At 37.7% G+C, this 49,030-nt stretch carries 36 protein-coding genes; 12 read left to right on the top strand and 24 right to left on the bottom strand.

The window, feature by feature from the left end; genetic code table 11:
* From BWI92_RS00845 to greA, 5 genes are all read right to left on the bottom strand, one after another.
* Positions 1–945 (bottom strand): hypothetical protein (locus BWI92_RS00845; RefSeq protein ID WP_176464327.1); only part of this gene is annotated, 945 nt, incomplete at its 3' end.
* 216 nt (positions 946–1,161) lie between these two features.
* The gene (locus BWI92_RS00840; RefSeq protein ID WP_095160230.1) at positions 1,162–1,755 is read right to left on the bottom strand and encodes a DUF6992 family protein; all 594 of its coding nucleotides are present in this window, start codon (positions 1,753–1,755) and stop codon (positions 1,162–1,164) included.
* A 67-nt stretch (positions 1,756–1,822) separates the two neighbouring features.
* On the bottom strand, positions 1,823–2,293 hold the full coding sequence (locus BWI92_RS00835; protein ID WP_095160229.1) for a redoxin domain-containing protein: 471 nt from the start codon (positions 2,291–2,293) through the stop codon (positions 1,823–1,825).
* Between the two features lie 115 nt (positions 2,294–2,408).
* Positions 2,409–4,472: a BatA domain-containing protein gene (locus tag BWI92_RS00830; protein WP_095160228.1), complete on the bottom strand. Its 2,064-nt coding sequence runs from the start codon at positions 4,470–4,472 to the stop codon at positions 2,409–2,411.
* A gap of 235 nt (positions 4,473–4,707) precedes the next feature.
* Complete coding sequence (gene greA, locus BWI92_RS00825) at positions 4,708–5,181, bottom strand: transcription elongation factor GreA (RefSeq protein ID WP_095160227.1); 474 nt, start codon at positions 5,179–5,181, stop codon at positions 4,708–4,710.
* Between the two features lie 428 nt (positions 5,182–5,609).
* Here greA and fmt point away from each other — a divergent pair, with 428 nt between their 5' ends.
* Positions 5,610–6,533: a methionyl-tRNA formyltransferase gene (gene fmt / locus BWI92_RS00820; RefSeq protein ID WP_229241888.1), complete on the top strand. Its 924-nt coding sequence runs from the start codon at positions 5,610–5,612 to the stop codon at positions 6,531–6,533.
* A gap of 215 nt (positions 6,534–6,748) precedes the next feature.
* On the opposite strand, the gene BWI92_RS00815 is transcribed toward fmt, so the two are convergent.
* From BWI92_RS00815 to BWI92_RS00800, 4 genes are all read right to left on the bottom strand, one after another.
* Positions 6,749–7,828 (bottom strand): M15 family metallopeptidase, encoded by a 1,080-nt coding sequence (locus BWI92_RS00815; protein WP_095160225.1) that lies wholly within the window; start codon positions 7,826–7,828, stop codon positions 6,749–6,751.
* A gap of 277 nt (positions 7,829–8,105) precedes the next feature.
* Positions 8,106–8,981 carry a DMT family transporter gene (locus BWI92_RS00810; protein ID WP_095160224.1) on the bottom strand — a complete coding sequence of 292 codons (876 nt, stop codon included), beginning with the start codon at positions 8,979–8,981 and terminating at the stop codon, positions 8,106–8,108.
* Between the two features lie 50 nt (positions 8,982–9,031).
* Positions 9,032–9,607: a peptide deformylase gene (gene def / locus BWI92_RS00805; protein WP_095160223.1), complete on the bottom strand. Its 576-nt coding sequence runs from the start codon at positions 9,605–9,607 to the stop codon at positions 9,032–9,034.
* A 126-nt stretch (positions 9,608–9,733) separates the two neighbouring features.
* The gene (locus tag BWI92_RS00800) at positions 9,734–11,212 is read right to left on the bottom strand and encodes a cryptochrome/deoxyribodipyrimidine photo-lyase family protein (protein WP_095160222.1); all 1,479 of its coding nucleotides are present in this window, start codon (positions 11,210–11,212) and stop codon (positions 9,734–9,736) included.
* 211 nt (positions 11,213–11,423) lie between these two features.
* On the opposite strand from BWI92_RS00800, the gene BWI92_RS00795 reads away from it, so the two are divergent.
* From BWI92_RS00795 to BWI92_RS00775, 5 genes are all read left to right on the top strand, one after another.
* Positions 11,424–12,101, top strand: a complete 678-nt coding sequence (locus BWI92_RS00795; protein WP_095160221.1) for a TatD family hydrolase — start codon at positions 11,424–11,426, stop codon at positions 12,099–12,101.
* A gap of 113 nt (positions 12,102–12,214) precedes the next feature.
* A complete protein-coding gene (locus BWI92_RS00790) occupies positions 12,215–12,829 on the top strand; it encodes an inorganic pyrophosphatase (protein ID WP_095160220.1) in 615 nt (204 codons plus the stop codon).
* 535 nt (positions 12,830–13,364) lie between these two features.
* Positions 13,365–15,140, top strand: coding sequence for a signal peptide peptidase SppA (gene sppA, locus BWI92_RS00785; RefSeq protein ID WP_095160219.1), 1,776 nt, complete (start codon positions 13,365–13,367; stop codon positions 15,138–15,140).
* A gap of 121 nt (positions 15,141–15,261) precedes the next feature.
* Complete coding sequence (gene bioB / locus BWI92_RS00780) at positions 15,262–16,302, top strand: biotin synthase BioB (protein ID WP_095160218.1); 1,041 nt, start codon at positions 15,262–15,264, stop codon at positions 16,300–16,302.
* Positions 16,303–16,557: 255 nt separating this feature from the next.
* On the top strand, positions 16,558–17,523 hold the full coding sequence (locus BWI92_RS00775; protein WP_095160217.1) for a hypothetical protein: 966 nt from the start codon (positions 16,558–16,560) through the stop codon (positions 17,521–17,523).
* Positions 17,524–17,784: 261 nt separating this feature from the next.
* On the opposite strand, the gene BWI92_RS00770 is transcribed toward BWI92_RS00775, so the two are convergent.
* Together BWI92_RS00770 and BWI92_RS00765 are read right to left on the bottom strand one after the other, a co-directional pair.
* Positions 17,785–19,110: a DEAD/DEAH box helicase gene (locus tag BWI92_RS00770; protein WP_095160216.1), complete on the bottom strand. Its 1,326-nt coding sequence runs from the start codon at positions 19,108–19,110 to the stop codon at positions 17,785–17,787.
* 241 nt (positions 19,111–19,351) lie between these two features.
* Positions 19,352–19,789, bottom strand: a complete 438-nt coding sequence (locus BWI92_RS00765) for a GNAT family N-acetyltransferase (RefSeq protein WP_095160215.1) — start codon at positions 19,787–19,789, stop codon at positions 19,352–19,354.
* Between the two features lie 331 nt (positions 19,790–20,120).
* Between BWI92_RS00765 and BWI92_RS00760 the strand changes: the two genes are divergently transcribed.
* A complete protein-coding gene (locus BWI92_RS00760) occupies positions 20,121–25,682 on the top strand; it encodes an alpha-2-macroglobulin family protein (RefSeq protein ID WP_095160214.1) in 5,562 nt (1,853 codons plus the stop codon).
* A gap of 225 nt (positions 25,683–25,907) precedes the next feature.
* On the opposite strand, the gene BWI92_RS27150 is transcribed toward BWI92_RS00760, so the two are convergent.
* From BWI92_RS27150 to BWI92_RS00735, 5 genes are all read right to left on the bottom strand, one after another.
* Positions 25,908–27,362 carry a DNA/RNA non-specific endonuclease gene (locus BWI92_RS27150; RefSeq protein WP_095160213.1) on the bottom strand — a complete coding sequence of 485 codons (1,455 nt, stop codon included), beginning with the start codon at positions 27,360–27,362 and terminating at the stop codon, positions 25,908–25,910.
* A gap of 103 nt (positions 27,363–27,465) precedes the next feature.
* On the bottom strand, positions 27,466–29,043 hold the full coding sequence (rny, locus tag BWI92_RS00750) for a ribonuclease Y (RefSeq protein WP_095160212.1): 1,578 nt from the start codon (positions 29,041–29,043) through the stop codon (positions 27,466–27,468).
* Between the two features lie 328 nt (positions 29,044–29,371).
* Positions 29,372–29,662, bottom strand: a complete 291-nt coding sequence (locus BWI92_RS00745) for a cell division protein ZapA (protein ID WP_095160211.1) — start codon at positions 29,660–29,662, stop codon at positions 29,372–29,374.
* Between the two features lie 88 nt (positions 29,663–29,750).
* The gene (locus BWI92_RS00740; RefSeq protein WP_095160210.1) at positions 29,751–30,080 is read right to left on the bottom strand and encodes a hypothetical protein; all 330 of its coding nucleotides are present in this window, start codon (positions 30,078–30,080) and stop codon (positions 29,751–29,753) included.
* A gap of 202 nt (positions 30,081–30,282) precedes the next feature.
* A complete protein-coding gene (locus BWI92_RS00735; RefSeq protein WP_095160209.1) occupies positions 30,283–31,797 on the bottom strand; it encodes an oligosaccharide flippase family protein in 1,515 nt (504 codons plus the stop codon).
* Positions 31,798–31,978: 181 nt separating this feature from the next.
* On the opposite strand from BWI92_RS00735, the gene BWI92_RS00730 reads away from it, so the two are divergent.
* Positions 31,979–32,437, top strand: a complete 459-nt coding sequence (locus BWI92_RS00730) for a hypothetical protein (protein ID WP_095160208.1) — start codon at positions 31,979–31,981, stop codon at positions 32,435–32,437.
* Between the two features lie 80 nt (positions 32,438–32,517).
* Here the strand turns inward: BWI92_RS00730 and BWI92_RS00725 are convergent, their stop codons facing one another.
* From BWI92_RS00725 to BWI92_RS00705, 5 genes are all read right to left on the bottom strand, one after another.
* Positions 32,518–33,342, bottom strand: coding sequence for a DUF4249 family protein (locus BWI92_RS00725; RefSeq protein WP_095160207.1), 825 nt, complete (start codon positions 33,340–33,342; stop codon positions 32,518–32,520).
* 22 nt (positions 33,343–33,364) lie between these two features.
* On the bottom strand, positions 33,365–36,094 hold the full coding sequence (locus BWI92_RS00720) for a TonB-dependent receptor (protein ID WP_095160206.1): 2,730 nt from the start codon (positions 36,092–36,094) through the stop codon (positions 33,365–33,367).
* A 318-nt stretch (positions 36,095–36,412) separates the two neighbouring features.
* Positions 36,413–37,153, bottom strand: coding sequence for a LytTR family DNA-binding domain-containing protein (locus tag BWI92_RS00715; RefSeq protein WP_095160205.1), 741 nt, complete (start codon positions 37,151–37,153; stop codon positions 36,413–36,415).
* A 323-nt stretch (positions 37,154–37,476) separates the two neighbouring features.
* A complete protein-coding gene (locus BWI92_RS00710; protein ID WP_095160204.1) occupies positions 37,477–38,517 on the bottom strand; it encodes a sensor histidine kinase in 1,041 nt (346 codons plus the stop codon).
* Between the two features lie 169 nt (positions 38,518–38,686).
* Entirely contained in the window at positions 38,687–38,884 is a 198-nt protein-coding gene (locus BWI92_RS00705) for a winged helix-turn-helix transcriptional regulator (RefSeq protein WP_141234660.1), read from the bottom strand.
* Between the two features lie 184 nt (positions 38,885–39,068).
* Between BWI92_RS00705 and BWI92_RS00700 the strand changes: the two genes are divergently transcribed.
* The 4 genes from BWI92_RS00700 to BWI92_RS00680 all read left to right on the top strand — a co-directional run bounded on the left by BWI92_RS00700 (position 39,069) and on the right by BWI92_RS00680 (position 43,244).
* Positions 39,069–41,174: a prolyl oligopeptidase family protein gene (locus BWI92_RS00700; protein ID WP_095160202.1), complete on the top strand. Its 2,106-nt coding sequence runs from the start codon at positions 39,069–39,071 to the stop codon at positions 41,172–41,174.
* A gap of 210 nt (positions 41,175–41,384) precedes the next feature.
* Positions 41,385–41,891 (top strand): histidine phosphatase family protein, encoded by a 507-nt coding sequence (locus tag BWI92_RS00695; RefSeq protein ID WP_095160201.1) that lies wholly within the window; start codon positions 41,385–41,387, stop codon positions 41,889–41,891.
* 539 nt (positions 41,892–42,430) lie between these two features.
* Complete coding sequence (locus BWI92_RS00685; RefSeq protein ID WP_095160199.1) at positions 42,431–42,841, top strand: hypothetical protein; 411 nt, start codon at positions 42,431–42,433, stop codon at positions 42,839–42,841.
* Between the two features lie 58 nt (positions 42,842–42,899).
* A complete protein-coding gene (locus BWI92_RS00680) occupies positions 42,900–43,244 on the top strand; it encodes a hypothetical protein (protein ID WP_095160198.1) in 345 nt (114 codons plus the stop codon).
* An 83-nt stretch (positions 43,245–43,327) separates the two neighbouring features.
* Here the strand turns inward: BWI92_RS00680 and BWI92_RS00675 are convergent, their stop codons facing one another.
* The 3 genes from BWI92_RS00675 to BWI92_RS00665 form a co-directional block, all read right to left on the bottom strand.
* Positions 43,328–45,247, bottom strand: coding sequence for an auracyanin family protein (locus tag BWI92_RS00675; protein ID WP_095160197.1), 1,920 nt, complete (start codon positions 45,245–45,247; stop codon positions 43,328–43,330).
* A 54-nt stretch (positions 45,248–45,301) separates the two neighbouring features.
* Entirely contained in the window at positions 45,302–47,137 is a 1,836-nt protein-coding gene (locus BWI92_RS00670; RefSeq protein ID WP_095160196.1) for a family 16 glycoside hydrolase, read from the bottom strand.
* A 282-nt stretch (positions 47,138–47,419) separates the two neighbouring features.
* Positions 47,420–48,532 (bottom strand): hypothetical protein, encoded by a 1,113-nt coding sequence (locus BWI92_RS00665; protein ID WP_095160195.1) that lies wholly within the window; start codon positions 48,530–48,532, stop codon positions 47,420–47,422.
* Positions 48,533–49,030: the final 498 nt, after the last annotated feature.

Genomic DNA, 49,030 nt, shown 5'->3' with positions numbered 1-49,030 from the left:
TAACGACAAGTTAATGTCTTCAAAACTAGGGTGTTGTACTTGAGTCCAAGCAATAGAAATGCTCTTGAGAATCTTTCTCTGAGAATCGAGCACAATCTTTTTACTTCTAGCTTTAAAAGAGCGAGCTAGAAGATGGGTTTGCTTTTTACCTTTAGTTGAGTGTATAAGTAAATGATTCTTCTTCCATCGGACTAGGAAATCTTGTTCGAAGTTCGTAAACCACTCGATGGTCCACTCATTAGCGTAACCACGGTCAAGCACATGTAGGATGCCTTTTCCTACTTGTGCTTGTAGTTTTTCTAGCATCCGAAACATAATGTTTCGACCATATTCCTTGTATTTACCTCTGGTAGTCCACCAACTCATCTGACATACACTTACAGACTCACCCAAAGCTGAGAGCAACGTACTTGTCCAATGATAACCAGGAACACAAATACGTTTATTAGGAGGAGAATAGTATCCTTTTTTTATCCGTGTTAGTCGTTTTGCCTTTGAGCTTTCTACACTACAAAGCCCTTCCAAAAACCAAGATTCAGCCTTTTCTAGCCGACTATCATCCCAAAGCATTAGCGGACGTTTTCCCTGTTTTACTAACGATTCTAGCCTTTTTCGAGTTTGACTAAAGAGAAAATTATCAATGATAGTAGATGTCCATTTTTTGGAACGTAACAGATTACTAATGCGTTTTGTCCCAGCGGGAGCATGTGAAAAACCGCAAATATAGCCACCTAACTCACTAAGCAATAAGCCCATAGAGTTGTGTCGATGCAATAAAATGGCAACTATTAAATCGTAAAAAGTACGAACTAAACGCTTATCCAGAACAGAATCTAACGATAACTGGACGTCAGCAAGATAAAGGTCAAGTTTATGAAGAAGTAAATGAGAGAGTCTTGACTTACTCGATTTTATGTCATTATTTTGTAGAAATGCTTTATGCATAGAAACCTCCTGTTTGTTTGTGTTTGTCGTAATTCACAAAGTAAACAAGGAGGTTTCGTTTTTAAAAGTCTTCACGAAAAATTCGGGATGACTCATGTTTTTTGATGCTACAATGCTAGATATCACTCAGCTTAAGAGGCAGTCATTGCGACTCTACAGCCAGAATACAATTTTTAAATAATCACTCATTCACTCAATCTCAAATCACTCAATTATTTAAAATACCCATGTGAGTGAAATCCTTTGTCCATCAAATGCTATTTGGTTGAGGAGCTTGCTGTGCTTTACACCATGTTTATGGTGAAGTAAGTACATGGCACCATCAAATAAGAATAAGAATCCACCCTGTAAGATCAGTGATTGTCCATATCCTTTGAGCATTTCTGGAGAGTTACAGCTGGTTGAGCTTCTATTCAGTAAATATGCTCCAGTACCAATATACACTAAATCAAGCCCTGTATTGATGAGAAAAAGCTTTTCAATTTTCTTTTGTGAATCCCTATTTGCCTCCCAATTGTTAGGTAGCCGTTGTAGTAGTTTGTTGGCCTGCAAAGTACTGAGCGCTGCTAAGCCTCCATTTACAATATTCCAATAAATATTCATTTGATGGAAATACTTAGTGTTTCCTTGGGTTTGCCCAGTAGCTATGCCACTGGCAATCATATTGGCCGCCGCCCAACCTCCCAATACTTTCATGCCATCTTGGTTGATTCGAATTTGCTCTTTATAAAACAAATTAGGGTCTGTTGTTTGTGAAAAACAACCAGACCCTAAAAGTACACCAATGAATATGGTAAAATATTTTAGCATAAGTAAAAGATATGAATGTGAATGAATAGTAGTTGTAAAATATCAACTACTATTCATTACTCTTAAACTAAGCTAGTGATGCTAATGTTTCTTTTACATTGGCAAAATTTGGAATATCGCCAGCGTTTTCCAACACTTCAGCATATTGAATAATACCTTCAGCATCAATTACGAATGCCGAACGTTTAGAAACGCCTTTAGTCCCAAAAGCAAATGTATCGTAAATACTTTCATAAGCTGTTGAAACTTCTTTATTGAAATCAGAAAGCAAATGGAATGGAAGATTTTGCTCTTCTTTGTATTTTCCTAAAGTAAATAAAGAATCTACCGATACCGCCAAAATTTCAGCTTTAAGGCTTGAGTAGGTAAGAATATTATCGCGCATTTCACACAATTCTGCTGTACATACGCTTGTAAATGCAAATGGGAAAAACAACAATACTACGTTTTTACCTTGATAATCTGCCAATGAAATTTCAGCTTTCTCTGTATTATAAAGCGTGAATGCTGGAGCTTTATCGCCTTTTTGTAATGCCATTTTGATAATTGTTTTGAATGTGAAATCAAGATAACCCTGATCTTATAAAATAACTAAGTGACTGCAAAAATGTTTTTGATTAACTGCTCGTTGCTAGTTAAAGCTCTTGCTGAAATTATTTAAAAAATCTCACTAACAAGATTTCTATCGCCAAAAATAGCAGCGCACCAATCAAGAAATAGCGCCACAACGCTTTTCCAAAGTTTTGTTCTTTAAATGTTTTGACAAAATCGGTATCATCAATTTGGTCAAAAACCTGAACGTTTTTCTGATTTCCAAAAATAGATTTTAATTCTTCACTCGAATAAAATTCCATTTGTGACTCGCTGTGGTCATGATTAAAGGCCAAAATACGATCTACTTTTCCATTATTCATCAATTCATAGTAGCCTGATTCTATTTCTTGACCTTCATTGAGTTGATTTGCTTTGGGAAGCTCAATGGTCAGTTGCTTACCGTTAAGTTGCTGAATCGGAATCAGTTCGAGCTTGCCTTTTTTAAGCTTAAAGCTTGTGTTTGCGTTAGCATTATCTACTTCGAGCGTAAAAGTATTGTCTTTGAAGGAATACGCCGATGGTTCTTGACGAACACTAAGCGCACCGATTTTGTACATAATTGGGACAAATAAGGCATTTCGAGCAAAGTCTCCCCATTCTTTAGCGAGTGGCGAGGCTACCAAGTATATTTCACCCTGACCAACACTTGTACTGCTCAAATAAGGCATGCCATTGCGAAACTGTAAAAGCTTTTCGCCAGCTACTTGCCATGTCAAATTAGCTGATTGTGAAGGCATTTGAAGCAACGCACGAAGATTTGAGCTGTCGAAAATATCACCAAAGAACCCACCAGATTTGCTAGGCTCAGCTAGAATACTTAAGTCAGATGGTGTAGACGATTTGAGTTGAATGTTGCGAATACCGTACTTTCCTAAAAATGAATTATAATTGGCTATATCAGGAGCCGTAGGAGGGATCACCATGACCGAACCGCCAGCTTTGATAAAATCTTGTAAACTAACGCTCAAACTACCATCGATTACCTGTACTCCTTCGAGTACCACCAAATCTGCAGTTCTGATTTGACCTACATCTACATTGCTTGCCGAAACACTACGTAAGACAAACACGCTATCGTTTTCAAAAACGTGTTGGACAAATTTTTCTGGAGCACTTTGCCCAAATAAATGAAGGACACGAATTTTAGGAGCAGCGTGCAATACAAAGTAATAATCATTATCAAAAGTAACAGGTGTATCATCAAAAGAAATTCTTCCTTTTTTGAAGCCCTTATCTTTTACTGTAAAATTAAAATTAGCGGTAGTAGTACCATGAGCATCTATATTGGCTACAGCGGAGGCAATTTGTACTTCGTCGACAAATAATTTTACGGGAAGATTTTGCACTGCTCTTTCGCCAGTATTAGAAAGTTTTACCGTCAAAGTGTTCACTTGCATTTCTCTGATAAAAGGCGTATTTAACCAAACTGAGTCTACAAAAACGTTTTGGATGGCTTTGGCTTGCACAGGAACTAAGAAAACTGTGCTCGAAGTATCTACCTTTAAGCGATTAAGAGCGCCTGCGGTACTTTTTTGAAAATCAGAAAAAAGGATAAATTGATTTCCACCTTGAGATTGATGTTTGGCTGCAAGACTGATTTGGCGCTTGAGCACGTTTTCGACGGTACGAGGCGTATGGGTGTAATCAATGGTTGTGGTTCGCTCCTTGATTTGTTGGGTATTGTTTAAGCTATGTTCTTGTGCCGAAAAATCGTTGGTGACCAATTGCAGTCTCGAACCCTGCGGAAACGCCGTTAGTAGTTCTTCTACTTTATTGATTGCTTTGTCGAGATAACTCTTTTTGTTCAACTCGTTTTGCATCGATAGAGAGTTATCGATATACATGCTGGTCAAGCCAGCACTTTTGGCAATATTCCCCGACTTTGGAGTAAGAATAGGCTGAGCAAAAGCCAACACCAAGCAAATAATCGCTAGGATTCTGGCGGCCATAATAAGCAAATGCTTGAGTCTTCGAAAGGATGAAGTGGTTGTGTTAACAGCTTTTAAAAAAGCGACATTGGTAAAGTAAACCTTTTTGGTCCTGCGGAAATTAAACAAGTGAATAATAACAGGAATGGCTGCCGCTAGCAAAGCCCACAAAAAACTAGGATATAAAAATTGCATGTACGAAATATAGGTCTTATTTCAGGGTTTTAGTTTGACAACGATAGATACTCAGAAAAATTTGCTGAGCAAGCATTTCGTTACATTCTTGAAGGGTAATGTTTTGAATATTATCATAAAACTACAAAAAAGCCCTCATTGATTTATCTCAATGAGGGCTTTTGCAAAATTTATTCCAAAATATTTATGGACTTTTCGCTAGAATAAAAGCTTAGAGGAAGTAAAGCAGAGAATATTAGCGAGAAATTTCCAAAATATCGAATTCTAGTTTTCCAGCAGGAGCGGTAATTTCGGCTACGTCACCTACTTTTTTACCGAATAAACCCTGACCAAATGGCGAAGAAATTGAGATTTTAAATGCTTTTAAATCAGCTTCTTCTTCCGACACGATCGTGTAGGTTACCTCCATACCATTACGGCGGTTTTTGATTTTAACTTTGGAAAGAATCGAAACCTTAGAGGTATCAATAGAAGATTCATCTAATACACGTGCATTAGCTACGATTTCTTCCATTTTAGAAATCTTTAATTCCAATAATCCTTGTGCATCTTTGGCCGCATCATACTCCGCATTTTCACTAAGATCGCCTTTGTCACGAGCTTCAGCAATTTGTTTAGCCATATCTGCACGTCCTTGGATTTTAAGGAAATGAAGTTCTGCTCTTAGCTCATCAAGTTTTTCCTGCGTATAATACTGTACCTTTGCCATACTGTTCTGCTATGTTTAAAATGTTTTAGACTGATTTGGTGGTGAATACAAAAAAAATTACTGACAATTTCTTGCCAGCAAAAAGACGGAATTCCCAATTAAAGTTTCAACTCAGACAAATAAAAAAGAACGGCTTCTGACCGTTCTACAAGATTTTAAGACCTTTGTAGAAAATCGAAGTTATATTTGTGCCGTTATTGCTTGTGTTCTTTTCATTTTGTGTGAATTGAGATTACAAAGATAGCTTATTTTTATGCTTTTTCAAAAAGAAATCCCTTTTGTGTTTTTAAAAGAATAAATATAACTGCCTGTTTTTAATCCTGCTTTTCAATAACGAAACACAGCACCAAATTGTTTTGTAAAATGTAAAAAGGGGCTTTTAAAAAACGTTTTTAGACTTTTAAGAGAAAATAGACAATCAAATAATTATGAGAATTATATTCATGGGTACGCCCGAATTTGCGGTAGAGAGTTTAAGAATTTTGGTAGAAAATGGTTGCGAGGTTGTGGCTGTCGTAACAGCTCCCGATAAACCAATCGGGCGTGGGCAAAAGTTGGGTATGTCGGCTGTGAAAGAGTATGTATTGAACAATGCACCACACATTCCTATTCTACAACCTGAAAAGTTGAAAGCTCCTGCATTTTTGGAAGAACTCAAAAGTTACCAAGCAGATTTACAAATTGTAGTTGCCTTTCGAATGTTACCAGAAGTAGTTTGGCAAATGCCTCCTTTGGGCACATTTAATCTACATGGTTCATTATTGCCTCAATATCGTGGTGCAGCACCAATCAACTGGGCTATCATTAACGGAGAAAAAGAAACGGGGGTGACTACCTTCTTTTTGAAACATGAAATAGATACAGGCTCTGTGATTTTTCAAGAAAAAGAACCTATTCATGAGGAGGATAATGTTGGAACCGTCTATGAAAGATTGATGCATCTAGGTGCGAAACTGGTTCTCAAAACGGTACGTGCCATCGAATCGGGAAGTTATCCGCAAGACCCGCAAAACGAAAATCAGGTACTGCATCATGCACCAAAGATTTTTAAGGAAACTTGTCAAATTGATTGGGAAAAGCCTGCTAAAGTAGTGTACGATTTTGTGCGTGGTTTGTCGCCTTATCCTGCAGCATGGACTTTCCTTGGTGACAAGTCTTGTAAGGTGTACAAAACAAGTATTGTGACCGATTTTGAATCCAATGAGGATATTCCTGTAGGGCAGTGGGTAAGTGATCATAAAAGCTATCTATACTTTAAATGCGCGGAAGGGTGGTTAGCGATTGAGGAACTTCAATTAGAAATGAAGAAGCGTATGGGTATTCAAGATTTCTTGAGAGGGTATAAGTTGTAAGTATGCTGTTATATAAATAGTTAACAAAAGTTTTCTCTTAAAAAGATTGTTTACGGTGATAAAGCGTCTTACATTTGCAAGAGATAAAGTTATGCAAGCATAACTTTGAGGATTTTTCCTCTGCTTAATTCACTAATTTTAGCAATAAATACCTAATTACACTAGGCTCAACTTTGTCAAAGTGTAGTCTTTGACAAAGTTGCAAAGCCATTCTGTTATCTCCATTTTCCTAGTTCTAGGGTAATAATGCCTTTTGCTGACACAAGTGAAAGCGTTTGATAACCCAAATCTCCAATCAATACAATATCGTTTAATGCGTTATATGGCGTTTTTTGAAGCAATGCCCTTACCTTTTCTAAGGTGTTGGTATTTATTTGCTTTTTGATTTTTCCACAAGTACAGGGTTGATTTCTGCGAAGCTCATTGAGTAAGGTCAATAAATCCGCTGTATCAACTACTCGATTAATTCTTCCTGCTTTCACTGCTTTTTCGACTGTATTGAGATAAAACTCTCGGTAGGGTTCAAATTCAAATCTTAATACAGGATATTTTTGAACTAAAGTTGCTCCATTTTTGAAATACTGAATATGGCCAGGGTCCATAAAACCGACAAAGTTACCTCCCCAAGTGAGTCCATATTGTGCCGTAAGCGTATCTAAAGGTTTATAACTGGAAAGTGTATTCGAGATTCGATGTCCTCTAAAAATGGCAAAATCTGCAGCCAAACCAAAATTGTGCATAGATACAGGCGAGGCGGTACGTTTGCGTGACAGATATTTGCGTTGGTTGGCAATGGAACGTAAGTCTGAAATAACCTTGATACTACTGTGCTTTTCGGCCATTATGGTTTTGATAGAATCTCGTTTGGCTAGGAAAGTTGCACGGTCATTTTCAAGAATTCTCGTCCAACGGTCGTACAAGTAATGAGGAGTGTGAATGAGTGCTCCCAAATAAGCCTGCTCGACCCAAGTAGGAGTTACACCGATTGTTCCTGCAGGATTAGGTATTGACGTTATTTGATTGAGCGAGTCAAGCTTGTAGGCGGTCATTTCCACCTCTTGACGTACCCCCACCGTAGCTACGTAAATAGCAGTGGGTTTGATATTGAGTTGTAAAAAAGTATCGGATTCATAAAAAGGATGTACCATGTCATAAATAGCCAAAGTGCTGACTTTTTGTGTGGTATCACAGCCAAGGTCTTGCCATGTGGCATCTTCTACAGAATCTTTTAAAAAACTACAGGCAAGTAATGAAAGAGATAGTAAAGGCAATAATAGTTTAGGGATTCTTAACATAAATAGTGTATCGGGATTATAATGGGCTTTCGGTTTTTATGTGCATTAGGCTGTAAGTATTCGACAAAAAATATCTGTTTTGGGGACTAGATTGTGGATGAATTAACTACTTTTGGAGATTTTGGAAATGTAAACTCCTCTATTTTGTAAAAAATTAAGGTATTTTACTTTATTTCCGAAATCAGAAATTCCCAATCTGAAATTGTTTAAAACCCTTGGTTTAATACTAGTTCACCATTCAACATTATTTCTTCAGCCAAATTAATTCAATTCGAGCCTAGGTTGATGATTTAGACTGAAATTTTTCTCGTTGTGCTACATAAAGACCCAAAATTACTAATGCCGTTCCTATGTAAGTATAAGTGGTGATAGGCTCGTCGAGTAAGACTGAGGCATATACAAACCCAAAAATAGGGCACAAGAATAACCAAAGTGAAGCCTTGACTGCATCTGTTTTAAGCAAATACAACCAAAGCTGTACTGCTGCAATAGACACAGGAACAACCAACCAAAATACCGAACTCCAGAAGCGTACTGTATAGTGATTATTTTCCCAGTCTGTCATCAAGAATGTAACAGGTAACAACATAACACCTCCTATAAGTACTTGCCAACCATTGATTGTCAACAATGGTAAATCCCATTTTTGTTTAGAATAGTAAATCGTGCCCACCGAATAGGAAATCATACTAGTAGCCAAAATCAATAGTCCATCGACGCTGGCATAGCTTTTTACTAATAATGGATAAGTTGCAATAGCTACCCCTAAAATCCCAAGAATTAACCCAGTGAGTTCTCCTTTTTTAATAGCACGTTTCATCCAAATTGCTGAAATGACACTGATAATTAAAGGATTGGTCGCAGTAGAAAGCGAGCCAATGCCAGCAGATACTTTTTTCATAGCCAAGACGAAACAACCCAAATATAGGGTTACATTCAAAAAGCCATAAATGGCCAGTTGTTTCCATTCTTTCCCATGTGGGAGTCGAGATTTTTGAAGAATCAAACTAGCGCTCAACATGATGAATCCAGCAATAAAGAATCGGCAATTACCAATTACGAATGGTTGGGCATCTAATAGTCCAATTTTGGTAGCAGCCGATGCCGAAGCCCATAACATCGCAAAGAATAAGCCTGCAAGTATATTTTTCATGAGTAGTTACAAAAAATCCCAAATCTGCATTACTAGATTTGGGATAGATGTTATTTGAATTTCATTTTATAGTCAACTTTTACCTTGCCTTTCGAAATGTCGCTGAGCTTATTTTTTAACATACGTTTTTTCACGGGACTAAGGTGGTCAGTAAACAAAATGCCATCGATATGGTCGTATTCGTGTTGGATAATACGAGCTGCCAAACCTTCATATACTTCTGTATGTTCGTTCCAGTCGGTATCGTAGTAGTGGATTTTTACAAACTCTGGTCTGTAAACATCAGCACGGATACCTGGGATAGACAAACATCCTTCTTCAAAACCCCACTCGTCGCCATCTTCTTCTAAGATTTCAGCATTGATGAATACCTTTTTGAAATCTACCACAGAAGGGTCTTTGTCTCTTTCGTCTAAGTCTTCACCTTCGTTGAATGGGCGACCATCCACCACAAACATACGGATACTCATGCCAATTTGTGGAGCAGCCAAACCTACGCCAGAAGCTGCATACATGGTTTCGAACATATCTTCGGCCAATTGTTTTACATCAATCGAGCCTTTTTCAATATCTTCAGCTTCTTTTCTGAGAACGGGGTCGCCGTAAGGTATAATCGGATAAATCATTGTGCTAATTTGCTTTGTGTATAGGTCCTATCTTGAGGACTTCTTTGTTATTTCAGAATTTGGTTGCAAAGGTACGGAAAAAACCAGCTTTGCACTACACTTCTTTGCAATCTAGCTGAGCCTAAATCAAGACTTTTGTTGAAAAGGTATCGCATGTTTTGTCAAAATAGCCTTTTTGTGTTGCTTAACTTCCGATTTGGCTTTGTGTCCCCAAATCCGCTCTTTTACTTTTTGATGTTCCTTTTCTATGTCCATCAATGGAAAAGGATAGGTTTTCCCGATTTCTATCTGATATAAATGCTGTTCCATAGGGGTCAATTTCCAAGGCTCATGAATTAAAGCTACGGGGCAATTGGCCAGCTCTGGAACCCATTGTTTAATGAAAATGCCTTCGGGGTCATGGTCTTGCGCTTGCTTAGTAGGGTTATAAATTCTGACCGTATTGATGCCAGTTACCCCTGCTTGCATTTGAATTTGAGGATAGTGTATGCCAGGCTCAAAGTCTAGAAATTGTTGAGCCAAAAACAAGGCTGCTGGCTTCCAATGATAGGCTAGATTATGAGTCAAAAACGAAACCAGCATGGCACGCATTCTAAAATTGAGATATCCTGTGCTTACCAAACAGCGCATACAAGCATCCACAAGCGGATAGCCTGTTTGACCTTTTGTCCAAGCTTCGAAATGTTGATGATTATCAGAAAAAAATAAATCATCATAGCCTCTGTTCAAATTTTCAAATTCGATTCGTTCCTCCGACTCAAATTTTTGGATAAAATGACAATGCCAACGCAGTCTTGAGCTAAAGTTTTCGAGAGGCCTTTTTAGAGAAGGACTTTTCTTACTTTGTTGTAAACATCCCTGATACACTTGTTTGATAGAAAGGTTTCCCCAAGCAATATAAGGCGAAAGCCTGCTACAAGATTTGCGCGCTTCGAGTGGTTTTGAGATATGTTTGGAGTAAAATCTGCACCGTTCTTTCCAAAAACTCTGCATATATTTTTGAGCAAACGATTCTCCTCCGGGTTGCATAGGGTGCGTAGGAGTATAATCAGGGCAAATGGCTTGAAAACTGTTTATTTCAAAAGCAGACAAATCTAGGTCTGAGAAAATTGCTTTTGACCAGTCAGGCATAGCTTGTGCTTCGTGCATAAAAGCATACCACGATTTCATCCAATCTCCTCGATGCATAAGTCCTCTTCTGACTCCATTGCTCTGATATTCGTGCCAAGGAATATGTTGTAATTGTAGATATTTTGAAAGATTTTTATCCCTTTCAAAAGTTTTTGAAATTCCTGTTTCTTGGTAAGAGTAAAGCGAATGAATGGGATAGGAGGAAAGGTGTTTTTCAAAAAATGATAGGGCTTCTTCTCGAACTACCCAAAGTTTGGCGTTGGGGTGTATTTGGGACAGTCTTTTCTGTAAATCTATTAAGGATTCCCATACAAACTGCCAATGCCGAGGACTGTAATGTACATCTTGGATTAAACTTGGTTCGAAGATATACAAAAGTAAAAGCGGTCGCCCAGCTTCAATAGCTTTTTGCAAAGGCTGGTGATCGAGCAAACGTAAATCTCTTTTGAACCAAACAACCGATATAGATGACATCCTAAATAATGTTTCATTGTTAACATGGGCAAATGAGTGAAAAGCATAAACCATGGCTCATTGCCGAATACGGTAACCCATCTATGATAAATCAATTTGTGGAAGAATTGTTTTAATTTTGAAGTGATGAGACGCCATGTTTCGCGAATCACCAAGATAAATTTTTGAAAAAATCACTCAAGCACTCAATCTCCAATCACTCAATAAAAACATGTTTCTCAATATCCACACGCATCATTTCGAGCCAGACGAATCTATTACTCAGGTGCAAAATCTGATAATAGATTCGGCGATACCTGATGAAGTTTGGATAAAACAGCTTGAGAGTTCATTACCCAATCAATATTTTTCGGCGGGTTTACATCCTTGGTATTTGAAAGAAACTCAATTAGAAGCGGATTTAGTTTTGTTAAAAAGGATTTTATCTCATCCCAAAGTCTTGTTTTTAGGTGAATGTGGCTTGGACAAAATCTACCAAACAGATTGGACTTTTCAAATAAATGTCTTTAAAACACAAATCCAAATCGCTGAAGAATTCCAGAAGCCTATGGTGATTCATTGTGTGCGAGCTTTTTCGGAAATAATCCAAATTAAAAAATTGTTACGTCCCAAGTTCCCTTGGTTGATTCATGGCTTTAATAATAACGAACAAATATTGAAGCAACTAATTCAGCACCAGATGTATATATCTTTGGGTGCGGCGCTTTTGCAAGACAAATCTAATGCTGTCCGTTTAATCACATCTATCCCAATTAAGCAGTTATTTCTTGAGACAGACGATAAGAATTGCACAATATCAAGTATCTTTGTGGCTGCTTCTAAGCAATTAGAGGTTGAAGTTGAATATTTACAAGAAAAAATATACGCTAATTTTAAACTAATAGTCTAACATCAAGGCTATCAATTAGTAACAAGCGGAGGAAACTCCTTGCCCTCTATCCTTGATGAAAGACCGTGAGTAATCTCACCAACAACCCGCAGTGGAGACTGCAATTATTACTTATGCAACGTAATTTTTATAAAGCCCATCCTTGGCATGGTATCCAAATCGGAAAGGATATGCCAAAAGTTGTGAACTCATTTATCGAAATCGTATCAACTGATACAGTAAAATACGAAATCGACAAGGAAACAGGGTATTTGAAAATCGACCGTCCTCAAAAATTCTCTAACATTGTACCTGCTTTGTACGGCTTTGTGCCTCAAACATACTGTGGTGAATTGACGGCTGATTTGGCTCGTAGCGCATCTGGTAAAGAAATCGAAAAAGGAGATGGTGACCCTCTTGATATTTTGGTTCTTTCTGAACGTGCTATCACGCATGGTGACATCATTTGCGAAGCTATCCCTATCGGTGGTATCCGTATGATTGACAAAGGTGAAGCTGATGACAAAATCATTGCTGTATTGAAAGACGACTCAATGTACGGTAAATGGAAAGACATCAAAGATTGTCCAAAAAGCATCATCGACCGTTTGGTTCACTACTTCTTGACTTACAAAAATATCCCAGGTGAAGAAAAAGTAGCTGTAGATATCGACGATGTTTATGGTAGCGAAGTGGCTCACCAAGTAATCTTGAAATCTCGTGAAGATTACCGTAACATGTTCGGGTGAAGCTTAGAGCTTGTAACAATTGCTGAGTTTGAAACACTCGGTTCTGCCGAAGATATTCAGTCACGCTTGTCGTTGGCGGGTATCAAAGCGGAGGTTTCGAAAGATGCTCAGTTTGAGTTACAGGTGCTTGAAAAAGACGTTAATAGCGCATCGAAATTGATTGAGTACTTTATGTCTCAAAACTAATATCCTGAAAGCCTAAGCAACACTGTTGCTTGGGCTTTTATTTTTAAATTTTACCTACACCTTTTATCCCTGTCTTTTTCCACACAACACAAATTACTAGAGATACCTTAGCTCTATTTTATTTTTGAATGATTAATTCCAAGAACGTCGCTTACTCAATAGTTTAAACAAAAGCGTGTAACAATTCGTATAAAAATTAACTTTGCAGTTCTTGACTTAAAAAGGTTTTCAGAGATTTTTAATTTTACCTTACTCTGAAGTTGACCGCTAATACAAAACAAAACCAAAACGTAATAACACATTTTCAAAGAATTACTTGTAAGGTATTTCTTTAACATCTTTTAAAAGTATGCTAGGATTCCTCAAAAATGTATTTGCGACCATTGTTGGTCTTTTTCTCTTCTTCCTTTTTGGCTTTTTTATTTTGATAGGCATCGCAGCCGCTATTGGTGGTAGCGAGGACAAAACAGCCTTGAAAGAGAACACTGTCTTAAAATTAGATCTTAATCATCCCATTGTTGAAAATGTAGCAGAGGATGAAAATCCTTTGAAGAACTTAGGTGGTCCTTTTGCCGATAATAGCGACGAAATCGGTTTGGTACAAATTCGTGAAGCCCTTAAGCGTGCGGCTGTCGATACACATATCAAAGGGATTTCGCTCCAAGCACATTATCCAATGGGTGGATATGCTCAGTTACAAGAAATTAGAGATGCTTTATTGGCCTTCAAAAAATCAGGGAAGTTTATCTATGCTTACGGAGAGTCTTTTACTGAAAAAGGCTATTACCTTACTTCGGTGGCAGACAAAATCTTCTTGAATCCTGCAGGTGGTTTAGATTTTAATGGTATAAGCGCCGAGATTTCCTTTTTTAAAGGTACACTAGATAAACTAGATATCAAGCCAGTCGTATTTCGTGTTGGACAATTCAAATCGGCGGTTGAGCCTTTTATTCGTGAAAATATGAGCGAAGAAAATCGTGCGCAATACAACGAGTTGCTTGGCTCTATCAATAACCAAATCATGTCTCAAATTGCTACGTCGAGAGGAATTAGTGCTGAGGCATTGAAAAAAGTAGCAGATGAACTAACGGCTTACGAACCTAAAGGTGCATTGCAGTCTAAGCTAGTGACTAATGTTGGCTACTTGGATGAATTTGAAACAGCCTTGAAAAAGAAGTTGAATATCGATGCCGACGACAAATTGACTTATGTTGGTTTAGGTAAATTCATGAAAGCTGAATCTGCCATTCCTTTCAATGATTCTGACAACCGTATTGCCGTAATCGTGTCGGAAGGTACGATTGAAGGAGCAAAAGCAAGTTCGGGTAATATCGGTTCAGATGATTTTATAGCCGAATTGCGCAAAGCACGTGACGATAAAAAAGTAAAAGCGATTGTATTGCGTATTGATAGCCCAGGTGGTTCTTCATTGGCTTCGGATGTGATGTGGCATGAAGTGCAGTTAGCCAAAAAAGTAAAACCTGTCGTGGCATCTATGGGTGACTATGCCGCATCTGGTGGATATTACATGGCTATGGGCGCTGATACTATCGTGGCATTGCCAACTACGATTACGGGTTCAATCGGTATTTTTGCACAGTTCTTTAATTTTGAAAACTTCTTTAAAAATAAATTAGGAATCACTCACGATCGTGTGAATACCAATGCCCATTCAGATTTTCCTACGGTAACAAGAGAGTTGACTGATTTTGAGAAAAACTGGTTCCAAGCTCGTGTAAATGCAGGGTATGAAACCTTTACTTCAAAAGCTGCTCAAGGTCGTCATATGAATATCGACAAATTGAAATCTTTGGCAGGGGGGCGTGTTTGGACAGGCGAACAGGCCAAGGCAAATGGTTTGGTGGACGTTTTGGGAGACTTAAACAAGGCTATCGAAATTGCTGCCAAAATGGCTAAAGTGAAAACAGATGATTACAAAGTAAGATATTATCCAACACCAAAATCATTCTTTGAAGAACTCATGGATAAGAAAGAAGATGAAATGGAAGCTAAATTCTTGAAAGCACAATTTGGTGAAATGGCATCTTATGTAAAACAGGTTCAGAAAGTTAAGACACAAGAAGGCTATTTGGCTTTGATGCCTTTTGCAATTGAATTCAAATAGTTATTTTGCTAAATATGATACACAAAAGGGCTTCTCGTTTGGTGGAACGGGAAGTCCTTTTTAATTTTGGTATTGTGTAACACGATTGCGATGTGTCGCAGCGTATCAATTTGCAAACAATATGGATATGATTAGAAATAACTGGACAAGAGAAGAGATTGAAGAAATCTATAACCTTCCTTTTTTAGACTTAGTATATCGTGCAGCTACTGTACACCGTCAACACCACGACCCACAAGAAGTACAGGTAAGTACACTGTTGTCAATCAAAACTGGTGGTTGTCCAGAAGATTGTTCGTACTGCTCGCAAGCGGCTCGCTACCACACGAACGTAAAAGTTCAGAAATTGATGGAAGTTGAGGAGGTTATGGCTGCTGCTGAACGTGCACAAGATGCAGGTAGCTCTCGCTTCTGTATGGGTGCGGCTTGGCGTGAAGTACGTGACAACCGCGATTTCGACAAAGTGTTAGAAATGGTGAAAGGCGTAAATGCTTTGGGTATGGAAGTATGCTGTACCTTGGGTATGTTGTCAGAAGAACAAGCTCAAAAGTTGAAAGATGCAGGCTTGTATGCCTACAACCACAACGTAGATACTTCAGAAGAACACTATGATGATATTATTTCTACTAGAACTTACGACGATCGTTTGAATACGCTAGAAAACGTGCGTAAAGCAAATCTTTCCGTTTGTTCGGGTGGTATCATTGGTTTAGGCGAATCGTCTAAAGACCGTGTTGGTATGCTTCAGACATTGGCTAACTTACCAAAACATCCAGATTCAGTACCTATCAACAACCTTGTGCCAGTTGCTGGTACACCACTCGAAGGACAAGAGCCTGCTTCGGTTTGGGATATGGTTCGTACAATCGCAACGGCTCGTATTATCATGCCAAAATCAATGGTTCGCTTGTCGGCTGGTCGTTTGGAACTTTCTTACGAAGGGCAAGCTTTCTGTTTCATGGCTGGTGCTAACTCAGTTTTCTCTGGAGACGTGTTGTTGACAACGCCAAACCCTAATGTGAATTCGGATAAAGAGTTATTCCAAATCTTGAGTATCAAGCCTCGCAAAGCATTCAAAGATGAGAAAAAAGCTCCAGTTGAATTCCAAGTAACTCCAACAGCAGGAAAAGCTTTGGGTATTGAAGAAGTTGTAATTTCTTAATATTGATAATGAGTAAAAAAACTTCGGAATAGCCTTGTGCTATTGTAAAGTCCATATTTACTCAAAATCAAGATTGAAATAAACTTAGTAATGAATAGGACTTTTTAAGGAAAGTCCTATTTTTTTGCCGTTTAATCAACTATCTATGCATTTGCCCGTGACCTCGCAGTTATATAGTTGTCTACATTGAAAATTTTCCGTTTACATACTGCTGTGATTATTCAGCAATCTCATTCAAAACACAATTCAAACATCATGAAAAAAATTGCTTTTTTAATTCTATTCTTAGCCTCTTTTGCTGTTCTTTATTCATGTAATACCATTCCTGATGTGGTAGCACCTGGCCCAAACAATGAACTACCTGCGGCTACAGGTAAATTGGATGTAAGCTTTACCGACCCAACACTCAATGCTAATCCAGAAGTATTGGCAGGCTCGGGCGATAACGTAACCGTAACGCTATTAATCAAAAAATCACCAGATGGTGGCAAGCCTCGTGTGGCACGTGTATATGTAGCCGACAAAGCTAACTATCGTGGTACTACCGACCAACCTTTATTTGAGGTAAAATTGAAAAATGTAGACGAACAAACACAAACGTTTGAATATACCGTTTCGGCGAGTACTGGTGTAAACTATATTCATTTTGATGTACAAGATAATAGTGGTGCAATTTCTCGTAAAACCCTTAAAATTTCTATTGGAGCAGAAGAACAAATTGCTTCTTGGAATAATATCGAGCTCGGTGCACAAAGCAATGATTTAGGCTCACGTTTTGCTTCTTCAACAGGCGTTGTGTACAAAGTGTGTGACATTGATTCAAATATCAAATTTGTGGATATTACCTATGCTTCGACTCGTACGGCTGACGAACCTCAATTTTTATCAAATCCAGAAAGAGTTTTACAAGGATATTCGACAACTGTACCAGCATCAAATACTGATTGTGGAGGCTCTTCGACAGCGGGTGGCAATGCTACTTATTTCCAAGAAGCTCCTGTAGGAATCGACTTCGATGCAGCAAATAACACTACTTTACAAGCTTTAAGTATTTCTTCAACCAAACAATCAGTTTTGGTAAAAGAAGGTAAAATTTACGCTTACTCAAAAGGCTCAGGAACCAAAGTGAAGAAAGGTTTGATTCGTGTAAAATCTATTACCAAAGGCACAGCGGCTTACGCCCAAGGAAAAGTAGTTTTTGACGTAAAAATTCAAAAATAGAACTGTCTGCTTTAAGCAATAGAAGTTCATTGGCTATTAATCAAAAAAGGGTTCGGAAAATATTTTCCGAACCCTTTTTTTGTAAAAACTTGGAGAATAAAACGCTCTTTCTTAAGTAAGTGAACAGAATTAGATTTTTAGGCAACAAGCACAAGGCAAAGAGTGTTAAATGGTATTTCAGTAACCATAGATACCTTTTTGCCGAATGCCCAAAGCTGAAAGCTGTAAGCTCAAAAATTAAATTTTATTTTGAGAGCTAACTTACGATTTACGAGAACGGTTTTCGTAAGACTTACCGTATTTACGCTTCATTTCGGCTTTATGGTCTCTTCTTACGTTTACCTTTTTATTTTTATCAGATTTTTCGTGATAAGCACCGTTGTCAGAGACATCTGGTAGTTTGGTAATAAACTTCATTTTTGCCTTTGGTATTTCTTCTTCTAGTAATTTTTCTGAAATTACTAGCCCTTCTGGCGTATCTAAGATAGGAAGTTCTGTATTCATCAAAGCCTCAACCTGCTTCAAGTATTCAACCTCATTTTTGGTAACAAAAGAAATCGCAATCCCTTTTTTGTCATAACGACCCGTACGTCCGATGCGGTGAATATAGTTTTCAGGCATATCTGGCATATCAAAGTTGATTACGTGCGTAACTTCATCAATATCCAAACCTCTAGCAATAATATCTGTGGCAATCAATACTTGGCAATAGCCCAACTCAAATAAGCCAACGCTATTGAAACGGTGGTTTTGATTCTTGTTTGAGTGAATGACATCTACCTTGTGTTGAAGGGTTTTTTCCAATTGTTCATACAAAGTATCTGCTAACTTTTTGGTGGCCACAAATACCAATACCTTCGTCATGCTTTCGTCATTTTTTAACAAAAGATTCAACAAATTCACTTTCGTGTAAAAGTTCTGAACAAAGTAATAAGACTGTGTAATATTCTGATGTGGCGTGCCAACTACTTCTGTTTCAATACGAACAGGGGAGTTAAAGAACGTTTCGACCAAGGTTTCAACATCTTTGGTAAGCGTAGCCGAGAAAAGCAAGTTTTGACGTTTTGAAGGTAATTTGTCAAAAATTACTGTCAATTGAGCACGGAAACCCAAGTTAAGCATTTCATCAAACTCATCAATAATCAAACGTTTTACGTTTTTAGGATTAATGGTTCCATTCATCAAAAAGTCTACCAAACGCCCTGGTGTTGCTACCAAGATATCTACTCCTTGAAGTAATTCTGCCGTTTGTGGTTTGGTATTTACCCCACCAAAAATCCCTACAGTACGCACCGTCATATAAGTGGTGAGCGCTTTTACAGATTCCATCACTTGCACAACCAACTCACGAGTAGGCACCAAAATGATAATCTGAGGGTGTTTTTCTTTGGAGAATTGATAAAGTCGTAAAGTAGGTAACAAATAAGCGTAGGTCTTTCCCGTACCTGTTTGGGCAATGCCACAAACGTCTCTTCCCGACATCACTACCGAGAAAACCTGCTCTTGAATGGGAGTGGGTTCTGTGAGCCCTAGATCATTGAGGGCATTTAATAAGAACGTATTGATATTTAACTCTTCGAATGTCATGGTTGTAAAAGTCGATAGCTCGACCTTGGCCGAGCTATGAAGTACTAATTTTTACAAAGTTACAATATATCTTTGGTAAAAAGCTATTCTGAGTGAAGATTATTTCTTGGAAATAGTCTAAAAATGTAATTGCTATTGTTTTGATTTTCAGTTAACTAGTTTTTAGTTTAGTTTGAAAAATTACAGAATAGATACCGCTTGTTGGCGTTGACATATTGCGTCTTTACGGACTTCAATATTACTAAATATCCTTCGTCATCTTAAAATGAGGTATTTCACCAAAAAGCAAATACGAATCTGCAATAATGGTATAACCAATGGCTTTGTAGAAAGCAACCGCATTTTGACGGGCATCTAGCACAATCTGCGTCATGCCTTGTTGACGAGCTGCCTCTTCGAGATAAGCCATCAAAAGTTTACCAACTCCCTTGCCTTGGGCTTCGTTGGATACAGCCACACAACGCACTTGTCCTTCGGTCGGGCTATTTTTTTGCAAACGAGCCACGCCCAAAATTTGCCCATTTTCAGTATCTATAGCCATAGCATGAGTAGCCTCATCTTCGTCCTTGAGCACTTCGCTGCCTTTGGGCTGTCCCCATGGTTCACGTAAGATTTTAAAACGTAAATCATAATATTTCTCCCACTGTTCTGCACTCTGTGGCACATTTATTTCAATCATAGTTGATGAATGTTTATGGAAAACTTAAATTTAATTTGTCTGTTTTAGGCAATAGGCAAAAGTTTCAAAATGCTTTTTTATAACCATAGATATATTTTTGCCGAATACCCAGAGCTGGACGCCTAATAGTTTAACTTTATTGTTTGTATTTCAGCGATAAGCCTTTAACTTCAAATAATTTATCAAAAAGACGATTTTAAACCTCTGATTACTGGAAAAAATTGAAGTTCCTAGTTCAAGACTTAGTCTTGGACTTATTTTTTAAACAGTTTAAAACTGTTTATTCGTCTCCATTATCTTTGAAAAACACATACAATATACCAAAATCTCTATGAAAAAACACCTGACAGTTCTATGTCTTATCCTATCATTTTCTCAGATTGGACTGGCTCAATTACTTCACAAGACTTCGAAAGAAAGTCATTATCGGCTGGTTTATGCGCTCAATAGCTTGCAAATCAAGAATATCACACTCAATGGCTTGGGTACAGTAGATTCATCTTATTTCAACAATTGTGTAGATACCATTGCTCTGGATGAATCTTTTAAGAAATCAGGAAACTACCTCATTGCCTCACTTGACCACGATCGACTGAGATTAGAGCTCCTAGAAAATCACCCTTTTAAGCTACAAATACTCAACAATCAATCTGATTTTAATGTGGTATTGATTGGGGATAATAATCGTTTTGTTAATAACGCGCAGGTATTTTTGGAAGGTAAAAAAGTGAAATTTTCAACTGAAAAAGGGCTTTATCAGCTCCCCAAAAGACATAATAAAGGATTGTTACAAATTGATTATAAAGGTGAAAGTTATTATGAAATCATAACAACAAACTATCCTTCTTATGCCCAAAAACTTAAAAATCGTATAGTTTACTCTTTTCCTTTAAAATACCTTACTACTCCACTTGTCAATTGGATAAAGTATCATAATTCTCCCACTTTTGTTCGAAACATCAAGGCAATGTTTCGTGAGGGGTTTCGTGACTATTTTGAGGAGAAAAAAGAGCAAAAGTTAGAACGAAAATATGAAGAGTGGCAACAAAACTCGGTAGTGTTTCTGAACAAACCCAAATACCTACCCAAAGATACTGTTCGCTTTAAGGTGGTGTTGATGGATAAAAAAGGGCGCTATCTGGATAAGCCTTTTTTGGACGTAAAAATCGGGGGGTATTCAAAAAAGGTTATTGATAAGCTTAAGCCCTATAGCAAAGGCTTGTTTGAAGGATACTTTGTATTGGTGGATAGTCTCAAGCTTAAGCTAAACCAAAGGCAATATTTACGATTTATGGATGATGAAGATGAGTTAGCTTCAACATCCTTTCAATTTGCAGATTATGCTCTTAATGCTGAGTTATTTGAGATAAAGATTGATGAAAATACTTATTATCAAAGCGATACGATTCAATTGGCTCTTTCGGCTTTTGATGAAAATGGTATCGCCATAAGTGACGCCCACTATAGCTTAAAAGTTCAGACGCAACACATTTCTAAAATAGATACCCAACAGATATTTGTCCCTACCTTGTATTGGACAAAATCGGGAAATATGCCCTCTTCTGGCAAAGAAACTATCACTTTTCCTGATTCTTTGAAGAAAAACTTTTCTGGAAGTTTTCAAATCATAGTCGATTTTACTACTGCAGATAATAAGGTATTTTCCAAAACAGCCTATTTAAACTATTATTCTCGTAAAAGGACTCCTGAAGAGCTTCGCAGTAAACAACAAAGGCAAGCAGCAATACCTTTTAGTGTTACGGCCTCAAGAAATATAGACTCTTTACAAGTAACTATTCAAAACCCTGAGCATAAGCCATATTGGTACGCTTTGTACTACAAAAATCGAAAGCTGGAAGAACGCTTCGACACAACATCTAAAAGTATTTCTTTTCATGCTAAAAGAAAAAGGGATTACTCTATTGCTTATCACTATCTCGCAAATGATAAAGTCAAAACAGCCAGTGATGTTTTCAGGTTCTCAGACAAATTACTCCAACTTGACATAGATGCACCTTCTGTGATTTCACCTGGGCAAGAGGTGGATATGACTGTTTCGGTTAAAGATGCTTTTGACAAGCCACAACCTAATGTTGACCTTACCGCCTTTGCTTTTACCAATAAGTTTAAGGAGTCATCGGATACCTATTTGAAGAATTATAGCAAAATTTATAAAGCTCGGAAAGTCTTTAATGAGTTTATAGGAAATCATGAAAAACTGGTTAATCATATTCAACCTATTCACAAAACAGATTGGCTGGAGCATTTTGCTGTGAAAGATAGCTTGTTTTACCAATTTTTATTTCCCCAAAATGGCTTGTTTACAGCTACTATTCCTGTCGAAAACCGAACGGAGTTTGCACCATATATCATAGAAAATGGAGAATACCAAGACATCAAGTATTTGGTAGTTGACCACGTTCCCGTGTATTTAGGTTTAGCTGCGCAGTCACAGAGATATAGCTTTCAGACAGACAACCAGCCTCACAACCTTTTGCTTCGTACCTCAACCAAAAGTATTGAGCTAAGCAATGTGGTCTTTAAACCCAATCATAAAACGATTTTAGGAATAGACCCTACTAAAGGTCATCCAAATATAGAAGTTACGCCTTTGAGTTCGATGGCCACGCCACCTGAGCTAGCTATGCTGAATGATTTGTTGATGCCAATCAGAAAAACGGTTTCATTGCCTAAAAATAGCTATATCAAACAAAAAGAAAGAGTATTTTATATTGATAAGAGACAACCTGAGGAACAAATCATAGGTCCCGTATTTGAAACCCAAGTTGACTTTTTAGCACCTAACATTTCTTCACTAGAGTTCAAATTTGAAAAAGGATATCGCTATGAAGTATTAGCTCCTATTATCAAAATGAAACCAAATGAAAGTTATACAAGCTATAATTTTAACTCTTCTGAAAATATTAATCAAGCTCAAGACGTACCTACTCATATAGATTTTGACGAAGTGGCATGGACCGAAGAAGAAATTTTATTGACAGACAAAATAGAGAAGGAAAAAGAGGCTAAACCTGTAGCTCAATACAAAGTTCCCTCCACAACGACTGAAAATCATACGAAGCTAAACCTCTTATACAAAGCGTTTAGAGAAAATCGATATCTCAAACATATTATTCTTTTCAAAGATAACGAACCCAATTTTATTCGTGTTTATCCTGCAAGCACATCGGTGATGCATGAGCTAGAACAGTGTGAATATACACTTTACTTACTTTGGAATAATAATGATTTTTCTGAAATACCCGTACGAAAACTGCACTTAGGAGGTCTGAACGCTATACTTATCTCAGATAACGATATTCAAAAATCTAACGAGAAATCAGAGAAAATGAATGGTCTGGTATTACAAAGTTTATACGGATTTGAAACCAATAAGCTTAACCAACTAAAACAGATATATCAATTAGAGACACCCATTAATTACAGATTTGACACAGAAGAACATTCAATTTTTGGAACCATAACAGATTCAGAAAACCAACCTATCCCAGGCGTTTCGATTAATATAAAAGGTACTACAAAAGGTGTAATGACAGATCAGCATGGCCAGTATCGATTGGTATGTCCTCGTAACTCGGTTTTAGTGGTGACTGCCATTGGTTATAGTTCTACCGAATATATTGTCAAAAATGCTATTTTGAATAATATTACTCTTCTCGAGAGTGAAACACACCTAGATGAGGTTGTTGTAGTGGGGTATGGCGCTCAGTTAAAACAATCACTCACGGGTAGAGTGCCGGGAGTAGCTATCCGAGGTACTTCAAGTCTTAAATTTTTACCTCCTGAAATTAAAGCTGATGAAGAGGTACAAGCCCCTCAGCCTGTTTATGTACTCAACGGCAAACTCGTTAATGAATATGATGATCGAGAATATGAGGTATCCGAAGTATTAAAAGGACAAACGGCTACGGCTTTGTATGGCTCACGTGCCCAAGGAGGCGTATATGTATTACAGAAAAAAGGTGCAGTAGAAGCAACACCAGCCATTCGTAAAAACTTTAAGGATGATGCTTTTTGGCAACCTAAACTAACCACTGACCAACAAGGAAAGGCTCATTTTAAAGTAACGTTTCCCGATGACCTTACCACTTGGAATACACATATAGCTGCCACAAGTGCCAATCGACAAACAGGTATGATGCAGACTGTCATTAAAAGTTTTAGGGCGGTTTCAGCCAATCTTACTGTACCTAGATTTTTGGTAGAGGGTGATTCCGTGCAGGTTTATGGAAAAGTAAAAAACTATAGGACGGACTCTTTGAAAGTTAAAACGCAGTTTAAACAAAAAGAAGTAGCCCTCAAGTCAAGCGAAATAAGTGTACTAGGTTCAAAAATGGACTCGGTATTTGTAAAGGCATCTACCAAAGATACCCTTGCATTATATTTTGGTATCAAAACCCAAACCAATATCCAAGATGCGGAGGAACGCAAAGTTCCCGTATATGCACAAGGAACGATTGAAACCACAGGAACTTTCAAGGTATTGGAAAAGGACTCTAGTTTGACTTATAATACCAAACAATCTAGCCTGAAGATTTCGGCTTTGGCAACTTCATTGGAAGTGTATGAGCAAGAAATAAAGCATTTGCATAATTACCAATACTATTGTAATGAACAACTGGCTTCGAAGCTCAAAGCTTATTTGCTTCAACAACGCATAGACTTACAAAAAGGAAAGGCTTTTAGTTATGACAAAGATGTGAGGAAGATTGTTTCTCAGCTGTTAAGCAATGTCAATACTGAGCAAAAATGGGGTTGGTGGGGTATTGCACCAACGTCTTCATGGATTTCTGAGCACGTAGTAGAAACACTTTATCAGGCACAAAAACAAGGTTTTGATGTCAAATTTGACTTTAAGTTATATGCACAAAAAGAATTATATCAAGTAGATAACAAGTCTATTTCTGAAAAATTAAAGAATCTTCTTTTACTCAGAAAACTTGACACCTTGCTGAAAGTAAATGCTTTTTTACCTAAATACGACTCTGTAAAAATACTGACCGATAAAATTAACTACAAACTGCTATTACTTTCACAAGGTCAAAAAGTAGACTTGGCGGATATTTTCAAAGAAGAAAAAACGACTATTTTAGGCGGTATTTATTATGGAATCAGAGAGGTTTTTGTTTACGAAAATGAATTTTTGAATACCTTAAAAGTATATCAAATACTCAAACAAGTAGGCGGATTCGAAAGCAAACTCAATAAGATTCGCCAGTATTTTTATGAGGTACGAAACAACACAGGCTACTGGCGTAATACGTATGAGAGTGCTTTGGTACTTGATATATTGGGCAAAGATGTAAAAGTGGATGGTTCGGTTTCAAAGCCAAGTTTACAAATAGAAATAGATGGAAAAACGACTGTAGAAACTACTTTTCCATACCAAAAAGAGATGCTGGTAAAAGATAAAGTCAAAGTGAAGAGTTTGTCGTCGGCACCAGTATTTGTAAGTGTATTTGAGCAAAAACAAAATACTCATCCCCAAAAGGTTGAATCTGATTTTGTAGTAAATACCTATTTTGAAGGGAATAAAACCAAACTAAAAACGGCTCAAAAAACCAAGTTGATTGTGGAGGTAGAAGTAAAGAAAGATGCCGATTATGTCATGCTCGAAGTGCCTATTCCTGCAGGTTGTATTTATACTAAAGAAGTGCAAAATTATTGGTTTAACAACAGCTATTATACTGAGCAATATAAGAATAAACAGAACTATTATTTTACCAAAATCTATGCAGGAAAATATCGCTATGAAATAGAGTTAACCAGCACTTTTGCAGGCAAATTTAGTCTGAATCCTGCCAAAATAGAGCTTATGTATTTCCCTGTATTTTTTGGAAGAGAGGGGGAGAAGAGCGTGGTTATTGAGTGATTGGTGATTGAGTGCATGAGTGATTACCTTAGGTTAAAAGAAATCACTCATGCCCAATAACTGAACAACATTGAATTTACTAGTTCAAGACTTTGTCTTGGACTCATTTTTTAACAGTTTGAAACTGTTTTACAAAGTTCATTGAAAAAGCACAAACACCTGAATGACACTTTCTCGTTTTGTCCAGTAATCAGCACTCATGCCTTTAAACAGCCTAAAGCCATCTTAGTTATTATCCACTCTCGCTTCAATTACACTTTGAATATCTTTTGGTACGTCTGAAAGGAAATCAAAACCTGTGAGTTTTTCCAAGGCATCTACCGATACACGATGGTCACGCCAATTAGTAGCACCAGCTTGGTTGGTATTTGGAATATTCACTGCAATTACACGAGTATCCGTGCCAATTCGATACAAATCGTTTTGACCTACAGGTAGTACTACAATGATTTTCCAGACTGATTTGGGTACTACAATGGTATTTTTATTTCCGATGGTTTGTGCCTCACCATTTGAACCAGAGCCACCTTGTCCATAAGGCCCTGCAATGACATATAATTCATAACCTTGCTCTACGAGTCTGCGTCCATATTCTTCTAAGTTTTTCCAAACACCACGATTATTATCTGGTGCTTGAGGCATCATATTGGTCATCAAAAACGTTTCTTGATTTTCTTCTACACTTCCATCTCTATCATCTGACGGACAAATATGTCCTCTATCAAACCCCGAATCTGTATAATCTCTGGTATTGACAGCCGACCAACCTTGTGGAAGGGAACTGTCTGGTCTGAAATCATTTTGTCTTTGAGCGTCGCCTTTCCATGCTGCACTTACATGCCAACTAACCCAATTGGCTGTTGCTTTCGATTTGTTGTAAGATAAGGCATATGAGTTTTTCAACATCAAGAAATTATTCGAATAGCTGGTATTGCTGATGGCATTGCTTGGGTTGCCCAGCAACAAATTGTTGTCCTTTGTCGCTACATTATTTGGCGTTGGTTTAGGATTAGGTTTTGGACTCGGATTGGGCGTTGGGGTAGGAGTAGGTGATGGGTTGGGAGTAGGAGTAACGCTACCCGAATAAGCTGAAACGCTTACGTCATCGATATTTAATCTTCCACTTGTTCCATCCACCTTTACTATTTCAAATCTGGTTGGAATAGTAGTGTTTACTGTAAAAGTAAAGTCTTTGAGGAATTTATCAGCGAGTGTAATAGTGTTACCAATTTTGTTCCAAGTATTTCCTCGGTTGGTTGAAATACGAACTTCAAAAGCAGCAGTTTTGTCCGACTGATAAAGACCAGCTTTGAGCTTAATTTGGTAAATACCTGATGTCAAGTCTGTATCAAAACGAACCAAACCATCCTCTTTGATACGAATCGCTTTTGCTCCATTTTTGACGTCATTATCAGTACTGCCCATCATGGCATTTTCAAAATACCAGTCACCAGAGTTGGTAGTAATGGTTGCAGTTTCGTATTTGTTTTTACTTACTTGGTCAAAGTTTTCTGGAAAATTACTAACCACCTTAACTACATTAGTGGTCTTGTTGGTATTGGTATTTGTGTTGGTATTCGTATTGTTTGGTGTGTAAACACTCACACATGAATAGAACAACCACGAACTAGCAATGAAAATGGTTAGGTTTTTAAACAATGATTGAAAGTGTGTTTTCATAGGAAATAACAATTAAATGGATTTGGGGTGAAAGAGTTTGACATAAAAAAACCTCATCAAACATATTAGTTTAATGAGGCTTTTGTGAATTTATTGTGTGAAATTATTTTGCGTAATTTACAGCACGCATTTCACGAATTACAGTGACCTTGATTTGACCAGGGTACTGCATTTCTTTTTCGATTTTTTGAGAAATATCGTAAGACAACATGCTTGCTTTTTCATCCGATACATTTTCAGAATCCACTAATACACGTAGTTCACGACCAGCTTGGATGGCATAGCATTTTTGAACACCGTTGAAGCTTGTTGCCAATTCTTCAAGTTCTTTCAAACGACGCATATAAGATTCCATCATTTCACGACGAGCACCTGGGCGAGAACCAGAGATAGCATCACATACCTGAACGATTGGAGAAATCATAGATGTCATTTCAATTTCATCGTGGTGAGCACCAATAGCGTTGCAAACTTCTACGTTCTCTTTATATTTTTCAGCCAATTGCATACCCAAAATTGCGTGTGGCAATTCGGCTTCTTCTGGCCATACTTTACCAATATCGTGTAACAAACCTGCACGTTTCGCCAACTTCGCATTTAAGCCTAACTCAGCTGCCATGGTAGCACAAAGTTTGGCTACTTCACGTGAGTGTTGCAATAAGTTCTGACCATAAGAAGAACGGAAACGCATACGACCAACCATCTTGATTAGTTCTGGATGCAAACCGTGGATACCCAAATCAATCACAGTACGCTCACCGATTTCGATGATTTCTTCCTCAATATTTTTCTTGGTTTTAGCTACAACTTCTTCAATACGAGCTGGGTGAATACGACCATCTTGTACCAAACGGTGTAATGACAAACGAGCAATTTCACGACGAACAGGATCAAAGCCTGAAATGATAATCGCTTCTGGAGTATCGTCTACAATAAACTCAACACCTGTAGCCGATTCTAATGCACGAATATTACGACCTTCACGACCAATGATTTTACCTTTAACATCGTCAGATTCGATATTGAATACCGATACACAGTTCTCGATAGCATTTTCGGCAGCAGTACGTTGAATCGTTTCGATAACCACCTTTTTCGCTTCTTTAGTAGCGGTTAACTTCGCTTCTTCAATGGTATTTTTGATAATAGAAGAGGCTTTAGTTTCAGCTTCTCCACGTAAAGCATCAATCAATTGTTGACGAGCTTCATCGGCAGAAAGACCAGCGATTTTCTCTAATTGAGCTACTTGTGAAGCCAACATTTTTTCAGCTTCATCACGCTTACGATCTGCTTCTTCCAACTTACGCTTCAAGTTCTCATCTTTTGCGTTCAACGATTGACGTTGACTACTCAATTCAGATTCGAGGCGTTTAGTTTGCTCCATTGATTGTTGGATGCTACGCTCTTTTTCTTTAAGTTTTTGCTCGTTTTGAATAAGGATTTGTTTCTTTTTGTTAGAGTCATCTTCAAACTCAGCTCTCAACTTAAGGAACTTCTCTTTTGCTTCGAGGATACGATCTTTTTTAATATTTTCAGCTTGAGACTCAGCATTTTTTACAATATCTGAAGCTTTGGCGATAGCTTCATCTTCGATTTTTTGTGTATTTTTTGCAAAAATCACTTTGCCAAGAAATATACCTGCCACAAGAGAAACTACAGCAGCAATGATTGGAGTTAACATTTTAGAATACCGTTTTAGAATCGCTTTCTTAGAGGATCAAGCTCAGTAACGAGCATTAATCAATAGTTAAATAACGATTGTGGAAAAAAATACTAAAACAGGCAAATTACCGAAGATGGGGAATATCAAAGCTGAAGATTAGTCAATATCCATGAAATAGGGATATTAAAATACAATATATCTTGATTCCCTGACTGTAAAGCAAGGTAATGTATCAAAATATTCTAATTAAATAATCTATCTTGATGTTTTGGCTTAAGGATACTTTTTGAAATATTAGGTATGTAAAAGCAAAAACATTTAGTGCACACGAATATACTTTAAGACTTTACTTTAAAATGGAATCAACAAGGGTATCCATTTCTGACATTTTGGTCATTACAGTTTTTTGGAGATCAGAGTGCTTATTGTCAAACTTTAGATTGTCGATGGCGTAATCTAATGCCACAAAAGCGAGTAGTTCGTATGATTCAGAGAGACCAACTTTTTCTCTCACAAAATCCATTCTTTCATTAATCAACTTTGCCGCCTTGCGAACGTACTCTTCCTCCTCTCGTCCTACCATTAGGTTGAACTCCTTAAGACCTACATTGATATTGCAAGGGATTTTATCTGCCATTGGTTTAGGATTTTTAATGACTTATACCGTCTCGGCTTTGTCTGAGCTATAAAATTGATATATGCTATATCCAGTTACCTAGAGATTTTTAAACGCTTAGTTGACTAATACACTTATCTATTTCCAAAATATATTCGTCGATTTTTTCCTTCAATTCGGCAGGGTCACCTGCGTTTTTGAGATTGTTCGCTACAATCTTAGTAAATTTATCTGAATTTTTAAAGTTTTTAGACTGTTCGTTTAATTTTTTCTGTAATTCCAAATGATCTCTTTCCATCTCGATTATCTTCTTTTTGAGTAATTCTTTTTCCTTTTGCGACTCTTTCAACTGATCCTTGAGTTCAGTGTAGGCCATAACCAATTTCCTTAGCTTTACTTCTAAGGAATCAATAATGGTTCTTATCTGAAATTCGGTCATGTGCAAAATGGATTTTGAATAAAGTAAGAATTACTGTGTTAATCGGGTTGTATGAAGAAAATAGTCTTATGTATTACAAAAAACTAAAACTAATACAAATTTCTTAATTTTCTCTTAAATAATTGAGCAATTATCAGCCTTTTTTTATTGAATGGTTTTTCTTTGGGTTGAATGCCCAAAATTTCTAGGTAAAATTACCATTTTAACTCAATTTAAAGCGTTTTTGCCATCTTTCAGGAAGTACAGTTTTACGCTCCACAACAATTACTCCAATTGTATATAAAATCAATAACAAGGCGTGATAGGGGATAGAAATCCAAAGGTTTGCGATTGGTATTGATAATGTAAAATAAATTAGCGCCCCCGCACTGACAATATACCCAACTGCCGATTTGATTCTATATGGAACAGGGTAATACTTTTGTCCCCAATAATAACATAGCAGAGTCATCGTAAAGCATGAAATCAAAAAAGCCCATGCACATCCCATGTATCCAAGTTTGGGAATTAGAACAATGTTTAAAATCACCGTGACTGCCAAACCTATAAAAGTAATAATCGTGCCAAAATAGGTCTTGTTATTTAACTTAAACCAAACAGAAATATTGTAATACACGCCTAAGAATAAATTTGCCAAAAGTAATAAAGGCACAACTGAAACGCCCTCTTGATAGATAGCCTTGCGGAGGAATAACTTTTTGAGCCAGTCAAGGTTGAGACAAACGCCCAACCATATAAAAATGCAAACGATGGTAAACCATTTGGTAGCTTCAGCCAAAGTTTCAGTAGAGTTTTTATCTTTATTTTTTGATAAGAAAAAAGGCTCGGCTGCATATCTGAAGGCTTGTGTCGACAAAGCCATGAAAATAGAAAGTTTATAAGCATTGCCATAAATTCCTAAGGCTTGTCGAGAGGTACGGCCTGGATAAAAGTTTTCTGGTAAAAATTGCTCCAACAAAATTCTATCAAAAACCTGATTGACCATTCCTGCCAAGCCCATAATCATAATAGGGTAAGCATATACCAAAAGTTCTTTGAAAAGTGGCCACTCAAACTCAAATTTGTAATCAAAGATTTCTTTTCTTAATAACCAGATATATGCCATATTGGCCAAAAGGTTGGCAATAATGATATAGCCTGCACCAATCGAAGGAATATATAGCATTTGAGCTAGAGGCTGTAAAAATGTTAGATAGTCTCCCTCTGAGATTTTTTTCAGACCTAATAAGAAAAATATGTTTAGCCCAACATTGAGTAGGATGTTGATAATCTTGGCAGTAACAAATTTTTTGGTAGCTTTTTCTAAACGTAAACGAGCAAACGGAATGGCGGTAATTGAGTCAATCCAAATAAGTACAGCCAAACAAATCAGGTCTAATTCTCGATGTGGATAGCCTAAACTTGAGATGATTGAGGACGAAAACAGAATTAATACTCCTGAAAAAATGGTGCTGGTAACCAATAAAGCTGTTTGTATGAGATTGTAGTAACGAGTCTTGTCTTCGGCGGCAAAGCGAAAGAAGGCCGTTTCCATGCCATAAGTGTAAAGAATATTGGCTACTGCCACATAACTGTATAGCTTGACATTGATCCCTAAATCTTCAGGTAAAAATGCTGCTGTATGAATAAATACTAACAGGAAATTGAGCGAACGCCCCAAAATGGTAGAAATTCCATAAGATGCGGTTTCGCCCGCCAATTTTTTTAAAACTGACATATCAGAGAGAGTTCAGTGTATTTTTTATCAATGGGGCAAAGTTACAGAGAGTTGATGATTTATTGTTGGTTCGCCGTAAGACTTCTTTTATCTTTGACACAAATCGGCTCGTTAATTTCGAGCTGTCACCCTAGTTTGTTGACTTATAGGAATCATTTTATTTATACTAAAAAACAAAATTATGAGGAAAAGCCTCTTGTTATTAGGTTTGATGTTAGCTTTATCAAGTACGATAAAGCTTCAGGCGCAAGCTGTTAGTTATTACCCTTGGAATAATATCCTTTCGGTATCGAGCAATGCTACCAAAAGGTTGTGGGTAGACTGTCGTTTTCAATTAAATTCCTTCTCATCATCATTGAATACTGAACCTGCATTGATGTTGAATGTCGCAAAGGCAGGGAAAGCTAATTTTTATGTTGGAGGTGGCGTGAATTTTGGATTTGTTGGCGCTATTGTTAATAAGGATGATTTGATAAAAGGATACTTTGGTTCTGTTGGTACTCGTATTTATCCTTTAGAAAAACTTCCTCAATTGAGTGTTAATTACGAAATATCACCTTACATCAATAACATTCAAGGTACAAGTGGCATTATTCGTTCTTGGTTGGGAGTAGGATACCAATTTGGAAAAGTAAAGTAGTGCTAATATCTAATAAGAAAAAGGGGGACGAAAATTGTTTTTCGCCCCCCTTTTTAATATTGTAATGCTAGCTCAGATTATTACCGTTGTTTTACCTCAAATTTGAGTGTATCGGCATTAACTCCTGTAAACACACCTAGCCCATTTGTAATACTCGTAGGAGGGGTGCTGATGTTTTGTGAGGTTGAGCCAGAGCTGCGATACAAAGCAGCATAATCAGGGTTTACATGCATCAATATCACATTGTGCATACCAAAGTATTGAAACTCGTTGGGGTTTACACTTGTGGATGTTCCTTGAACGGGTTGACTTCTAAAACGTCGTGTAAACATAGTAGAGTCGGCATCATCGGCCAAAATATAAATGGGTGTTGGGTCTGTTTCGATATTGTCGACCACTACAAAATAATAATCGCTCGTGGTGTTGTCCCAAGTCACCTGAATGTTGGTTCCACCCATGCCACCCATAGGTCTACCGCCACTACTCAAATCAATTTGTGATAAATAAATCGAACTTTGGTCAAGGGCATAATTTTCGGGTTTGGTCGGAATGATTGTCGTTGCCGAAATGGTTTTTCCATTATAGACAAAACTCATGCTATAACTCACGCCAACCTTGAGTTTTACCGTTGTATCTGACCGATAGTCGCCATTTCCCAAAGATTCAAGGGTATAAGTTTTTCCATCCCCAGTGACAGAAATCTTCAAACCATCTATTGGTTCTTCTGAACTGATACTTTGGTCACTATAAGGGATTTCTTTTTTGACGTGCATACTAATGTATTTACCCGCCACAAGATAAGCTTCTATTACTGCATTGTCGGTAACTTCGACAGAACCTTCATTACTACAGCTCGATAAAAAAGCACCCAGCAAAAGGGCTATTACGAAATAATATATTTTCATGATATGTAAATGCTTTTACGGATTATTTCAATTTATAAGTAAAGGTGATGTTTGGCGTAAAGCCCAAGTAATTCACATTGGTCACAGACAAATACTTTTCGTTGGTATCGCTGTCGGTAATGGTTTGGAATTTTTTGTACCAAACATTTTGGCGACCATATAAATTATAAATAGATAGCCCAATACTGCCGTGTTTGAAGTTGTAAGTGGCTGCCACATCCATGCGGTGTGAGTCTGGCAAACGATTGGCATTGGTCGACGAAGGACTTGTGTAATCTTTTTCGGTGCCATCCAATAACTTGATGATATAGCCACCCGTAATAGAGGTATATGGCATACCAGAGGCATATATCCATGTAAGTGAAAAATCCCAGTGCCCCATTTTGTACATATTGACACTTTTGAATTCATTACGAACGTCGTAATTTGAAGGAAATGGCGTTGCCGAAAACTGTGCAATGCTTTTTTCTGACTTGGCTAAAGTGTAGCCTACCCAACCTGTGTAATCCCCAAACTTTTTCTGAATCAAAAAGTCAATCCCTCTCACTTTTCCTGTACCTGTAAAGAAAGTTTCGCTAGCAGATAAACCTCTGCCTACCGTTGGCACAAAGCGCAGAGTGTAACGGGTATCGTTGTCGATGTCTTTGTAATAGGCTTCTACGTCAAATACATAATCGTCTATTTCGTAGCTAGCACCAATAATATAGTGCTTAGAGGAAGTTACGGGTAAGTAGCTGTCATTGGCCAACAACCAGAAACTACGGCTACCATTAGTGATATCCTCACGCTCCACTTGTTTGGCAAACTGATAGTATTGCCCCAAAGCACCTTTCAGCATGAGTTTTTTGGTTAAAGAAAAAGTCGCAGAAAGTCGAGGTTCTAAATAGTTCTTTTTGGTTACATCGTAATAAGTGGTTCTTAAACTTGGTTTCAATACCAATTTGCTATCACCAAATTTGATTTGGTCTTGGAGATAGGCCGAAATCAAATTTCCTCTGTCATTTTTGCCAAGAATCACCGTGGTATCATTTTGACTATATGTATAATCTATTTGCAAATGACTAGCCTGAACTCCCATTTCTATCAATTGGTGTGCAGATAGACGGTATTCAAAATCTGATTTAAAAGAAATATCTTTCAAGTCATTGTTTTCCAAAGAACCAAATTTGACATTTTGGGTAGTGCCGTCGGTACGGGTAATGGTATTTTGATTGGTGTTATCTCTTTTACTGTAATAGTTTGAAAAACTAAAGAGGGTATTGGTATAAAAACGCTCAGTCCACTGGCGTGACCATTTCAAACTTGAACCTGTATTGCCCCAATTTGAGACATCGGTATTGGCAAAACCTCCTCCACGACCGCCACCAAATGGAAGTGAAAGGTTCTGTGAGTTATCCAAAAAGTCTTCACCATTATAAAAACTCAGTGTAATATTATCTCGTTGGGTTGGACGGTAGGTTACTTTACCATTGAGGTCATAAAAATAAGAAGACACCGTTTGACCAGACTGGAATCTACGAGCGAATCCGCCTGTAAAGCCTGCATTGTTGCTACTATTTGCCGCTTGTTGGGCTTTAAACGTATTGAAGATTTTGTTGTAAATTGGTCCAGCCCAAGAGTGGCGAGCTGCTACTACGAAAGTCATCTTTTTGGTAATAGGGCCTTCCGCCAAAATATTGGCACTCAACAAACCGACATCAGCGGTGGCGTTAAACTCTTTTTGGTTACCGTCTTTACTGGTTATATCAACCACACTGGATACACGACCACCATATTTCGCCTCAAAACCTCCTTTGAACAAACGTACATCTTTGATAGCATTGGAGTTGAAGGCACTAAAAAAGCCATAAAGGTGGTCGACATAGTACACCGTAAAACCATCGTACAATACAAGATTTTGGTCTGGCGTACCACCACGTACATATAAGCCCGAGGACGATTGGTTGGCAGCACTAATTCCTGGCATTAACTGAAAACCTCGGAAAATATCCTTTTCACCGACATTGGGAAGTTTTGCAATATTTTTAGGAGTCATCATGAACATACCAACGGTTTCGTTTACCTTCATGATTTCGGTTTTTTCACCTGTAACTTTTACTTCATCTAATTCCTCGTTGGCGGGAACTAGCTCGATTCTTAAATTACTCGTAGGGGTTTGAGGATTTAGGTAATAGGTCAATGTTCTATAACCTATGTAGCTAATTACCAAAGCACTGGTATCGCTAGGAATTTTTTGGATGGTAAAAAGCCCATCCACGTTGGTCTGTACACCAGTTTTTCTACCTTTTACAGTAACCGTGGTAAAAGCTAGTGATTCGCCAGTGAGCGCATCTACGATTTTTCCAGAAATACTAAAGTTTGTTTTTTCTGATTTGCCTTTGTACTGTTGCTCAGTAATGGCTTTGGCTACCGTAACTTTTTGAGATTTTGGTACGATATGAAGCACACTGTTTTCGTCGACATATATTTTTAAATCTGTATTTTTCAGCGCATTGCTGAATCCAACTTCTGCCTTGATTTTCTGAAACCAGTAGCTAATGCGGTATTTGCTCAGAAGGGTAGGGTCTGCATCTATTTTTAGCCCTGTTTTTTTAGTTAAATCCTGACAAATTTCAGAAAGCAGCGCATTATTATAGAATTCATCGGCAATGGTAATTCCTGTCGTATTGACCGAAATGGGTGTTTGTTGACCCCACGCTTGAAAAGACCATTGAATGCAAATCAATGCGAATAGTAATAGTATTTTTCTCATGCTTGATAGTGTAACGAATAAGACTGGTTAAACTTTTATGATGCAGTATTTGCATTTTCCCAATATCAGGGACTAAAGAAGAACCGTTAAACGTTGCCATTTCAATATAAGAAATCGCTCTATCGCATAGGTTTGTAGATGGAAGTGGGAATTTCGGCGATATTGTTATTAGAGGCACAAAGTGACAGAGTGGCAAAGGCACAGAGGGCGTTTTTGTACGAAGAGGATAAGTAGAACTTCAGTAATAAAAAAGCCTTGAAGAAATCTAAAATTTCTTCAAGGCTGACAGCTCAAAGCTAAAAGCCGAGAGCTATTATGCTAGCTTTGCCCAATTCTTTTGAAGAATTCTTCAGAATAGTGCTCACTTACAGGTATTTGCATATTGCCTATTTTGATTTTGAGATTACGAATAGACTCAATTTTAGGCATGGCAACGATATATGACTTATGAATACGGAAGAAATGTTCCGTCGGAAGCTTCTCTTCAATAGCCTTCATGGTCATGCGAGTCACGATGGGCTTGGTAGAGCCTTCCAAATGAATTTTGATATAATCCTTTAGCCCCTCGATGTAGGTAACATCTGAGATTTTGACCTTAACCAAAGAATAGTCGGCATTGACAAAGATAGAATCTGTTTCATACACCAATCCTTTTTCTTTTTCCTCAACTTCTGCAACCTGAGCGCTTTTTAATTTCAGGTTATGTAAATCATAAGCTTTGTTTACCGCTTTTAGGAACCTATCAAAAGAAACAGGTTTAAGTAGATAGTCTACCACATCCAAATCAAAGCCCTCTAATGCGTATTGCTGATAAGCCGTAATAAAAATGACCATAGGCGGCTCTTTGACACTTTGTAAGAATTGAACTCCCGTAATTCCAGGCATTTGAATATCCAAGAAAACTAGGTCAATCGACTCATTTTGAAGTGTTTCAATAGCATCAAAAGCATTTTTACAACGTTTTACTAAGTTTAGAAAGGGAACTTTGTTGATATTATCTTCCAGTAAATCTAGGGCTAGGCTCTCGTCATCCACCGCTAGACAGTTTAGTTTTATCATATTTTTGAGAAGTATTTGAAAATCAAAAAGCAACTAATAGGCTATTGGGCAAAATTACATTGATTTTACCCGAATAAGGCTATAAGCGTTATACCATTGACCAAAAGTTGAGCCTTATTTCTGTTGAACCAATACCAACTTTTAGCCTAATGCATACTGCTAATTGCCTATTGCATTAAGACTGTTAGTTACCGAAAAGAGTTGCCTTAGGCTATGCGAAAGTATGAAAAGTACGGCAGTTTATTAACCTTGTGTGACCTAGACACAATAGATTTATAGCCTAACAACAGCTAGATTAGGCTAAAATACAAGAATTGTCCGACTTATACCTGAATGTGTAGACGAACGTCATACCAATGACTGTCCTGTGTGATGATGAGTTGGTGTTGTTCTGGATATAATAATGCTAAACGGCGTTTTACATTACTGAGACCTATACCTGAAGCGTGGTCTTTGGCTTCTGGTTTTGGATTGATTTTATTTTTTACCGAAAATACCAAGCCTTTATCATCTACCTCCATAGCAATATGAATTTCTGGGCTAAGAATCATACCAATACCATGTTTGAAGGCATTTTCAACAAATGGAATAATGAGCATCGGTTCGAGCAAAATCGTAGTTTCTTTGTGTGGTTTATGAAAAGAAACAGCCACATCGTCACCAAAGCGAATCATTTGTAAATCGATATAGCTTTGCAAATACTGTACTTCTTTACTCAATAAAACCTTGGTACCTTCCGATTCGTACAGCATATAACGCATAAGCTCAGAAAGTTTGATTACCACAGGTTCGACCATATCAGGCTTGCGTCTTGATAAAGAGACAATGCTGTTGAGTACATTGAACATAAAATGTGGACTTATCTGCGAACGCAAGAACGAAAGCTCAGACTTAAGCCTTTCGTTTTCTTGTTCTTTACGGACTTCTTCTTTATGAATATTATCGGCCATAATGCGGTAGCTGGTGCTAATTGCCAAGACAAACAATGTTTGGAATATAGTACCCAAACGAGGGAATCTTGTTGCATTTGGTCCAAATAATAATACCTTTCCTAAGCCATTCAAGTAAAAAAGTGTTGTCATTGCCACAATGAGTGCAATGATATACAACCACACATTATTGCGTTTTGTCCAAATTTTTGGAATCAAAATCTGCGAATTAAGATAGAAGAAAGGGATATTAAGCATACTCAGCAACGTAAAATACAAAGTGGCATTTGCGTTGGGAGGAGGCAGGTTAGGATTAATTTTGGGAGGATCTGGAGTCGTTCCTCTTAATAAATAAGGCAATGATAAGAAGCAGATCCACCCAATAATGTGGAAAAGCACTTGTTGTTTGTTGATATTTTTGATAGAAATAGTCACACTTCGTTTTTTTTACAAACATAAGTACTTTACACTTCCCTCCCAAAAGAGAAGTGTAAAGTATTGTATTTCAACGACGAAAATGTTTTTTTCGAGACAACAAAAGGATCAGATGCTCATTTTAATGAAGCTATAACTAGAGGAGAGATGTGTAAATATGTTTGTTAGGTTACCCTAAGACAATTACTTCCCAATAACCACCGTTATCGCCACCAACTCTTTCGATTTTGTTTTCTGTTTTCAAGCGTTTAATGGCTCTTTCAATAGTTCTTTGGCTTTTTCCTAATTCTTTTGCTAAGGCTATTGTGGTAATACGAGGATTGTGATTAATTAGTTTAAGAACCTTCTCCGACATTTTCTCCGACACAATTATTTCCTTTTGTTTGATTTCGAGGGTTACACTAGCAAAATCATAATTAAATATGGGAGTAGCTAGACCGTAGCTGATGCACTCATTGATAATTCACAATTAAGCTACCGCTATCCAAAACTCAAAATTTATCCGTATTTTCGAAAAACTCTTATTCAACAAACCTAATTCTTCATCGAAAATGAACAAATCCCTTTCGCTAGTATCAGCCTTGGTACTGGCTCCAATGTTAAGTATGGCGCAGTGGAAATACCCCGAAACAGCAAAAGTTAATCAAGTCGACAATTATCATGGTACACAAGTAACCGACCCGTATCGTTGGCTCGAAGATGACCGTTCTGCCGAAACGGCACAATGGGTAAAAGCTCAAAACACGTTGACTTTTGACTACCTTGAAAAAATCCCTTACCGAAACGCCCTCAAAAAACGTATCGAGCAAGTTTTCAATTACCAAAAGCTTTCGGCTCCTTCTCGCAAGGGTGAATGGTTTTATTTCTACAAAAACAATGGCTTACAAAATCAATCAGTTTTGTATCGTCAAAAAGGGTTGAATGGTGCTCCTGAAGTAGTGCTTGACCCCAACCAATTATCGCCCGACGGTACTACTCGTTTGCAAAGCTTTGTGATTTCGAAAGATGGCAAATACGCTGCCTATACACTTTCAAAAGGTGGTTCGGACTGGCAAGATGGCTATGTGATGGACTTGACAACGAAAACCAATTTGTCCGAAAAAATCGAATGGATTAAGGTTTCTACGATTTCTTGGCAGGGCAATGGCTTTTATTACAGCCGTTATCCTAAGCCAGAAGGAAGTGCATTGGCTGCCAAAAATGAAAATCACCAAGTGTGGTTTCACCGTGTAGGAACTTCTCAGTCGGATGACCAACTGGTTTATCAAGATTTGAAAAACTTACAACGCTTCCATTATTTACAAGTAACAGAAGACGAAAAGTTTGCCATTTTGATTGTCTCTGACCGTGGCAAAGGCAAAGAAGGCAATGCACTTTTCTACAAAAAAGCAGGACAGGAGTCTTTCCAACCTATTGTGGCAGAAGTGGATAAATTTAGTTATTCAGTAATCGATAATATTGGCGATGAGTTTTTGATAGAAACCAATGAAAATGCTCAAAATTCTAAAATTCTTCGTTTTAATCCTGCCAATAAATCTTGGAAAGTAGTTATTCCTGAAAAGGCTGAACCGCTTCAGGGAGCTCGTACTGCTGGTGGAAAATTATTCCTTTCTTATCTCAAGGATGTAACCACTCGTGTATATGTGCACTCGATGGATGGTAAATTAGAAAACGAAGTGAAATTGCCAGGCTTGGGCACTTGTTCGGGTTTTGGTGGAAATGCCGACGATAAGTTTGTGTTTTATACCTTCACATCATTCACTTTTCCTCCGACAATATACCGTTATGATATTGCTACCAAGAAAAGTACGGTGTTTACCAAACCTGAGTTAAGTTTTGATCCTTCAGCATTTGAAACCAAACAGATTTTTTATACTAGTAAAGACGGAACCAAAGTTCCAATGTTTATTACCTACAAAAAAGGGCTTCAACTCAATAGTCAAAATCCGACGCTATTATATGCCTACGGAGGTTTTAATGTAAGTTCGTTACCAGCTTTTAGTGCTACTTTAATTCCTTTCTTGGAGCAGGGTGGAGTATATGCTTTGGCAAATATTCGTGGTGGAGCTGAATATGGTGAAAAATGGCATGAGGCAGGTATGAAGCTTAAAAAGCAAAATGTATTTGATGATTTCATTGCTGCTGGCGAATACCTAATTGCTCAGAAATATTGCGACAATCAGCATTTGGCACTAAGAGGAGGCTCAAATGGAGGCTTGTTGGTAGGCGCAGTAATTAATCAACGTCCAGATTTATGTAAAGTAGCATTCCCACAAGTGGGAGTAATGGATATGTTGCGTTATCATAAATTTACGATTGGCTGGAACTGGTCGCCTGAATACGGTAACTCAGACGATGCGACTGATTTCAAAAATCTGTACCAATATTCTCCTTTGCATAATATCAAATCAGTGGCATACCCAGCCACTATGGTAACGACTGCCGACCATGACGACCGTGTTGTTCCAGCGCATTCATTCAAATACACAGCCGAATTACAAGCAAAAGCAGGGGCTGTATCAAGTAATCCTTTGTTGATTCGTGTAGATGTAAACTCTGGTCACGGTGCAAGTAATACTGCCAAAAGCATCGAACAAACAGCAGATATTTACGCGTTTTTGTTTTATAATATGGGCTTCGTTCCGAAGAAGTTGTAATTCAGAGACAAAGGGGCAAAGGCACAGAGGCACAAAGTGAGCTTTAAGGATTAGTATTTACCCTTTGCGCCTTTGTCCCTAAGTACCTGTACCCTTTTTTTAAAATCATTGATAAAGTGCAGAGATATAAAGTGGGTTTCGAGGATATATAAACACATCTTATACCCTTTGTGCCTTTGTCCTTCAGTGCCTGTTCCCTTTTAAAATACTATGCTACCAAAAATCATTTTTGCTTTTCTATTTTGGGTAATGCTAAGTTTGACGGCTTGTCAGACTACCCAAAAGATTTATGTGGTTCGTCATGCCGAAAAGGATGTGGCTTTTCAGGGAAATGACCGCGTACGTCCACTCAATGCTCAAGGTCATCAACGAGCTGGGGCATTAAATAAACGACTGGCAAAAGCAGGTATTCAAAAAATCTTTGTGACCGAATATTTGCGTGTACAACAAACAGCTGATTCGCTTCGCATCAAAAACCAAATAGATACACTTTGGTATAGCGCCAAAGATGCTGTTTTGTCAGACAATTTAGAAAAAGCAGGTGTTCAAAATAAGACTGTTTTGATTGTTGGTCATAGCAATACCGTGCCTGACATCATTCGAAAATTTGGGGTAAATTTTGAAACTAAAATTTTACCAGATACCGAGTATGACAATCTATATATTATTAGCAGAAAGAAAGGCAAGGTGCTCAAGTTTGAAGCAAGTAAATATTAGTCATATACTCATTGAGAAGTCCCCTGTGTAGCTAGACTATGCAGGGGATTTTTGTTTGGTGCAAAAAAATATTAAAATATTTATAAGTAAAAATGCTTATTTGTTTTTTGACTAAAGTACCCTCAATTATACCTACATTTGTCATTTTTTAGATAAATAATTGCCATGACAATAGTTTTTATATCTACTTTTTGAAAAAAGAAATAAAATTTAGTTGAAAGGGTGCTAAATATCAACTTTCAAGAAATTAAAGTGCAAAAAAATATTTGAAAAATTTAGTTTTTATCTTTTTTGAGAAGAAGGCATTCAAAAAATGCTGGTTTTGAAATAAAAAGTGATTTTTGTTGATAAAGGGTATTTTAAAAGTAGTATTTGTATGAAAAAAAAGCCTAAAATCACCTAAAAAAGGGCTAAAAATCAACTTTTTACTAAAAAAAGGGTCGCTTGACATTGATTTTTTTTATTGTAAACTTTCGGTCGTAATTCTTACTAGAACAACAAACGAAACAAAATAAAACCACAATAAAATAAGGAAAGATATGGAAGCGACGATGAAAGCAAATCAGTTTTTGACTCCTAATTTATATACAAGCATAAACGAGGTAGAGATATTAGATTGTTTGGTTGACTTTGGATATATGCCAAAAGAATTCAGCCAAAACCAAGTAATCTCATTTGTAAAGGATGAGAATTTTTACCTAGTACTATTTATGGTACGCGAAGATGGACAGAAGGGTTTCTTAATGTATGAAATATTAGATTTTACTATGCACGAACAAGAGCTCTATATGATGTCTCATCTTTTCAGAAACTTAGTAGCCTCTAATAAAAATAACTATACTTATCGCAAGGCTCAGTACAAACTTGACGAGATGTTGGGTATGGTTCCTACATTCAGAGCATTATACAAAAAACGTTTTGATGTAGATGATTATGGAATGGCTGCATAAGTTTTTCTTGATGTGAATTTTCTGAAACAAATCACATACAATTAAAATTTATTGAATCATGAAAGTATCAATTTTTGGGGCGAGTTTGTTGTTGATGGCAAGCTTTGGAGCACTCGCCCAAGAAATCCCAGCGGGTGACCCAGGTTACAACACTGGCAACTACAAGCATCCAAACAAGGCAGCTGCGGCTGCCAAAAAAGCAAAGTACGTTACACAGACCGAGCAGGTAGTTTCGAACAGGAATTACAAGCAGAGTTTAGGAAGTAAAACGGTAGAAAGTGGTTTAGTAATAGAGAAAACGTCGTCTACGGAGCCTATCAATTACAAAATGCCATATACCAAGAAAGTAAAAAAATCTACCATCGCCCTACAAGATACCAGTAAAAGTGTAGCGGGAGAGTAGTGAGGTTTAATTTTAGAATGGTGAATTATGAATTGTGAATGAAAGAATTTATTCACAATTCGTAATTCACCATTTTACATTATTTAGTCGTGATTCTCCAACTTATTCAAATCTGCTTGAGCCTTCTTCTTTCCAAGCGCATTAATCCAAGCCGCAATTTTTAGTACATCAGCCTTTGGCACGTGTGTCATCGAAGCCATTTCTGTCGCATAATCTGGCCAGTTTTCTGGTTTTGGATGATACACTAATTCCAAAATTTGCTCGTTTGTATAATTTCTTTTCGCAACTTCTGTAAAAGGAGGTCCTACCACACGTGTAGCCTCTGCATGACAACTTGTACAAGCGTGTTTTTTCAGTAAAGCCGCCACTTGTTTACTATCAATTAAACCAGCTTCAGCTACCTTTTTAGTGCCATTGATAGGAGTCGTCTTTTTGGCAGGTGTGCTTGTGCTAGGCGCTGGTGTAGTGCTAGCTTTTACTTTCTGTGCTTCTGTCAGTTGTGCTGCTTCGCCATCAGGAATATTGTTGAGGGTGTAATACCCCACTTCATGTAAAAGCGGCTGTCCTTCCTCGTTCAAAATACCCGACGGGCGAACTTCATGGATATATCCTTTACGCAAGTTGTCTATCACCAAACGAACTTTCTTACGGTCTGCCGATACAATAATCCCTTTCAATGGCGTCTTTTCTTGGTTGATAATCGGACTACCATAGTTGTGATGATATTTGTAGGTGAAGCTTTTTAGCTCATAGCTAGACGCATTAGAGGCAGTTTTAGCATCTACAGGTTGTGTAAATTCAATCTCAAAACCATCTGGTCTTGCGCTAATTGTTTTCATCTCGAAAGGCAAACGACCATTCCAAACCAAGCGCTGTAAACCATATAAATCTTTTCCAGTAGAACCCCAACCACGTGAAGTCATCCCTACGAAAATAGATCCATCGTTACCCCAACGTGCACGTACCGTACCTGATTGAAAACCCTCACGGAATGGATAACAAGCACCTTGGTATTTGCCATTTACTTTTTCCAAACTCATACGCATGGCTTTTGATTGTCCTTGGTCAAATACAATGTATTGTCCTTGAAAGGGACCAAACTTGCCATTAGTTTCATCCTCAATCATATCGGCAGTAGAAATACCCATGATAGCATGAGGAAACCACACTGCTGGTAATTTCAAAGCCTTTACTTTCTTGGCAGCTTCATACATTGGCTCGCCAGTATCAGGAAGATCTTCTCTCGTTAATTTTAAAGGAGAATCTGGTTCTTTTGTCCAATACAAACCACCTGCGTTTCCTGCAAAATCTCCTTTTTCGAGGTGTGTTACACGTCCTGAACCAACCCAGTCTCCTTGGTTTTCTCCGAATAATACATCACCATTAGAGTTCACTGTAAAACCTGCTGGAGAGCGTAATCCTGTAGCAACTGGTTCTAGTTTACCTTCTTTGGTAACTTTTACTAACCAGCCACGCCATTTGGCTAATTTACCTTCGCCATAACCTACCCATGCTACGTTGAAAGTAAGATACATATCGCCGTTTTTATCAAATACTGGTCCATAAGAGTACTCATGGTAGTTACCAGATAAGTCCCAATTGGCTACATTTTCGTATAAATCAGCTTTGTCGTCACCGTCAGTATCTGTCAATTTGGTCAATTCACCACGTTGTGTACAGTAAAAAGAACCGTCGCGATAAGCCAAACCCAAAGATTCGTGTAAGCCACTTGCAAAGAGTTTGTAGCTAGGCTTAGTACCGTTGGTTTGGTAAGGGTTTTCGATAATCCAAACTTCACCACGACGGGTACAAACACCCAAGCGACCGTCGGGCATTGGAGCCAAACCGCCTGCTTCTAGGCGAATACCATCAGGAATGGCAACGGTCTTTATTTCATAAAAATCATCTTCTGTTAAAGGCTTTGGTTTGTTTTGTGCTATCCCCGAAGATGCTCCAAGTCCCAAGAGTCCTAGGCTGAGGAGTAATTGATAATATCTTTTCATAAATATTGAATGCTTAAATAGAAATGTTGAAAAATCTGTGAATACAATGATTGCTTAGAAAGTAACTTGATAACTTACCTCTTTTAATCCACTCACAGGAATCAATAATTGGGTTTTGCCATTTGATTGACGAACCACAGCTTGCTGATTGGCAGTTTCGCCCAGAAGCTCTAAATAATACGTTTGGTTATTGATGGCATACAAATTTTTACCAACATTCTTAATAACCTCGCCTTCTGCCACAAGCGCATACAATGGCTGTGAGCTGATGGCATTGCCTCCGATTTGTAAACGGCGAACCAAGCCTTCGTTTTTTGCAGAACCAATCGTTTGATCTTTAATAGACAAACCATTGTATTCATAAGTAAATACAGGATATGCCACGCCATTTTCTTGCTTTACGAGTTGGTAACCTTTGTATTTCAACTCAGCTTTATTCAAAGAATCTGGAAAAGAAGCATTGGCACTTGCAATGAATGCTAGAGGAAATTTACCATTTGATTGTATCGTAACACCCATTGGTGCCGCTGTTTGAGGCTCACCGCGGTCGTGCCACATCTGTGTCGCATCCAAGAATTTTCCTCTCCAACATTCTAAGAAACCTCCTTGATTTAGGTCATAAGAGAAGTTTAATCCTCCTGGCAAACCTACACTAATAGCATGTGTTTTTTTGCGATTGTTATAAACCACAAATGAGCGCTGTAGTTTTGGCTCTTGGTCAATCGTGATTTCTACCAATGGAGTAGCTTCTGGTTCTGGCAATGATGTACGCTCAGTGATAGACTGACGATGTGTACCTACACGTTCAACAAAACAGCCTAGAGCTCTAGGTCCCCAACCGAAGTCCTTAGCATAATATAAGGTATATTTATGAACTCCAGCCGTTAAGGTTCTCTTGCCTTGTACATCTTCGTTATACCAGTGACTACCTGTAGTAATCGTATCGTTGTCTACCAACAAAGCACCTGTTCCTGTCCAGTTGGTTGTGAATGTATAGGTATCTTTTTCTGGAATGGTGATAGTTCCATCAAATCTCAACAAAAAGTCAGATTTTGCTTCTGCCAGTTTCATGGATGGTTCTTTGGTGGTTCCTGTTACTTCAGGTTTTTGGTCTTTTACCTTCAAATCCGCCAATTTGCCTTTGTAATAGGCATATTCGGCAGTACCCATTTGCACTAATGGTTTATCAAAAACCTCATAACGAATGTTTTTGAAAGCAACTTGTCCATGGTCTCCTTGAATCATCAATGGCGCTTTGCTTGTTTCTTGAGTCGAAACAGCACCACGAGTTACCCCTAAAAGTTCTACATTTTCGTGAAGAAGAACACCATTTAACGTGATTTTGACAAACTTAGCATTGGCAATTTTTTTGCCATTTGCATCAAACTTTGGCGCTTGAAAATCAATCTCGATATGATTCCATAACCCTGGAGCTTTGATAGCATTTTGGCGTGGAGGATGTCCTTCATAACCCTCTTTTCCTGCGCCACGTGATTCGTCCCAACGGTGGTAAATAGCACCTGCATCGCCATCGCTTGGACGAAGCTTTAGCCAGCTATCCAAAATTTGAACTTCGTAACGGCTTTGCAAATAAATCCCCGAATTTGAACCTTTCGGAATCATATAATCCAATGACAAACGAATGTCGCCATGCTCCAAGGCAAATACCAAGTCATCGGTGCGTTGGTATTTGGCTGCTTTCAAGGTATTGACCAATATCCCTTTTCCTGGGGTGGTCACCAGTGCTTCGCCTTGTGGTGTTCCTACGATTTGTCCTTCGATAGACCAGTTGGCACTAGGTTTTTGGAATTGGCTCAAATCATTGAGCGGTATTTCGGTTTGTGCATACACCGAAACTGGAAATAGGAGAAAAAATAGTCGCTTCAACATTAGGGTGGATAGTAGTTTTGCTAGTTAGTTCAAGGCACAAAGAACGTATTCCGATGAGCCTTTTGACAGTTGAGGATTGTTGGATTTGTATTTATGTTTTTCTAATAACCAAATATAGCCATGATTTTGTAGAGTTCTACACTGTTCTATATTGGTAAAGATAAAGGACATTTTTCTAAAATTTGAATATTTTTGAGAAATAATATGCTTAATTAGGTAAAGGTGTAAGTCGGAAGAACGAAAGACTCATTGACTTTTTCAGACTTCCAACTTAGCATAACTCTATTGCTTACAATTTTGCCAATACAATTTCTCAGCACGTTTGAGACCTTTAGATGACAAGAAACTCCAATCCATACAAGCATATTTCATGATTCCTGCGGCTTGGTAGCACTCGGCACGTTTGTAGAGTGCATCGATGGAATCTTCGGTCATCAAGATACACTTACTTAATAGCCCAACAGCTTTATCATATTTTTTGCGAGCCATAAGACCCATAGCTCGGTTATAGAAATTGTCGTAAATCTCTGGGTCGTAGGCTATGGCGTTGGGATCTTCTTTTTCGGTTTGAAATGCATATTGGATTCTTGATTTATAATTTTTCTCTTTCCATCTGGCAGGAAGCCATTTTCTGCTAGTGTTTTGTATGGCTGCACTTAGATAAGGATTATATTCTGGATTTGTACTTGAGGTAATTACAATATTTTCAACGAGTCCTCTAGTCGTCACGTCAAATGAAACTTCAAAGCGAGTATTGATATTTTTGGGTATATGCGATACAAACTCATCCTCAATAAAATTGTAAGAAACCCCATAAGTATCATCAAACGCCTGTTCAAAATCTGGCACATTGCGTAACCATTCGGAGTTACCTCTAAATTTTGGATATACTTCTTGGTTAAATAAAAATATAGTATCCTTTTTGGGAGCATCAAAAACGATATTAGGCTTGATTAATTTTCGTAAATAAATTTCGCTAGGCGTATCTTTTGTTGCCAAATAGTGAAATCTAAACTTTTCGTCTCCATCCAAGTTTTTTGCATATACACTAAATGTCATTTCATAATCATTGATTTTGTCAATTTTATAAATAGCCTCATTAATGGTAACCAGCGAATCGATGATACGAAAACGAAACGAAGACGCTTGTTCACCCTGAATAAATGATCCAGTACCATTTTTTCGAAACATCAAGCACATCACTGTTTTGCGTTCGGCTGCTGGGTCTTGCAAAATGCTACCATCCTGCATATCCACATAGTTTTTCTCCCAATTGTATTTGGTTAATAATTGAAAAACTTGAACAGGATAGCTTGAGGAATCAATTTTAGATTGAGCAAAGATGACGGTCTGAATAAGGGATACTAATAGAAAGGATAAAACATTTTTTTTCATAGGACTATCGTGTTTGTAAGCGGGTCATAAAAGTTGATATACTCGTATTATATAAGGTATGTAAAAAGGTGATGTGGTTTGTTTATAGGTAGTGTGCAAATGTTAGTTTGTAAAATAAATGTAAAAAATAGTAGTTTCAAACAATCCAAACCTAAACAGTTCTCGTAAGTCTGTTTAAAGACATCAATCAATAATAATTATTTATGAAACAGCTTATGTTCTCCACGGTTTTGTCACGAACACATGCTGTATTTTCTGCTCAGACTCAAAATACTGCAGTTTTTGGCCGAACGAAAACCCTGCTATCAGGAAATGTGAGCAGGCAACCAATCCCGAAAAGGCAAGCTACCTAATCGGTCGTAATTCTGAAATGAACGTATTAATGAGAAACTTCATTTGAGTAGTTGAGCAATCAAATTGAACATTTGCAATAGTATAATTTTTCGAATAACCTTGATTCTAAGTAATTGTAAAATATATAGGCCTGCTTGCCAGTGT

Origin of the sequence: Flectobacillus sp. BAB-3569, assembly GCF_002270355.1 — a bacterium.
Classification (GTDB): Bacteria; Bacteroidota; Bacteroidia; order Cytophagales; family Spirosomataceae; genus Flectobacillus; species Flectobacillus roseus.
The sequence above is the reverse complement of the archived record's forward strand: the minus strand, read 5'-3'. Positions and strand labels throughout refer to the sequence as shown.

What these genes read in the sequence shown, in the direction of transcription:
- BWI92_RS00735 (WP_095160209.1), bottom strand. Translation starts at nt 31,797, where the DNA reads ATGTCAGTTTTAAAAAAATTGGCGGGCGAAACCGCATCTTATGGAATT.
- bioB (WP_095160218.1), top strand. Translation starts at nt 15,262, where the DNA reads ATGGATATGATTAGAAATAACTGGACAAGAGAAGAGATTGAAGAAATC.
- BWI92_RS00665 (WP_095160195.1), bottom strand. Translation starts at nt 48,532, where the DNA reads ATGAAAAAAAATGTTTTATCCTTTCTATTAGTATCCCTTATTCAGACC.
- BWI92_RS00800 (WP_095160222.1), bottom strand. Translation starts at nt 11,212, where the DNA reads ATGTCATCTATATCGGTTGTTTGGTTCAAAAGAGATTTACGTTTGCTC.
- sppA (WP_095160219.1), top strand. Translation starts at nt 13,365, where the DNA reads ATGCTAGGATTCCTCAAAAATGTATTTGCGACCATTGTTGGTCTTTTT.
- BWI92_RS00675 (WP_095160197.1), bottom strand. Translation starts at nt 45,247, where the DNA reads ATGAAAAGATATTATCAATTACTCCTCAGCCTAGGACTCTTGGGACTT.
- BWI92_RS00775 (WP_095160217.1), top strand. Translation starts at nt 16,558, where the DNA reads ATGAAAAAAATTGCTTTTTTAATTCTATTCTTAGCCTCTTTTGCTGTT.
- BWI92_RS00695 (WP_095160201.1), top strand. Translation starts at nt 41,385, where the DNA reads ATGCTACCAAAAATCATTTTTGCTTTTCTATTTTGGGTAATGCTAAGT.
- BWI92_RS00760 (WP_095160214.1), top strand. Translation starts at nt 20,121, where the DNA reads ATGAAAAAACACCTGACAGTTCTATGTCTTATCCTATCATTTTCTCAG.
- BWI92_RS00685 (WP_095160199.1), top strand. Translation starts at nt 42,431, where the DNA reads ATGGAAGCGACGATGAAAGCAAATCAGTTTTTGACTCCTAATTTATAT.
- BWI92_RS00680 (WP_095160198.1), top strand. Translation starts at nt 42,900, where the DNA reads ATGAAAGTATCAATTTTTGGGGCGAGTTTGTTGTTGATGGCAAGCTTT.
- BWI92_RS00790 (WP_095160220.1), top strand. Translation starts at nt 12,215, where the DNA reads ATGCAACGTAATTTTTATAAAGCCCATCCTTGGCATGGTATCCAAATC.
- BWI92_RS00795 (WP_095160221.1), top strand. Translation starts at nt 11,424, where the DNA reads ATGTTTCTCAATATCCACACGCATCATTTCGAGCCAGACGAATCTATT.
- BWI92_RS27150 (WP_095160213.1), bottom strand. Translation starts at nt 27,362, where the DNA reads ATGAAAACACACTTTCAATCATTGTTTAAAAACCTAACCATTTTCATT.
- BWI92_RS00740 (WP_095160210.1), bottom strand. Translation starts at nt 30,080, where the DNA reads ATGACCGAATTTCAGATAAGAACCATTATTGATTCCTTAGAAGTAAAG.
- rny (WP_095160212.1), bottom strand. Translation starts at nt 29,043, where the DNA reads ATGTTAACTCCAATCATTGCTGCTGTAGTTTCTCTTGTGGCAGGTATA.
- def (WP_095160223.1), bottom strand. Translation starts at nt 9,607, where the DNA reads ATGATTTATCCGATTATACCTTACGGCGACCCCGTTCTCAGAAAAGAA.
- BWI92_RS00765 (WP_095160215.1), bottom strand. Translation starts at nt 19,789, where the DNA reads ATGATTGAAATAAATGTGCCACAGAGTGCAGAACAGTGGGAGAAATAT.
- BWI92_RS00720 (WP_095160206.1), bottom strand. Translation starts at nt 36,094, where the DNA reads ATGAGAAAAATACTATTACTATTCGCATTGATTTGCATTCAATGGTCT.
- BWI92_RS00745 (WP_095160211.1), bottom strand. Translation starts at nt 29,662, where the DNA reads ATGGCAGATAAAATCCCTTGCAATATCAATGTAGGTCTTAAGGAGTTC.
- BWI92_RS00840 (WP_095160230.1), bottom strand. Translation starts at nt 1,755, where the DNA reads ATGCTAAAATATTTTACCATATTCATTGGTGTACTTTTAGGGTCTGGT.
- BWI92_RS00670 (WP_095160196.1), bottom strand. Translation starts at nt 47,137, where the DNA reads ATGTTGAAGCGACTATTTTTTCTCCTATTTCCAGTTTCGGTGTATGCA.
- BWI92_RS00815 (WP_095160225.1), bottom strand. Translation starts at nt 7,828, where the DNA reads ATGTTAAGAATCCCTAAACTATTATTGCCTTTACTATCTCTTTCATTA.
- BWI92_RS00715 (WP_095160205.1), bottom strand. Translation starts at nt 37,153, where the DNA reads ATGATAAAACTAAACTGTCTAGCGGTGGATGACGAGAGCCTAGCCCTA.
- BWI92_RS00770 (WP_095160216.1), bottom strand. Translation starts at nt 19,110, where the DNA reads ATGACATTCGAAGAGTTAAATATCAATACGTTCTTATTAAATGCCCTC.
- BWI92_RS00725 (WP_095160207.1), bottom strand. Translation starts at nt 33,342, where the DNA reads ATGAAAATATATTATTTCGTAATAGCCCTTTTGCTGGGTGCTTTTTTA.
- BWI92_RS00700 (WP_095160202.1), top strand. Translation starts at nt 39,069, where the DNA reads ATGAACAAATCCCTTTCGCTAGTATCAGCCTTGGTACTGGCTCCAATG.
- BWI92_RS00835 (WP_095160229.1), bottom strand. Translation starts at nt 2,293, where the DNA reads ATGGCATTACAAAAAGGCGATAAAGCTCCAGCATTCACGCTTTATAAT.
- BWI92_RS00730 (WP_095160208.1), top strand. Translation starts at nt 31,979, where the DNA reads ATGAGGAAAAGCCTCTTGTTATTAGGTTTGATGTTAGCTTTATCAAGT.
- BWI92_RS00830 (WP_095160228.1), bottom strand. Translation starts at nt 4,472, where the DNA reads ATGCAATTTTTATATCCTAGTTTTTTGTGGGCTTTGCTAGCGGCAGCC.
- BWI92_RS00810 (WP_095160224.1), bottom strand. Translation starts at nt 8,981, where the DNA reads ATGAAAAATATACTTGCAGGCTTATTCTTTGCGATGTTATGGGCTTCG.
- greA (WP_095160227.1), bottom strand. Translation starts at nt 5,181, where the DNA reads ATGGCAAAGGTACAGTATTATACGCAGGAAAAACTTGATGAGCTAAGA.
- fmt (WP_229241888.1), top strand. Translation starts at nt 5,610, where the DNA reads ATGAGAATTATATTCATGGGTACGCCCGAATTTGCGGTAGAGAGTTTA.